At 66.2% G+C, this 43,815-nt stretch carries 32 protein-coding genes and 3 pseudogenes; 24 read left to right on the top strand and 11 right to left on the bottom strand.

The window, feature by feature from the left end:
- The 3 genes and pseudogenes from Q0K12_RS08030 to Q0K12_RS08020 form a co-directional block, all read left to right on the top strand.
- Positions 1 to 420, top strand: a pseudogene (locus tag Q0K12_RS08030) (hypothetical protein); the annotation flags it as partial.
- A gap of 302 nt (positions 421 to 722) precedes the next feature.
- Positions 723 to 893, top strand: a complete 171-nt coding sequence (locus Q0K12_RS08025; RefSeq protein WP_297261791.1) for a hypothetical protein — start codon at positions 723 to 725, stop codon at positions 891 to 893.
- A gap of 32 nt (positions 894 to 925) precedes the next feature.
- Positions 926 to 1,600: a ubiquinone/menaquinone biosynthesis methyltransferase gene (locus tag Q0K12_RS08020; protein WP_297261793.1), complete on the top strand. Its 675-nt coding sequence runs from the start codon at positions 926 to 928 to the stop codon at positions 1,598 to 1,600.
- A 155-nt stretch (positions 1,601 to 1,755) separates the two neighbouring features.
- Here Q0K12_RS08020 and Q0K12_RS08015 read toward each other — a convergent pair whose 3' ends face one another.
- Positions 1,756 to 1,950 (bottom strand): DUF2065 family protein, encoded by a 195-nt coding sequence (locus Q0K12_RS08015; protein WP_297261789.1) that lies wholly within the window; start codon positions 1,948 to 1,950, stop codon positions 1,756 to 1,758.
- Between the two features lie 140 nt (positions 1,951 to 2,090).
- Between Q0K12_RS08015 and mqnB the strand changes: the two genes are divergently transcribed.
- From mqnB to Q0K12_RS07985, 6 genes and pseudogenes are all read left to right on the top strand, one after another.
- Positions 2,091 to 2,810: a futalosine hydrolase gene (gene mqnB, locus Q0K12_RS08010; RefSeq protein ID WP_297261787.1), complete on the top strand. Its 720-nt coding sequence runs from the start codon at positions 2,091 to 2,093 to the stop codon at positions 2,808 to 2,810.
- Positions 2,811 to 2,814: 4 nt separating this feature from the next.
- Positions 2,815 to 3,780: a polyprenyl synthetase family protein gene (locus Q0K12_RS08005; protein ID WP_297261785.1), complete on the top strand. Its 966-nt coding sequence runs from the start codon at positions 2,815 to 2,817 to the stop codon at positions 3,778 to 3,780.
- A gap of 40 nt (positions 3,781 to 3,820) precedes the next feature.
- Positions 3,821 to 6,820: an AIR synthase-related protein gene (locus Q0K12_RS08000; RefSeq protein ID WP_297261783.1), complete on the top strand. Its 3,000-nt coding sequence runs from the start codon at positions 3,821 to 3,823 to the stop codon at positions 6,818 to 6,820.
- A gap of 588 nt (positions 6,821 to 7,408) precedes the next feature.
- Positions 7,409 to 7,987, top strand: a pseudogene (locus Q0K12_RS07995) (flagellin); the annotation flags it as partial.
- A 615-nt stretch (positions 7,988 to 8,602) separates the two neighbouring features.
- Positions 8,603 to 8,902, top strand: a pseudogene (locus Q0K12_RS07990) (flagellin); the annotation flags it as partial.
- 486 nt (positions 8,903 to 9,388) lie between these two features.
- The gene (locus Q0K12_RS07985) at positions 9,389 to 12,157 is read left to right on the top strand and encodes an inverse autotransporter beta domain-containing protein (protein WP_297261781.1); all 2,769 of its coding nucleotides are present in this window, start codon (positions 9,389 to 9,391) and stop codon (positions 12,155 to 12,157) included.
- Between the two features lie 465 nt (positions 12,158 to 12,622).
- Here the strand turns inward: Q0K12_RS07985 and Q0K12_RS07980 are convergent, their stop codons facing one another.
- From Q0K12_RS07980 to Q0K12_RS07955, 6 genes are all read right to left on the bottom strand, one after another.
- A complete protein-coding gene (locus Q0K12_RS07980) occupies positions 12,623 to 13,039 on the bottom strand; it encodes a (deoxy)nucleoside triphosphate pyrophosphohydrolase (RefSeq protein ID WP_297261779.1) in 417 nt (138 codons plus the stop codon).
- On the bottom strand, positions 13,036 to 15,042 hold the full coding sequence (locus Q0K12_RS07975) for an ABC-F family ATP-binding cassette domain-containing protein (RefSeq protein WP_297261777.1): 2,007 nt from the start codon (positions 15,040 to 15,042) through the stop codon (positions 13,036 to 13,038). Before Q0K12_RS07975 ends, Q0K12_RS07980 begins: the two co-directional genes overlap by 4 nt.
- Positions 15,039 to 16,094 (bottom strand): NAD(P)-dependent oxidoreductase, encoded by a 1,056-nt coding sequence (locus tag Q0K12_RS07970; protein WP_297261775.1) that lies wholly within the window; start codon positions 16,092 to 16,094, stop codon positions 15,039 to 15,041. The genes Q0K12_RS07975 and Q0K12_RS07970 overlap by 4 nt, the downstream gene beginning before the upstream one ends.
- Positions 16,091 to 17,224, bottom strand: coding sequence for a hypothetical protein (locus Q0K12_RS07965; protein ID WP_297261773.1), 1,134 nt, complete (start codon positions 17,222 to 17,224; stop codon positions 16,091 to 16,093). Before Q0K12_RS07965 ends, Q0K12_RS07970 begins: the two co-directional genes overlap by 4 nt.
- 537 nt (positions 17,225 to 17,761) lie before the next feature.
- Positions 17,762 to 18,688: a dihydroorotate dehydrogenase gene (locus tag Q0K12_RS07960; RefSeq protein ID WP_297261771.1), complete on the bottom strand. Its 927-nt coding sequence runs from the start codon at positions 18,686 to 18,688 to the stop codon at positions 17,762 to 17,764.
- A 38-nt stretch (positions 18,689 to 18,726) separates the two neighbouring features.
- Positions 18,727 to 19,536, bottom strand: coding sequence for a dihydroorotate dehydrogenase electron transfer subunit (locus Q0K12_RS07955; RefSeq protein ID WP_297261769.1), 810 nt, complete (start codon positions 19,534 to 19,536; stop codon positions 18,727 to 18,729).
- A 208-nt stretch (positions 19,537 to 19,744) separates the two neighbouring features.
- Here Q0K12_RS07955 and Q0K12_RS07950 point away from each other — a divergent pair, with 208 nt between their 5' ends.
- From Q0K12_RS07950 to Q0K12_RS07925, 6 genes are all read left to right on the top strand, one after another.
- Positions 19,745 to 20,791: an aspartate-semialdehyde dehydrogenase gene (locus Q0K12_RS07950; RefSeq protein ID WP_297261767.1), complete on the top strand. Its 1,047-nt coding sequence runs from the start codon at positions 19,745 to 19,747 to the stop codon at positions 20,789 to 20,791.
- A gap of 180 nt (positions 20,792 to 20,971) precedes the next feature.
- Entirely contained in the window at positions 20,972 to 21,922 is a 951-nt protein-coding gene (locus Q0K12_RS07945) for an aminotransferase class IV (protein WP_297261764.1), read from the top strand.
- Positions 21,922 to 23,517 carry a glycosyltransferase gene (locus Q0K12_RS07940; RefSeq protein ID WP_297261762.1) on the top strand — a complete coding sequence of 532 codons (1,596 nt, stop codon included), beginning with the start codon at positions 21,922 to 21,924 and terminating at the stop codon, positions 23,515 to 23,517. The genes Q0K12_RS07945 and Q0K12_RS07940 overlap by 1 nt, the downstream gene beginning before the upstream one ends.
- Complete coding sequence (locus tag Q0K12_RS07935; protein ID WP_297261760.1) at positions 23,514 to 24,425, top strand: ATP-binding protein; 912 nt, start codon at positions 23,514 to 23,516, stop codon at positions 24,423 to 24,425. Before Q0K12_RS07940 ends, Q0K12_RS07935 begins: the two co-directional genes overlap by 4 nt.
- 749 nt (positions 24,426 to 25,174) lie before the next feature.
- Positions 25,175 to 25,969, top strand: a complete 795-nt coding sequence (locus Q0K12_RS07930; RefSeq protein ID WP_297261758.1) for an acyltransferase — start codon at positions 25,175 to 25,177, stop codon at positions 25,967 to 25,969.
- A gap of 3 nt (positions 25,970 to 25,972) precedes the next feature.
- Positions 25,973 to 29,017, top strand: a complete 3,045-nt coding sequence (locus tag Q0K12_RS07925) for a DEAD/DEAH box helicase (protein WP_297261755.1) — start codon at positions 25,973 to 25,975, stop codon at positions 29,015 to 29,017.
- A gap of 397 nt (positions 29,018 to 29,414) precedes the next feature.
- On the opposite strand, the gene Q0K12_RS07920 is transcribed toward Q0K12_RS07925, so the two are convergent.
- Positions 29,415 to 30,290, bottom strand: coding sequence for a methylenetetrahydrofolate reductase (locus Q0K12_RS07920; protein WP_297261753.1), 876 nt, complete (start codon positions 30,288 to 30,290; stop codon positions 29,415 to 29,417).
- 514 nt (positions 30,291 to 30,804) lie between these two features.
- On the opposite strand from Q0K12_RS07920, the gene Q0K12_RS07915 reads away from it, so the two are divergent.
- From Q0K12_RS07915 to Q0K12_RS07875, 9 genes are read left to right on the top strand one after another with little or no spacing between them, the layout of a single operon-like run.
- Positions 30,805 to 34,632: a proton-conducting transporter membrane subunit gene (locus Q0K12_RS07915; protein ID WP_297261751.1), complete on the top strand. Its 3,828-nt coding sequence runs from the start codon at positions 30,805 to 30,807 to the stop codon at positions 34,630 to 34,632.
- Complete coding sequence (locus Q0K12_RS07910; protein WP_297261749.1) at positions 34,629 to 35,591, top strand: complex I subunit 1 family protein; 963 nt, start codon at positions 34,629 to 34,631, stop codon at positions 35,589 to 35,591. The genes Q0K12_RS07915 and Q0K12_RS07910 overlap by 4 nt, the downstream gene beginning before the upstream one ends.
- Positions 35,592 to 35,601: 10 nt before the next feature.
- Positions 35,602 to 36,051 (top strand): NADH-quinone oxidoreductase subunit NuoB, encoded by a 450-nt coding sequence (nuoB, locus tag Q0K12_RS07905; protein ID WP_297261747.1) that lies wholly within the window; start codon positions 35,602 to 35,604, stop codon positions 36,049 to 36,051.
- Positions 36,052 to 36,070: 19 nt separating this feature from the next.
- Complete coding sequence (locus tag Q0K12_RS07900; RefSeq protein ID WP_297261745.1) at positions 36,071 to 36,268, top strand: hypothetical protein; 198 nt, start codon at positions 36,071 to 36,073, stop codon at positions 36,266 to 36,268.
- Between the two features lie 2 nt (positions 36,269 to 36,270).
- Positions 36,271 to 36,855 carry a 4Fe-4S binding protein gene (locus tag Q0K12_RS07895; RefSeq protein ID WP_297261743.1) on the top strand — a complete coding sequence of 195 codons (585 nt, stop codon included), beginning with the start codon at positions 36,271 to 36,273 and terminating at the stop codon, positions 36,853 to 36,855.
- Positions 36,856 to 36,881: 26 nt separating this feature from the next.
- Positions 36,882 to 37,418, top strand: a complete 537-nt coding sequence (locus tag Q0K12_RS07890; protein ID WP_297261741.1) for an NADH-quinone oxidoreductase subunit C — start codon at positions 36,882 to 36,884, stop codon at positions 37,416 to 37,418.
- Positions 37,415 to 38,503, top strand: a complete 1,089-nt coding sequence (locus Q0K12_RS07885) for a nickel-dependent hydrogenase large subunit (protein ID WP_297261739.1) — start codon at positions 37,415 to 37,417, stop codon at positions 38,501 to 38,503. Before Q0K12_RS07890 ends, Q0K12_RS07885 begins: the two co-directional genes overlap by 4 nt.
- A 10-nt stretch (positions 38,504 to 38,513) precedes the next feature.
- Entirely contained in the window at positions 38,514 to 38,882 is a 369-nt protein-coding gene (locus Q0K12_RS07880; protein ID WP_297261737.1) for a hydrogenase maturation nickel metallochaperone HypA, read from the top strand.
- Positions 38,883 to 38,886: 4 nt separating this feature from the next.
- The gene (locus Q0K12_RS07875; protein WP_297261735.1) at positions 38,887 to 39,519 is read left to right on the top strand and encodes a 4Fe-4S dicluster domain-containing protein; all 633 of its coding nucleotides are present in this window, start codon (positions 38,887 to 38,889) and stop codon (positions 39,517 to 39,519) included.
- A gap of 708 nt (positions 39,520 to 40,227) precedes the next feature.
- Here the strand turns inward: Q0K12_RS07875 and Q0K12_RS07870 are convergent.
- The 3 genes from Q0K12_RS07870 to Q0K12_RS07860 all read right to left on the bottom strand — a co-directional run bounded on the left by Q0K12_RS07870 (position 40,228) and on the right by Q0K12_RS07860 (position 43,471).
- The gene (locus Q0K12_RS07870; protein WP_297261734.1) at positions 40,228 to 41,058 is read right to left on the bottom strand and encodes a histidinol-phosphatase; all 831 of its coding nucleotides are present in this window, start codon (positions 41,056 to 41,058) and stop codon (positions 40,228 to 40,230) included.
- A 165-nt stretch (positions 41,059 to 41,223) separates the two neighbouring features.
- Positions 41,224 to 42,642, bottom strand: coding sequence for an NADPH-dependent glutamate synthase (gene gltA, locus Q0K12_RS07865; protein ID WP_297261732.1), 1,419 nt, complete (start codon positions 42,640 to 42,642; stop codon positions 41,224 to 41,226).
- Positions 42,632 to 43,471 (bottom strand): sulfide/dihydroorotate dehydrogenase-like FAD/NAD-binding protein, encoded by an 840-nt coding sequence (locus Q0K12_RS07860; RefSeq protein WP_297261730.1) that lies wholly within the window; start codon positions 43,469 to 43,471, stop codon positions 42,632 to 42,634. Before Q0K12_RS07860 ends, gltA begins: the two co-directional genes overlap by 11 nt.
- Between the last annotated feature and the right edge of the window lie 344 nt (positions 43,472 to 43,815).

The following is a 43,815-nucleotide window of genomic DNA, read 5'->3' as shown; positions in this document are numbered from 1 at the left end:
GAACGTCTGGAGCAGGTGGAAGCCGCGCAGGGCACGATGCAGAGCCGTCTGGACGAACTGTCCGGCCGTGTGGATGCGGCGGAAGCCGCGGCGTCGGCCGCGCAGGCTGCCGGCGAGCAGACGGAACGTCTGGAGCAGGTGGAAGCCGCGCAGGGCACGATGCAGAGCCGTCTGGACGAACTGTCCGGCCGTGTGGATGCCGCGGAAGCCGCGGCGTCGGCCGCGCAGGATATGGCGGAGCTGACGGAGCGCCTGGAAAAGCTGGAAACGCAGGCTCGCAGCGTTTCCGCCCGTCTGGATGCGCTGGAAAACCGTCTGGACGAGCTGACGCCGGCATTCAACGAGCGCATCGAAAAGGCGGCCGCGTCCGCGGCGGCCCGTATCCTGCGCGAGGAGATCTCCCGGCTGCTGCAGGGGTGACCGGCCGGCCTGCCGTCGCCTGCGGCGGGAGCGGCCTGATCTCATGACATTGCGGGAGCGCCTTCGGGCGCTCCCTTTTTTGGGGCCTGCGGCAGGGGGCCGCATTGTTCCTTGCCAATCGGCGGCGGAGCGCATAACATATTTCGCGCGGCTGACGCGGGACGGCCAGGCCTGTCACGCAAGGGAAATTTTTTATAAAAAGGGGCGGGGGCCGGCCGTTTCCGTTCCTTTCCCGTCCGGTACGTACCTGCTGTGGGTCACGGCCATTCCCCAGGGACGGGTTTTGTTTTTTTGAGGACGCTATGGACAAGGACAGCAAGGAAGCTCTGCAGGTCGCCAAGGAACTGACGGCAAAATTCATCGAGACGCGTACCGTGTCCCCCGGAAACTTCGCGGAGATCTTCCCGGCCGTTTTTCGTGTGGTGCATGAGACCATCCGCCGCTGTCCCTCCCGTGAGGAGGGGGACGCGTGAGCGTGTCCGCCCATGATGCCGCGGTGGCCGGCATGTTCGGGCGCATTGCCGGCATGTACGATGTCGGCAATCGCATTCTGAGCTGCGGCATCGACATCTACTGGCGGCGCGTGCTTGCGGACACGGTGCGCCTCGGGCCGACCCGGCGGGTGCTCGATCTGGCGGCGGGCACGCTGGATGTGGCGCTGGCGGTCCGCCGTCGCTGGCCGGAGGCCACGGTCCCGGCCCTGGATTTTTGTCCCCCCATGCTGCGCCGCGGACTGCCCAAGCTGGCGCGCCGGGGGGAGAGGCGCATCCTTCCCGTGGCGGCGGACGCCAAGCGTCTGCCCCTGCCGGATGCGTCCGTGGACTGCGTGACCATGGCTTTCGGCATCCGCAACATCACGCCGCGAAGCGAAGCCTTCCGGGAGATGCTGCGCGTGCTCGTGCCCGGAGGCCGGGCCTGCATACTGGAATTCGGCTCAGGACAGGAGCGCATCTGGGGCGGGCTGTACAACTGGTATCTGCGCTGTCTGCTGCCGCTCATGGGGCGGTTGTGTTCGGGCGATGCCGCCGCCTACAAATATCTGTCCCAGACCATACATGACTTTCCGGGAGCCAGAGCGCTGGAGGAGGAGATGCGCGAAGCGGGCTTTGCGCACGCCTGGCACAAGCGCCTGACGTCCGGCATCGTCTGCCTGCATGTGGGAGAGAAGGCCCCGTCCTAGGGCAATCCACATTGAAAATATGGATTGCTCTGGTAGTCGCGAGAGCGACTATCCACAACCGAACACACGGAAAAACCACGCTTTTTCCGTTGTGTGAGGGCAGCGCCAGCAGGGAAATGGAACACGATTTCCCTGCGAATCCGCTCCGGGCCGGCTCAGCGGAACAGGGCCACGAGCAGCATGCCCAGAACAAGCCCCAGCAGGCCGTGATGGCGCAGGGATTCCGGCGATTTTTTGGCGAATTCCTGCATGACGCGCCGCATCATGTCGGGGAAGAGCGCCCAGAGAGCGCCTTCAAGCGCAAGGCAGAGGCCAAGGGCGCACAGGATGAATTGCGGGGCGGTTCTCATGCCGGGATGATGACCGGCACGGGGGCTTTTGTAAAGGACGAAAACCGGCTGCGGCGTCAAATCCCCGGTTTTCCGGCGTGCCGCCCAAGGCCGGCCGCCGCTGTCCGCACTATGGCTGACGACAAGAAGGGGTGATTTCCGTGATACTGCTCTGTGCCGCGACGGCGGCGGAAATGCTGGCTGCCGTGCCTGCCGGGGCGCTGCCCTATTCCGAGGCGGATCTTCCCCTGCTCAAGCCGGTGGCCTTCCGGCTGGGCAAGGAGGGCGGTCTGGCCTGCGTGACCGGGGTCGGCCCCATCAATGCCGCGCTCGGCATGGGCATGGTGCTGGCCCAGTGCGCGGCTGCGGGACAGCAGCTGCGGGCCGTCATCAATGTGGGGCTCGCCGGTTCCTTCGATCTGGGGCGCTGGCCGCTCGGCAGCCTGCAGGTGGTGCGGGAGGAGATCTGGCCGGAGTACGGCCTGCACGACGGCCGGCAGGTCGTGGCGCAGGCCTTTGGCTTCCCGCAGTGGAGCGACGGCCGGCAGGAGGTGCGCGACAGGCTCACGCTGGCAGGGCCGGCCGAACTGGGGCTGACGCTCCGGGGGGGCGCCATCGGGGAGGCGGGCGTGCGCTCGCTCACCGTGGCGGGCGTGAGCGCCAGCGTGCTGCGCGTCCAGCACCTGCGGCAACAGTACAACGCGGCGCTGGAGAACATGGAAGGTTTTGCCGTGGCCTACGCCGCCGCCCGGGCCGGGCTGCCCTGTCTGGAGATCCGCAGCGTCTCCAACAAGGTCGGACCGCGTACCGCTGAAGAAAAGGATTTCCCCGGCGCGCTGCGGCAGCTTGGCCGCATCCTGCCCGCTCTCAACCTGGTGTAATGACATGCTATTGCTGAAAGCTCGACTGGGCAGGGAATTGCCCGCCATCAACAGGGCCCTGCAGGAAGCGGTGGACGCGCTGCATCCCTCGGTACAACCCGTCGCCCAGCACATTTTCGATGCGGGCGGCAAACGCCTGCGGCCGCTGCTGGTCATCCTGCTGGCCCGCCTGCTGGGGCATGACGGGGCGGACATCTACCCGCTGGCCGCCAGCATGGAGATGCTGCACGCCGCGACCCTCCTGCATGACGACGTGCTGGACAATGCCGACAGCCGCCGCGGCCGGGAGGCCGCCCATGTTCGCTTCGGCGTGGCCGTCACCATCCTTGCCGGGGATGCGCTGCTGGCCTCGGCCAATGCCTGCGTGGCCCGCTATGACGACCCGGCCCTGTGCCGCTGCTTCTCGCAGGCCACCAGCCGCACCGCGGCGGGCGAGATCCTGGAGATCGCCTCCCAGCGGCATGTGGACGTCGGCGCCGAGACCTATGCCGACATCATCCGCGGCAAGACGGCCTGGCTCATCCGCGCCTCCTGCGAGATGGGCGCGCTGCGCGCGGGCGGCAACGTCATGCAGGTGGCGGCCGCCGCCGAATACGGGGAAAACCTCGGCATGGCCTTCCAGCTGGTGGACGACGCGCTGGACTTCGCCGACAGCGGCGAGACGGGCAAACCCACGGCCGGGGACGTGCGCGAGGGCAAGCTGACCCCGCCCCTGCGCCTCTACCGGCAATGGCTCAACGAAGAGGAGCGCGCCGCCTTCGACGCGGCCTTCGTCTGCGGCCTGCTGACCGAGGACGACGCCCGGCGCATCGCCGCCGAGGTGCGCGCGCAAGGCTTTGACCGGGCGGCCCGCGAGGAGGCCGTCGCCTATCTGGACAAGGCCCTCATGGCGCTGGACCGTCTGCCCGAAGGCAAGGAACTGGACGTGCTGCGCCAGATGGCGGAATACGTGCGCGACCGGAAAAAATAGCCATCCTGCCGGGGACCCCGGCGGCATAAACGAGGATTCTATGCTCTATCGTGTGGAAACTGGCCTGCATCCCAACCTTACCGATACGCAGGGGCGCAAGACCGCCCTGCACATCCTGAAGGCGCTGCATGTGGAACTGGCGGGTATCCGGCAGGTGAAAGTCTATACCGTTGACGGTCTGGACGATGCGCAAGTGCGGCGTCTGGTGGCCGAAGGCATCTGGCACGATCCCATCCTGCAGGAGGCTTCCCTTGAGCCGCTGCCGCCGGCCGAGCCGCTGCCCCACTGGTATGTGGAAGTGGGCTTCCGCCCCGGCGTGACGGACAACGAGGCCCGCACGGCCCGCGACACGGCCGCCATGGTGCTGGGCGTGGAGCGCGAGAGCCTGCGCGTCTACACGGCGGTACAGTACCGCATCGCCTGCCTGCCGGACAAGCCGCTCGATCGGGACGCGGTGGAACAGCTCACCCGCTCGCTGCTCTGTAACGATCTCATCCAGCGCTTTCGCGTGAAAAGCCGCGAGGAATGGCAGGCGGAGCCGGGCTTTGCGCCGCAGGCCGCGCAGGTGACGGGCCGTTCCAACGACACGGTGGAGACCATCCCCCTCTCCGGCATGGACGACGCCGCCCTGCAGCAGGCCAGCCGGGAAAACACCTGGGCGCTCACCCTCACGGAGATGCATTGCATCCGCGATCAGTTCGCCCGGCCCGAGGAGAAGGAGCGCCGCAAGGGCCTCGATCTGCCCGCCGATCCCACGGACGTGGAGATGGAAGTGCTGGCGCAGACCTGGTCCGAGCACTGCAAGCACAAGATCTTTGCTTCCCGCATCCGCTATACCGATGCCGAGACCGGGCGCAGCGAGGTGGTGGACAACCTCTACAAGACCTGCATCCGGGACGCCACGGCGCTCCTGCGCAAGCGCATGGGCGACAAGGACTACTGCAAGTCCGTGTTCAAGGACAATGCGGGCGTCATCGCCTTCGTCAACGGCTACGACGCCTGCATCAAGGTGGAGACCCACAACAGCCCCTCCGCCCTCGATCCCTACGGCGGCGCGCTCACCGGCATCGTGGGCGTGAACCGCGACCCCATGGGCACGGGCATGGGCGCGGAACTGGTCTGCAATACGGACGTGTTCTGCTTCGCCTCGCCCTTCCACGACAAGCCCCTGCCGCCGCGCCTGCTCCATCCGCGCCGCGTGCTGGAAGGCGTGCGCGAGGGCGTGGAACACGGCGGCAACAAGTCCGGCATCCCCACGGTCAACGGCTCCCTCGTCTTTGACGAGCGCTACCTCGGCAAGCCGCTGGTCTACTGCGGCACCGTGGGCATCATCCCCACGGACGTCAACGGCCGCCCCGGCTGGGAAAAACAGGCGCAGGTGGGCGACGTCATCGTCATGACCGGCGGCCGCATCGGCAAGGACGGCATCCACGGGGCCACCTTCTCGTCCGAGGAGCTGCATGAAGGCTCCCCGGCCACGGCCGTGCAGATCGGCGACCCCATCACCCAGCGCAAGATGTACGATTTCATCATGCGGGCGCGGGACCTCGGCCTGTACAACGCCATCACCGACAACGGCGCGGGCGGTCTTTCCTCCTCCGTGGGCGAGATGGCCGGGGATACGGGCGGCTGCCGTCTGGACGTCTCCCGCGCGCCGCTCAAGTACGACGGCCTGCGCCCGTGGGAGATCCTCCTTTCCGAAGCGCAGGAGCGCATGACCCTGGCCGTGCCTCCGGCCAAGCTGGAAGAATTCCTCGCCCTTGCCCGCCGCATGGACGTGGAAGCCACGGCGCTGGGCGAATTCACGGATTCCGGCTTCTTTGAAGTGCGCTTCGGCGAGCGCATCGTGGCCTCGCTGCCCATGCATTTCATGCACGACGGCGTGCCGCAGCTCCAGCTCGAAGCCGAATGGAAGGCTCCGAAACACAAGGACATCCGCGTGGAAGTGGCCGACGCCGATGAGGGGGCCTTCCTCAAGCGCATGCTCTCCCGGCTCAACATCTGCTCCAAGGAATACATCATCCGCCAGTATGACCACGAAGTGCGCGGCGGCAGCGTCATCAAGCCCCTTGTGGGCGTGAAGCGCGACGCTCCGGCCGATGCGGGCGTGCTGCGGCCCATCCTGGAGTCGGACGCGGGGCTTGTCGTCTCGCACGGCATCTGCCCCAAGTTCAGCGATTACGATACCTACTGGATGATGGCCAACGCCATGGACGAGGCCATCCGCAATGCCGTGGCCGTGGGGGCCGATCCCGACGCGCTGGCCGGGGTGGACAACTTCTGCTGGTGCGACCCCGTCCAGAGCGAAAAGACCCCGGACGGCCGCTACAAGCTGGCCCAGCTCGTGCGGGCCTGCAAGGCCCTGCGCCAGTTCTCGCTGGCCTACGGCGTGCCCTGCATCTCCGGCAAGGACTCCATGAAGAACGACTACACCGGCGGCGGCGAAAAGATCTCCATCCCGCCCACGGTGCTCTTTTCCGTGCTGGGCGTCATCGACAACGTGACGCTGACCCAGACGTCGGATTTCAAGAAGCCCGGCCACATCATCTACCTGCTGGGCGGCACCTGGCGGGAAATGGCGGGCAGCGAGGCTGCCGCCGAGCTGGGTCTTGCGGGCGGCCGCGTGCCGCAGGTGGACGTGGCCGCGGCCCTGCCGCGTTACCGCGCTCTCCACAGCCTCATGCGCCGCAAGGCCGTCAGCGCCTGCCATGACTGCTCCGACGGCGGTCTGGCCGTGGCGCTGGCCGAGATGTGCATCGGCGGCCGCCTTGGCGCGCGTATCGATCTGGACGCCGTGCCCGCCCTGGAAGCCATGAGCCGCAGCGAACTGCTCTATAGCGAATCGGCCAGCCGCCTGCTGGTCAGCGTGGCCCCGCAGCACGCCGCCCTTCTGGACGCCCTCGGCGAGTGGCAGATCTGCCGCCGCATCGGCGAAGTGACCGACGGCCCGGCCCTCGAACTGTGCAGCGGTTCTTCCACCCTGGCCGCCGTGCCCGTGGAAGAACTGGCCACCGCCTTCAAGGTGACGCTGGACTGGTAAGCCCGCCGCTGCCTTACAGGATCATGGACAACGGGATGCCCTTCGCGTGGACGAAGCGGCATCCCGTTTTTTCTTTGAGAGCATTCGAGCGGCACGCGAGAAAAAATTTTCCTGTCTGGCCGATGCGGAGGAAGGGCAGGCCACACCCCAAAATAGCCACCGTAAGCGGGGAGATGCGCGAAGTCGGGGATATTTTGCGGTTAGCGGCTCGCCCGGCGAGTGCGGTGGGCGTATGCGCCGTGGCGCAGGGAACAATTCCAAGTGGGGAGGTGTATTGACGAAAGGGTAAAATCTTTTTACGAAAAAGAAAAAATAGAGTACGGAGTGGTCAGCCATGCGAAGTTCTCCCCCCAAGTCTCTCTCTCTCTCTCTCTCTCTCTCTCTCTCTCTTGCTGATATAACCAACGCCGGGGGCCGGCCGTCCCGCCGGCAAGCGCGCCGCCGCCGTGGGCTGGGGCTCTTGTCCCTGCTGCCGCCTGTTGCCCTGGGCGATTGCGGAGAGCATGACCGGACGGGCCAGGCGCACGTTTCGGCGTTGTCCGCCCGCGCGCATCTTGCCGTCCTCGCCGGACAGAGGAGGGCCGCCGCATGAGTCCTCTGTCCGTCAATCACAATCTCATGGCCTATGGCGTGTCGCGTCAGTTGTCGGCGCACTACGACTCGCTGGCGGACTCCGTGCGCCGTCTCTCCACCGGTCTGCGTGTGGAGCGGGCGGCGGACGATGCGGCCGGACTGGCCATCCGGGAACTCATGCGGGCGGACATCCGGGCACTCGGGCAGGGCGCGCGCAACACCAATGACGCCATCTCCCTCATCCAGACGGCGGACGGGGCCCTGCAGATCATCGACGAGAAGCTCATCCGCATGAAGGAGCTTGCCGAACAGGCGGCCACCGGCACCTACGACTCCACACAACGGCTCATGATCGACAGCGAATTCCAGCAAATGGCCTCGGAGATAGACCGCATCGCCAAGGCCACGGACTTCAACGGCGTGAAGCTGCTGGACGGCTCCCTTTCCGGCCGGCATGACGGCTCCGGACGCGGCAGCGCGGATGGTCTTTCCTCCACCGGGGCGCTCAAGGTGCACTTCGGTACGGCCAACGACAGCGCGGAAGACTATTACTACGTGGAAATAGGGGACTGCACGCTGGCGGGACTGGGCCTGCGGGAAGGCGGTGCCGGTGGCGGCGGCGGTGGTGGAGGGGTCGGGTATGGCGGGGTGCCGATTTTGAGTGATGTACTGCAAAATGGGATACAAGGTGGTGGAAACTCAGGATTCGTTTCCTTCGCCATCATTCCGGCAGGTACCACAAACCTTTCCCTTTTTTTAAGAGATAATGGTGAAAATGACGATATTGAGATTTTTACCCGATCTGGTCAGCACCTTGCTGGAACGACATTGGCAGACTGGACTGTAACTATCATGCCACCACGTCCTGTTGAACCAAATGATTTTATATCAGAAGCCAACGGGTTTCTACCAGGAGCCACCTATACGAATACAGTGAACGGGACTGGTACAAATATAAATTTTGTTGATTCAAATACGTTCACCACCTTTTCAATCAATGGCATGACCATCTCATACACAGGCAGCGACCCTAAAACAACACAACGAGATATGTATGAAAAAATAACCATCGACTACGTAACCGAAGATTTGATTATGTTAATTCCCGGCCGCGGAACTTTCAGAGCAACCGCCAGCTGGACAGCCATGCCCACGGCGGGCGGCGGTGGTGGCGGAGTCGTGCCCGGCGATCCCAACGGCGACATCATCTCCATCAAGACGCAGGAACTTGCTCAGCAGGCCTTGAACCGGCTGGATGACGCCATCGTCCGCAAGGATCAGGTCCGTGCTCATCTTGGCGCGACCCAGAACCGACTGGAAAATACGGTGACCAACCTCACCGTGCAGGCTGAGAGTTTGCAGGCGGCGGAATCCCGTATTTCCGATGTGGACGTGGCCACGGAGATGACCACTTTCGTCCGTAATCAGGTGCTGACCCAGTCCGCCACGTCCATGCTGGCACAGGCCAATGCCTTTCCGCACATGCTCTTGCAGCTCCTGCAGGGGTAGGGGTGAGGTTCTCTTCTCTTTTCTTATCTCTTGCCGCCGGCTTGCGGCTGTTGCCCGGCATCCGGGCGTGGTCGCCTCCCGGCGGGCGACCGAATGGCGGCCCGCAGGGCCGTGCCCGTTGGCGACGCAGGAGCCTTACGGGCATCGACAGCAACGCGAGGGGTTCCCCTTCCCCCCACGAAAAAAACACCCCGCCCGTTTCCCGTGGCGAGGCGCGGGGCAGGCTCACAAGTTCTTTACATATCGGTCAAATTCGTCTATTGTACTACCGGGAGGAGTATTCATGGAGGAAAAGGCAGGCAAAGGGACGGCAGGCGTCGGCTCTGGGGCGTGCTTTAGCATGATTCTTGCACCTACCCCATTTGTTGGAAAACGTGCCCGCGTTTGTGCGCCGCGCGGCGTTCCGTGTTTTTTCGCATTCAGGAGACATGGCCTTGTCCCCCCACGGGGGACAGGGCCTTTTTTGTTGCCCGGAGGTCTGCCGTCATGATGTCTGATCGTCTGCTGCCGTGCCGTGTCCTGCTTGTCTGGTCGCTGATTGTGGCCCTGATATTGCCCGTGCCGCTGGGCGGCTGTGTGGCCCGAAAACAGGACGGCGTCGGCTTTGTCTCCGGCGCGTCGTCCGGCCGCGCCGCGAGTGCGTCGCGCGCGGACGTTGCCGCCGTCGGGCCGGAGAAGGACGCCGACCGGGAACGGCCGCGCGGGCTGGATGCGGCCCTGTTCAATGTGGCGGCCACGTTCATGGGCCTGCCGGGCCTTGCGCCGTCAAGCGGCGCGCGGGACGAGGGGCTGGGCTATCATCAGGACGGCACGGCGCGCCGGGCGGGCAGCGCCGACGCCTTTGACGGTCGGCAGGCGCGGGCCTACATGGGCGCGGGCCTCATGGGCGACGGGGCGTTCTCGTCGCCTGACGGGACGCTCCTTCCCCGTCGGCTGGGCGACGAGTACAGCGGCCGCCGCCGGGACTACGCTTCCCGCGGCTTTGAGAATTTCAATCTTATGGACATGGCGCTGGATCGCGGCCTGAACTACGGCATGGGCATGCTCAATTCCGCCGGGGAGGCCGCGCTGTCCGGCCTTGTGGGCAACGGCCGCGCGCGGCTTAATTTCCAGCTCGACCGGGACGGGCGCTTCTCCGGGGAAGGAGACGTGCTGCTGCCGTTCCGGGATGCGCCGCAGCATACGCTGTTCACCCAGATCGGGGCGCGCAGCATGGATGTTTCCGGCGGCGAGGAAGACGGATCGCAACGCTGGATCGGTAACTTCGGCCTTGGGCACCGCTGGTTCCCCTTTGCGGAAAGCATGGAGGAGGCGGGCAACCTCATGCTGGGCTGGAACGTCTTTTTCGACAATGATTTCAGCCGCTCGCATCAGCGCGGCGGCGCGGGTGTGGAAGCGCGGTACGACTGGTTCCATCTGGCGGCCAACTATTATACGCCGCTCTCCGGCTGGAAAAATTCGCGCGACTTTGACGGCGATTTTGTGGAGGAACGACCGGCGCGGGGCTGGGATGCGCGGGCGAAAGCCTATCTGCCCTTTTATCGCAATGTGGCGCTGACAGGCTCCTTCAGCCAGTGGTACGGCGATAACGTGGCCATGTACGGTTCTTCGGACGATCTGGAGAAGGACCCGCGCGTGTGGTCTTACGGCGTGGAATATACGCCCATTCCGCTGCTGTCGGCCTTTGCGCGGCAGCGCAGCACGGAACGCGGCAAGCCGGATACGGAATTCGGCCTGCAATTCACCTGGCATTTCGATATGCCGTGGGAGGAACAGACCAGCCATGCCAAGGTGGCGGAACTGCGTACCGTGTCCGGCTCCCGGCATGAGTTTGTGGATCGCGAGAACAGGATCATACTGGAATACCGGGCGAAAAACGCCGGGCGTATTGAATATCTCGGCCCGGTGTCCGGTCAGACCAACGCCTTTGCCTTCCGTGTGACGGACGGGCTCGGCAGGGCGTGGGCGGGCAAAACCGTGTGGGTGCGCGCCGACAACGTGACGCTCGCCGTTGCGCCGCGGCCTTCCCGCAGTCTTCTTGCGCTGGCCGGGGACGTGCTGGGCGGACTGTTCGGCGCGCGCGAGGCCCATGCGGCGACCGCGTCGCACAGCTACGTCACGGACAGTCAGGGCTGTTTCACGGTGCGGGTGACAAGTCCCGTTGCCGGGCCGGTGACGCTGCATGTCCGCGCCGGGGAAAACGAGCAGAGTTTTACGGTCAATGTCGTCGCCAATGGCACACTGAAAATGAACGTCTTGTCCGCTGCGCTGACGCAGGGAACAACGCAGCGTGTGACATTTACCTTTACGCGCAACGGCGTGGCGCAATCCGGCCTTGAAGTGCGCTTTGCGGCGAATGCGGCTTTCAGGGAACTGGCGCAGGGGCCGGTAAATGCACAGACCGACGACCAAGGCAAGGTGACGCTTGACCTGACCCCGATAAAGGGGGGGACGGCGACGATCACGGCCACGGTGGGGACGGACACGGTGACGGTCGACTTGTCTGTCAGCAAGGTGACTTTTGTTCTGACTACCAGCGGTGACACGGCGTTTGACAAGAACAAGCAGACCATCACCCTGACGGCGGAGCTGACAGACGCTAACGGTACGAAGATAACGCTTAATGACGGCGACGTGAAGTGGAGTGTGATTTCTTCCAAAGTCACCAGCGAGGCGTGGATGCGGAGCGCCGGCGCGTACAACGGCCTGACGTGGGGGCAGACGCCCCTCAGCCTTATCTATGGCACTGCCACCGAGATCGACACGAAGACCCCGGCAGGCACTGCCCCCACCGGCGCAGAGGCCTATCTGACGGACATTGTGGGAGAGCGGAAGGTGACGGTAAAGGCGTCGGTCGAATATAACGGGCAGACCTATGAGGCGGCAGAGACGGTGACGTTCGGCGAAGGTCCGCTGGCGGTGTTTCAAAAGCCCTTGAGCAACATGTCCTGGAAGGAGGCGGTGAAGAAGTGCGGCGGGTATTATCCTCCCAGCCAAACGGGTTACCAGCCTGCAACGAACCTTCCGCGCAAAGAGGAGCTGCAAGCGGTGTCAGGGCCAGGCTACGGCGGCTATGGTGCGGCCTTTGCCGCCAAGTGGCCTGATGACCGCGCCAGCGACGGCTGGTTCCGCTACTGGACCGGCGAGCTCCGCGGCTCCGTCAGCGCGGGGGTTGTCTTCCTGCGCGACGGCCTCTTCGATACCCCCTTCCAGGACGTCGTCGAGCCAGTGGCCGTGTGTCGCCGTGGAGGGTAGTTTATGAGGGGCCGTCACTCCCCGCAGGGGAGGCGGCCCCGCTTCAGGCTTTCTTCTTCAGAGCATTTTCAGTTTGAAATGCGAAGCATTTCAAACCATACGGCCTGTCGTTTCGCGGAAAAAGCGCGCTGGGGAAGGGATGGGGGGCTTGGGGGGAGGGATGACGAGAACGCCTTTTCTCGCTCCGCTGTGAAAAGGCTGGGCCCTCCCGCGCAGGCGGCGACCGAAAGGCGGCCCGCAGGGCCGTGCCCGTTGGCGACGCAGGAGCCTTACGGGCATCGACAGCAGAGCGCGACCGAAAGGCGGCCCGCAGGGCCGTGCCCGTTGGCGACGCAGGAGCCTTACGGGCATCGACAGCAGAGCGCGACCGAAAGGCGGCCCGCAGGGCCGTGCCCGTTGCGACGAAGGAAGCTACGGGCATCGACAGCAACGCGAGGGGTTCCCCTTCCCCCCAAAAAAGACGGGTCAGCTTCGCCCGTGGTCTTCGTTCTTCAGCGCGGCGACGATGGCCGCATCGGCGGGCAGGAAGGGCAGGGTAGACGCCTCTTCCGGGAGTATCCAGCGCAGGGTCTGTCCTTCACGGCTGGAAGGCTGCCCGTCAAAGGCGGTCACATGGAAGAAGTGCAGGCGCACATGGAGGCCGCGCTCGGGATAGTCGTGTTCGGCGCAGCGCCAGAAGGACGCCGTGCACACGCGGATGTCCAGCTCTTCGGCCAGCTCGCGGGCCAGGGCCTGCGCGGCGTCCTCGCCGGGTTCCAGCTTGCCGCCGGGGAATTCCCAGAAACCGGCATGGGGCTTGTCCGGCGGGCGCTGGGCGGCAAGAAAGCGCCCGTCCCGCCAGATGACGCCCGCCGCCACGTCGATGCCGCGCAGGGCACTCATGCGTCGTCGCCCCTGTGGGCGGCTTCGATCTCCGCTATCTGCTCTTCCACGGCGGACATTTCGTCCATGAGGCGGTCCACCGTGTCCTTGAGGTCGTTGAAGCGCTTGAGCAGCTCGGTGGAACGGGCGGCATCGGCGTAGACCTCGGGGTCGGCAAGGAGCTGCTCCACTTCGACCTGTTCATCCATGCGGGCGGCAAGTTCCGTCTCCAGAGCGGCGTAACGCTGCTGCAGGGGCTTGAGCTTCTTGTGCAGGGCGTTGCGGCGTTCGGCTTCCTCACGCTTGAGCTTCTTCAGCTCGTCGCGGGAAAGACCGGCGCGGGAGGCATCGGCCGCCGGGGCGGAGGCTGCGCCGGCAGCGGCGGCAGCGGGAGCGGCCTTGCCTGTGGGCCTGGTCTCTTCGAGGGCGGCGCGGCGGGCCGCGTCGTAGGCGGCGAAGTCGGGGTAAACGGTGATGCCCTTGTCGTCCAGCGCCCAGGCCTCGGCCCCCACTTCCGAGAGCAGCCAGCGGTCATGGGCCACCATGAGCAGGGTGCCGTCAAAGCGTTGCAGGGCGTCGGCCAGCGCCTCGCGGCTCTCCAGATCGAGATGGTTGGTAGGCTCGTCCAGCAGCAGGAAATTGCAGCGTTTGAGGAAGAGGCTGGCCAGCACGAGACGGCTTTTCTCGCCGCCGGAAAGGGCGCTGACCTGCCGGTCGAAATACTCCTGCCCCAGCAGGAAGAGGCCCAGCACGCTCATGAGTTCCTCTTCCGTGGTGCGCGGGTCGGAAAGACGGCGGATCTCGCCCAGCACGGTGGTGTCGGGGCGCAGGGTGTCCATCTGGTGCTGGGTATAATAGCCCAGGCGTACCTGCGTGCCGGTAACGATGTTGCCGCCGCAGCGCTCCAGCGTCCCGGCCAGCAGTTTGAGCAGGGTGGACTTGCCGCAGCCGTTGTGCCCCACCAGCGCCACGCGCTGTCCCCGGTAGAGGGTGAAGGTCAGGGGCGGCCACATCTGCTTGCCGTCGCTGAAATGGAAGGCCAGATCCGCCGTGGCAAGGACGACCTTCTCCGAATGCGGGGCTTCGGGCCAGGTGAAATGCAGCTCCTTGCGCTTGGGCTCCGGCCGGTAATCCTCCAGTTCCTTTTCCAGCTTCTTGGCCATCTTCTGGCGGGAACCGGCCTGCCGGGCCTTGGTGGCCTTGGCCCGGAAGCGCTCCACGAAGGCCATCTTGCGGTTGAGCTCGTCCTGCAGGGCCTTGGCCTCGCGCTCGCGCTGGGCGTTGTATTCCTCCTGCAGGGAAAGGAACTGCGTATAGGTGGCCTTGCGGAAGACCGGGCGGGACAGGCCCAGATAGAGCACATGCGTGCCCACCTTGTCCATGAACACGCGGTCGTGCGCCACGAAGACCAGCGCCCCCTGGAAGGAAAGGAGGAAATCCTCCAGCCATTCCACGGCTTCCACGTCAAGGTGGTTGGTGGGTTCGTCCAGCAGGAGCACGTCGGCCCCGGCGGTGAGCACGCGGGCCAGCTTGGCGCGTTCGCGCCAGCCGCCGGAAAGCTCGCGCAGGGTGCGGTGCCACTTGCGCTCGGCGAAGCCCAGACCGGAGAGCACGGTCTTGGCGCGCTGCTCGGGATTGTAGCCGTGGATGGCCTCCAGCTCGGCCTGCCGGTGCATCAGCTCGTTGAGGCGGGCCTCGTCGCCCGCGGCGGCGGCATCCTCCCACTGGCCCCAAAAATCGCTCCAGTCGTGCAGCACGTCCAGCACATAGGTCAGCAGGGGCGTGTCCAGCGCCTGTTCGGAAAGTTCCTGCTCCACATAGCCCAGACGGCAGCCGCGCGGCAGGATGACGCGCCCGCCGTCGGCAGGCTCCACCCCGGCCAGCAGCTTGAGGAGGGTGGATTTGCCGGTGCCGTTGGGCCCGCAGACGCACAGCCGCACGCCGGAATCCACTTCCAGCGAGAAATTGGTGAAGATGTCTCGTCCGCCAAAAGACTTGGACAGGTCCTGGATGGTGATTTTCACAGAAGTCCCTCGGCCTGATACCCGGCCACGGCCTCGGCCAGTCCTTCCGTCAGGCTGACGGCGGGGACGTAGCCCAGTTCCTGTTGTATGCGTGTGCCATCGCAAAGCCAGCCCTCATGGCGGGCTTCGCGGAATTTGTCCAGATTCCAGTTGGGGGCCCGGCCCCCGGGATGCACGAGGCGGCAGGCCATGCCCCAGAGACCGGCCGCGCAGGCCGTCAGGCCGAGCACGGGCACGGGCACGGGGATAAGATGCGCCCGACGGCCCAGCGCGCGGGCCATGCCCTCGTAAAAGGAGCGCATGCTGTGGACGTCGCCGTCGTTGACATGATAGACGCCGCGGGCGTCCTCGCGGCAGAGCAGGAGCAGGGCCTGCGCGGCATCACGGGCATGGACGACGGAGACGGGGAATTCCCGTTTCCAGCCGGGCAGGGCGGCCAGGCCGCGCTTGAGGCCCTGAAAGACCGGCAAAAGGCCGCGGTCCCCGGAGCCGTAGATGATGGGCGGGCGCAGGATGACGAGCCTGTCGCCCACGGCCCGGCCGAGGATCTGCTCCACCAGCAATTTGGACCAGCCGTAGGCGGAGACGGGCGCGCCGGGGCTGTCGTCGCCGCGTCCCGGGGCCACGGCGCAAGGCCCGCTGGCCGCCAGACTGGACACCAGCACCACGCGCGGCAGGGGCCGGCCTTCGGCCCGCAGGGCCGTGAGCGCTCCGGCAAGCTGCCGGGCCGCGGTGCTGTTGGCGCGCAGATAGTCCTGCCAGCCCAGCCCGAAGAGCAGGGCCGCCATGTGGATGAGGATGTCCTGCCCGCGCAGGGCCTCCACAAGGCCGTCCCCGCGCGAAAGATCGACCTGCGCCGTCCGTATGCCGTCCGGCAGGCCGTCCCGGCGGGAGGTGGCCCGCACAAGGCAGGTGATGTCCGCCCCGGCCGCCGTGAGCAGCGGCAGCAGATGGCGGCCCAGAAAGCCCGTGCCGCCGGTCACGGCGATACGCTTGCCGCGCAGATGCCCCAGGGCCCGCATGTCCGGCAGGGGCGGCGTTTCAGGTGTCATGCGTCGATCTCCCGTCGATAGAGGCGGTAGCGCTTGGTGATGCGCCCGGAAAAGTCCTCGATGAGGTCGTTGATGGCCGTATTGTCCTCCAGCACCCACGATCCTTCAAGGCTGCGGAACTCAGGATGACGGCGGGCCTTTTCCAGCAGGCAGTCCAGCAGGAGCAGGGGCAGGCCCAGCAGGCGGTAGGCCGGGCGGATGCCGAAGAGCATGAGCCGGTAGCTGCCGCGGATCTCGGCCCGGCTCCGCCACCAGTGCCAGAGGGTGGATATGCCCAGCCGTCCGCGCAGGCGGCGCAGCAGCGGGGCCAGATCGGGCATGGCCACCATGCCGGCCACGGGCTGCCCGTCATGGAAGAAGAGGACGAAATACTCCGGGTCGAGGATGAGCTTCAACTCCTTGACCAGCACCTCGGCCTCGGCCGGGGAAAGGGGGGTGAAAGCGAAGTTCTCGGCCCAGGACTCGCGATAGATGTCCAGCATGGCGCGGATGTCCGCCGCAAGCGTGGCGCGGCGCGCCGTGCGCCAGGTGAAGCGCTTCTCGGCCCTCAGACGGTCCAGCTCCGTGGTGAGCCAGTCCGGCAGGCGCAGCGTCTCGCGCTCGATGAGGTAGGCAAAGAGATCCTGTTCTTTCCGTAGATGCCAGCTCTCCAGCAGTTCGGCGTAATACGGCGGGTTCCAGGGCATCATGAGCGCGGGCGGCTGGTCGAAGCCGTCCACCAGCAGACCGCAGGTGTAATTAGTGGAAGGGTTGAGCGGCCCGCGCATGAAGGTCATGCCCTGCCGGGCCAGCCAGTCGTGGGCGGCGGCCAGCAGGGCGTGGGCGGCCTCGCGGTCGTCGCGGCACTCGAAGAAGCCGAAGGCCCCGCAACGCGTCCCCGCGTAGGCATTGTATTTCTCGTCCACGATGGCCGCGATGCGCCCCACATCTTCCCCGTCCCGCCGGACAAGGAAGAGCTCGCGCCGGGCGTCGTCCCAGAAGGGATGCGCGCCGGGGGTGAGCAGCTTCTTGTCGTCACGGAAAAGTCCCGGCGACCAGAACGAGCCCTCCGGGTACAGGCTTGCCGGAAGCTCGACGAAACGCCGCAGAGCGGCTTCATCGGTCACACGTTCAATGACGGGAACGGCCATGCCGGGTTCCTCCTGGAGCTGGTTGCCGGTGTATTTTGGGGGGAAGAATCGGGAGTGCGGAGCGACCCCGCCCCAGAGGCAAGCGGAGTATACAGGGCTTGTTTTTTTGATCTATTGAAATTATTGTAAAATTCTTTGGAAGACCTTGGCGGAGGGCTTCCCCTTCCCCCCAACCCGGCAGCGAAGAGCGTTGCAGGCCCCAGGGCCTGTCAACACAAATTTTACATATTATTTCAATAGATAAGGTAGTTCATTCATATAAACTCCGCTTGCCCTCAGGGGGTAGCTGCCTCGTCCTCGGTATCCTCCCCTGATAAAAGCGCGCTGGGGAAGGGATGGGGGGCTTGGGGGGAAGGATGACGAGAACGCCTTTTCTCGCTCCGCTGTGAAAAGGCTGGGCCCTCCCGCGCAGGCGGCGACCGAAAGGCGGCCCGCAGGGCCGTGCCCGTTAGGCGACGAAGGAGCCTTACGGGCATCGACAGCAGAGCGAGGGGTTTCTCTTCCTCCCAAACAGGCAGTAAATAGTATTGACAGGCCCTAGCCCGTGACCAGCGCGCCGCGCAGACCGTCCAGGCTGTCGACGTTCAGGCGGCGGCAGGCTTCCGGCAGGTCGTCCGCCAGCGCAAAGGCCGCGTCGGGCCGCATGAAGCTGGCCGTGCCGATCTGCACGGCGGAGGCTCCCACGAGGATGAATTCCAAAATGTCCTCGGCCGTGGTGATGCCGCCGATGCCGATGACCGGGATGTCCACGGCCTGCGCCACCTGCCAGACGCAGCGCAGGGCCACGGGCTTGATGGCCGGGCCGGAGAGCCCGCCGATGACGTTGGCCAGGCGCGGCGCGCGGCGGGCCACATCCACGGCCATGCCGGAAAGGGTGTTGATGCAGGAGAGCATGTCCGCCCCGGCATCGGCCACGGCGCGGGCCATGCCCGCGATGTCGGTCACGTTGGGCGAGAGCTTGACGATGACCGGCTTGTGCGGCGCGGCGTCCACCACGGCGCGGGTGACGGCCGCGGCCTGCGCCGGGTCCTGTCCGAAGAGGATGCCGCCCTGCTTCACGTTGGGGCAGGAGATGTTGACTTCCAGCGCGGCCACGCCTTCGGCCTCGTCCAGCCGGGCGGCCAGCTCCGCGAATTCGGCGGCGGAGGTGGCATAGAGGTTGGCCACCACGGGCGTCTCCTCCCAGGGCAGGCGCGGCAGCTTGTCGCGCAAAAAGCTGTCCACGCCGTCGTTTTGCAGGCCCACGGCATTGAGCATGCCGGCCGTGGTCTCCACGATGCGCGGGCAGGGATTGCCGTCGCGCGGCTGCAGGGAAAGCCCCTTGACCACCATCCCGCCCAGCCGGGACAGATCGCCGTAGGGCGCGAATTCCGTTCCGTAGCCGAAGGTGCCGGAGGCGGTCATGACGGGATTTTTCAGGCGCAGTTCATGCCTGCGCCCACGAAGCGTAACGGAAAGATCCATGCTGCCCCCCAGAGGAAGATGGCGCCGTCGGGCGACGCTTAAAGTTCGATCTGATCAGCCCAGAAAATGGGGCCGTGATTGCAGGTCTGCACCAGACCGCCGCGCTTGGCGGGCACGGGCCAGGTCTCCGTGGTGCGGGTCACGCAGCCGAGGCAGGCCCCCACGCCGCAGGCCATGCGGTTCTCCAGCGAGAGCTGGCAGCGCGCGCCGTATTCCAGCGCGAAGCGCCGCACGGTCTTCAGGAAGGGCAGCGGCCCGCAGGCCAGCACCAGTCCCTTTTGCTCGGCATTGTCCCGGATGCGCTCCTGCAGGGTGAAGATGAGATTGTCCAGATCGCCGGGTTCGGTCTCGCGCAGGCTGTCCAGCGGCACATGTTCGTTGATGCTGTCCACGGGGTAGCAGCTCAGCGGTTCGCGGTGGCCGAAGAGCATGGCCACGTTCCAGGGCTTGGGATGCTGGTTGACGTAACCCACGAAGGGCGCGATGCCCATGCCGCCGGCCAGCAGCAGGGTGGGCGTTTCGGGCTCCACGGCAAAGCCGTTGCCCAGCGGCCCCCAGACGCGGACCTTGTCCCCTTCGCGCAGGGAGGCCATGCGCTGCGTCCCCTTGCCCTGCACCTGGAAGAAGCAGATGAGGTGGCGCGCCGTCATGTGACAGATGCCGAAGGGACGCGCCCACGGGATCTCCAGACCGAAGGATACCGGGCGCACCATGACGAATTGCCCCGGCCGCCAGCCGTCCCAGTCCGGGCGGGTGAGGCGCAGGGCAAAGAAACGGCTTTCCTGACCCGTCTGGCCGAAGGGCACGAGGTCAAGCACCGTCAAAAGGCAGGAACTTTGCTGTGACATGGAGGCACTATAAAAAAGATGCCCGCTCCCGGTCAACTGCCCGGGCGGCGAACTCCGCCCCGGGCGCGGGAAGGCGGCGGGCGGCGGGCGCATGGCGGCCGGGGCGCGCCGGAGGCTCTTCCCTTTTGCGGCGTTGCCGGATATGATGCTCCGTTCCGGCAGGCGCGCAGTGCGCCGCCCTCATATCCGCTCGGTGAGGAGAGACATCATGAGCAAAAAGTTGACCGTGGCTGTTGTGGGCGCTACCGGCGCCGTGGGTCGTGAAATGTTGAAGACCCTGCATGACCGTCAGTTCCCGGCCACGGAAGTACGCGCGTTCGCGTCGGCGCGTTCGGCGGGCAGCAAGGTTCCCTTCGGCGACACGGAACTGACCGTGCAGGAGCTGAAGGAAGACGTGTTCGAGGGTATCGACATCGCCATCTTTTCCGCCGGCGGCGGCACGTCCGAGACCTTTGCCCCGCATGCGGCCCACGCGGGCTGCGTGGTGGTGGACAACTCCTCGCAGTGGCGCATGGACGACCGCTGTCCGCTGGTGGTGCCCGAAGTGAATCCCGACGCCCTGGCCGGGCATAACGGCATCATCGCCAACCCCAATTGTTCCACCATTCAGATGCTGGTGGCCCTCAAGCCCATCTACGACGCCGTGGGCATCCGGCGCGTGGTGGTGTCCACCTATCAGGCCGTGTCCGGCACCGGGCAGAAGGGCCTCGAAGAGCTGGAACGCCAGACCCGCGATCTCTTCAACCTGCGCGATCCCGAGTGCAAGGCCTATCCCTACCGCATCGCCTTCAACGTGCTGCCGCATATCGACGTCTTCCTTGACAACGACTACACCAAGGAAGAAATGAAGATGACCAACGAGACCGTGAAGATCTTCAACGATCCCACGGTCAAGGTGACGGCCACCTGCGTGCGCGTGCCGGTGTTCTTCGGTCATGCGGAATCCGTCAACGTGGAGACCGTGAAGAAGATGACCGCCAAGGAATGCCGCATCCTGCTTTCCCAGGCGCCGGGGGTCAAGGTGTTCGACAATCCGCGCGAGAAGCTCTATCCCATGCCCGCCTACATCGCGGGCGACGACGAGACCTATGTGGGCCGCATCCGCGAGGACGAGAGCATCGAGAACGGCCTCAACATGTGGATCGTGGCCGACAACGTGCGCAAGGGCGCGGCGCTCAATGCCGTGCAGATCGCCGAAGAGCTGCTGCGGCGCGACCTCGTGCGCGTGACGGATCGCAACGTCTTCATGTCCTAGAGCCTTTTCCGTGTGGAACGTTCGCGTTTCACACCCTACGGCCTGGCGTTTCGCGGAAAAAACGCGGTTTTCCCGCCGAGCCGAGCCGGGCCGGGCGGCGCCGTGCCGCGGGACCGCCATCGAACAGCAACGGGCCGCCGCGTTCCGGAGGGAACGGCGGCCCTTTCCAAGGGGGCAATCATGGAAGCTGTAGGTTACGACGTTTATTTGCGCGCCCTGCTGGACGCGCCCCATCCCGGCGTGGACAAGGTGCTGGCCTTCTATGATCACCGCGTTGGCCATATCTGCACGGATGCCCGGCTGATGTTGTTGCCGCTGGATGACCATCTGTGTCACCGCGGCGACGGTCTCTTTGAGAGCATCAATTTCCGCGACGGCAGGATATTCGCCCTCGACGACCATCTGGCCCGCCTGCGCAACGGGACGGAGGCCATCCGCCTTACGCCGCCCTGCTCGTGGGAAGAACTGCGCCAGCGCATCCTGGACGTGGCGCGCGCCTCCGGCGAGTCGCACGGCGACATCCGCCTGCTGCTGGGGCGCGGGCCGGGCGGCTTCGGCATCTCGCCGGACGAGTGTCCGCAGTCCACGCTCTACATCGTGGCCATCCGTTCCCCTCTGCCCGGGGCGGACGTCTACGAAAAGGGGCTGACGGCCTTCACCAGCGACATCCCCCCCAAGCAGCAGTATCTGGCCAAGATCAAGAGCACCAACTATCTGCCCAATGTCTTCATGGCCCGCGAAGCCCGCGAAAAGGGCATGGACGTGGCCGTGACCTTTGACGAACACGGCTGCATGTGCGAAGCCGCCATCGCCAATATCGGCATCGTGGACAAGGACGGCGTGCTCGTCGCGCCGGACATGCGGCACATCCTGGCCGGCACGTCCATGCAGGCCGCTTTCCGCGTGGCGCCGCAGCGCATGCCCGTGGCCCAGCGCGACATCCGCCACGAGGACATCGCCTCGGCCCGCGAGATGCTGCTTTTCACCAGCGCCACGCTCTGCGTGGCCGTGACGCATTTTGACGGCAAGCCCATCGGACGGGACGAGCAGGCGGGCAGGCCCGGGCCCGTGGCGCTCTGGCTCAAGGACGCCCTGCTCGAACACATGCTTGCCACGGGTACGCCGTTCTGATGCGCGTGCTCATCGTGGCCCTGCAGTCCCCGGAGGCCAGCCGGGGCGGAGACGGCGTGCCGGCGGCCGCCTCCCCGTCCGCGGCCGCGCCGCAGGGACTGCTGCCCGGCGAAGCGCGGGCGGAACAGGAACAGGCGCTCGCTCTGGCGCGCGGCATGCGCGACGCCGGCCGCTGGGCCCCGCTCATCGTCTGCCGGCGGGAAAGCTGGCTGGCGGAACGCGCCCAGGAGCTGGGCCTGCCCTGCGTCACGCTGGGGCAGGGCGGAGCGGCGTGGACCTTTGCCCGTATGCGTCTCTGGTGGCGCTTCCGGCGGCAGAAACATCTGCTCATCCAGACGCTGGGGACGGAGTCCGTCAGCTGGGGCGCGCGTCTTGCCGCCTGGCGACGGCCTTTCGGCGAGCGGGCCACCCTGCTGGCGCACGCCTTCCCCGTGCGGCCGCCGTCGGCCGAATTCCTCCGTTCCCGCCGCAGCCGCGACCTCATGGCCGCCCGGAAGATCCTTTGCGGCAGCGAGCATGTGCGCGAACGCCTGCATGACGCGAGCTGCAATGAGGATTCCTCCTCCGCCGGTCTGCCCGGCGAGCGGCTGGAGCGCTTCCTCCCCTGCGTGGACGCCGACCGCCTGCGGACGGAGAAGACGCCCCGGCGCGAAGGCGCGAACTTCGTTTTTGCCATGACCGAGAGTTTCCTGCCCCAGTCCGGCGCGCTCCCCGTGCTGCAGGCCATGCTGCTGCTCCAGCAGCAAACCGATCTGCCCCCGTGGGAAGTGCGCCTCTTCGGCAACGGCTCCCGCTGCGGCGAGATCTGGGAGGAAGCGCGCGCCCTCGGCGTGGAGTCCCGCCTGTGCCTGCTGGGCCCGCAGCCTCTTGCCGAGGCCCTGCGCCGCTGTGACGTGTGGCTGGCCCCGGGACAGGCCGACGCGGAGATCCCTTCCACCTTCTGGGCGGGCTTCGTGGCCGGGATCCCCGTCATCTACAGTCTGAGCCATCTGCACCGCGAATTCCTGGGCCATGAGCGGCCCTGCCTGCCTTTGTCCGCCGTTTCGCCGGAAAAGCTGGCGGAAGCCATGCGCCGTCCGCTGCTCGACGCGAAAGCCCGCGCCCAGCTGGCGGAGCAGGCCGCCCGGACGGCCGCCGCCGTGGACGGGGCGGTGCTGGCCGAACATCTCCGCGAGACCTATACCCAATGGGCCGAGGCCTGGGGCTGGCTCGACGCCGCCGACCACGAAGCCCTTGCCCCGCAGGAAGACATGCCGTCCGCGGCGGAAGACGTCGCGCCGCCAAAGGACGCCGCTCCCGCCTCTTCCACGCTCGAAGCCGGACCGTCCCCGGCTGTGGCCGCTCCCGCCGAGAGCACTGTGGCGACTCCTTGCGACGCATCTTCCGCCCCTTTCCCCGACCATCCCGTTGACGTCGCCGCCGAGGCGTCCGACGCTGCCGCTCCCGTGCCCGCTTCCGCGTCCGCTTCTCCGGACGAGCGCGCGCCCGCGGGCGGAGAAGCCGCCGAAACGGCATCCCCGGCATCATCTCCGGTCCCCGACCGGCCCCGCACCTCCAAACCACGGACGAAAAAGCGTCCGCGCGAGAACGCATGAAATGTAAGATCTGCAAGGCGCAGGCCGTGGTGGCCCTGCGCAGCCACAATGCCGCCTTTTGTCCCGACTGCTATCTTGATTTCTTTTCCCGCCAGGTGGCCAGAGGCATCGAAGGCCAAAAGCTCTTCACCCGGGAGGAACGCATCCTCGTGGCCCTTTCCGGCGGCAAGGATTCGCTGGCCCTCATGCTGGAGCTCTCCCGCCAGGGCTACGACGTGACCGGCCTGCATATCGACCTCGGCATCCCCGGCTCCTCGCAGGCCGCCCGCGCCGTGGTGGAACGCTTCTGCGAGCGGCACGGCCTGCGCCTCATGGTCAAGGACATGACCGCCGAGGGCCTGCCCATCCCGCTGGTCAAGGAACGCCTCAACCGTCCGGTCTGCTCGGCCTGCGGCAAGATAAAACGCCACTTCTTCAACAAGGCCGCGCTGGACGGCGGCTTTGACGCCCTCGCCACCGGCCACAACCTCGATGACGAGGTGGCGCGCCTGTTCAGCAATACCCTGCGCTGGGATACGGCCTACCTCTCGGATCAGGGCCCGCGCCTCGACGGCGAAGACGGCTTCGCCCGCAAGGTCAAACCCCTCTGGCGGCTCACCGAATTCGAGACCGCCAATTACGCGTTCCTCATGGGCATCGAACATCACGTCGCTGCCTGCCCCTACAGCCCCGGAGCCAGCTTTTCCGTGCTCAAGGGCATCATGCAGCGCCTCGAAGCCGCCATGCCCGGCCGCAAGCTGGACTTCTACCAAGGCTTCCTCCAGCGCGGACGCCCCGTCTTCGCCCGCCGCGAAGCCGAACACGGCGACCCCCTCGCCCCCTGCACCCGCTGCGGCTACCCCACCTCCTCCGGCGATACCTGCGGCGTCTGCCGCATCCGCGCCGCCCTGGCCGGAGAGCAGGCGTAGAGCCTGTTTATCAAGATGTAGATGAATTGGGGGGAAGGGGAACCCCTCCGCCGGCGCTGGAGGGGTTCCCCTTCCCCCCAAGCCCCCCATCCCTTCCCCAGCGCGCTTTTGCCAGGGGGAACCTGTGTCAAATATTCCCCCAAATTTTTTGCGGGGATGTCTTGGAGGACAGGCGCTCTTGTCGTTGCGGCATATCCCTCTGACATGTCACCGGGGGACGGAGGAGACGGCGGGAGGCTGTCGTGCCGCGTCATCCCGTCTGTGATCCTGACAAACGTTTTCGGAAGGGAGAGGGGGAGCACGAGGGGGAGAGGGAGACCCTTTTCTGGAACATTTTCAGTTTGAAACGCTTCGCGTTTCAAACCATACGGCCTGTCGTTTCGCGGAAAAAACGCGGTTTTTCCGCTCACTTTTGGCCGGGCGGCGCTGTGCCGCCGCCTCGCGCTTTGCCTTTTTTCAAGGCAAAACGCTCTCAAGGGGCTCCCTCTCCCCCTCGTAAAAAAAACGCTCCGGTGCAACCGGAGGGCGGGGATTTTTTTTGCTGTCGTGCGGCGTGTTCTTCTGGTATGTTGCCGGGGGACGGAGGAGACGGCGGGAGGCTGTCGTGCCGCGTCATCCCGTCTGTGACCCTGACAAAAGTTTTCGGAAGGGAGAGGGGGAGCGCGAGGGGGAGAGGGGCCCCTTTTTCAAAAGGGGGCCCCTCTCCCCCTCGCCCCAAACCCCCTTCCCCAAGCAAAAGAGGAGCCCGAATGAGCCTTTGGCGCAAGATCCGGGAGCGGGGGCTGACGCCCGCCAATGTCATCAGTTACGCGAGCCTGCGGATCATGCAGGATGGCGGCAGGCTGCTGGGGACGCTGCGGCTGCGCTGCAAGGCGCGTTTTCTTGGGGTGGATATGGGCGCGGGGGTGAGCGCGCACGGCCCGGTGGGGCTCATGCGCTGGCCGGGCAGCAGCATCGAGATCGGCGCGGGGTGCAGCTTCATTTCTTCGTGGCGGCGGGCCACGGCGGCCACGGTGCTGGCGCCGTGCCGTCTGCGGACGTTCGGCCCCGGCGCGCGGATCGTGCTGGGGGAGGGCTGCCAGCTCACGGGGGCGGCGCTGACGGCGCGTTCCACCAGCATCAAACTGGGGCGGCAGGTGATGCTTGCGCCCAATTGCATCGTGGTGGATTCGGATTTCCATGCCCCGTGGCCGCCGGAGCGGCGTTGCGTCGATCCGGGGCTGGAGCATGACGCGCCGGTGGAGATCGGCGATCATGCCTGGCTGGGCATGGGCTGCATGGTGCTGAAGGGCGTCACCATCGGGCACGGGGCCATCATCGGCGCGGGCAGCGTGGTAACGCGCGACGTGCCGCCCTTGTGCGTGGCGGCGGGGGCTCCCGCGCGGGTGGTGCGGCGTCTGACGGCCTGCGAGGCGGCAGGATTGTGCGTGCCGCCGGAGGAGGGCCTGAGCGAATCCGTGGATGTGGGGCACGCGGCCAACAGCCTGAGCGGGGACGGCGCGACGATGGAGACGGGCGAAACGAGCGGGCCGGCCGGAGAATAGTCCGTGCCGGTGGATGAATACATAGAAAAACTGCTGGCATCGCCGCGCTTTGCCGGACAGATACGGACGCACCGCCTGTTGCCGGGGCGGGACGCGCGGTTTGCGGATTCGCGCCTGCCGTGGCCGGCGGCCATGCGGCGGCTGCTGGAAGCGCGGGGGCTGGAGCGGCTGTATGCGCATCAGGCGCTGGCCACGGACTATGTGCGCTCCGGGCGATCGGTGGTGGTGGCCACGCCCACGGCCAGCGGCAAGAGCCTCGTCTATCATCTGCCCGTGTTGGAGCGTTACCTGCAGGACCCGGACGCCCGGGCCCTGTATCTTTTTCCCCTCAAGGCGCTGGCGCAGGATCAGCTTTCGAGCTTCAACAGCCTGTGCGCCCTGTGGCCGGAGATCAGCCGTCCACGGGCGGCCCTGTACGACGGGGACACTTCGGAGCATTTCCGGCGCAAGATCCGGCGGGACCCGCCGCAGGTGCTGATCAGCAATCCCGAGATGCTGCATCTGGCCATCCTGCCGCATCATGAGCAGTGGGCCGCTTTTCTGGCGGGACTGTCCCATGTGGTGGTGGACGAGGCCCATACCTACCGCGGGGTCTTCGGGGCGCACATGGCGCAGGTGTTCCGGCGGCTCAACCGGCTTGCCGGGCGCTACGGCGCGCGGCCGACCTATATTTTCTGCACGGCCACGGTGGGCAATCCCGGCGAACTGGCGGCGGCGCTCTGCGGAGCGGACGAGGCGGACGGTCTGCCCGCGCCCGTGGTGGTGGACGAATCCGGCGCGCCGCAGGGACCGCGCCATGTGGTCTTTCTGGATCCCGAACAAAGTCCGTCCACGGCGGCCATCGATCTGCTCAAGGCCGCGCTGGCCCGCGAGCTGCGCACCATCGTCTATTGCCGTTCCCGGCGCATGACCGAACTCATCAGCCTTTGGGCGGGGAGCCTGCACGGAGCGTATGCCGGAAAGATCGCGGCCTACCGGGCGGGCTATCTGCCGGAAGAGCGGCGGGACATCGAGGCGCGCATGGCCTCGGGCGAGCTGCTGGCCGTGGTCAGCACCAGCGCGCTGGAACTGGGCATCGACATCGGCGGGCTGGATGTCTGCATCCTGGTGGGCTATCCCGGCACGGTCATGGCGACGCTGCAGCGCGGCGGCCGCGTGGGCCGGGCGCAGCAGGAGTCCGCGGTGCTGCTGGTGGCTGGGGAGGACGCGCTCGATCAGTATTTTATGCGCCATCCGGACGATTTTTTCAGCCGTCCGCCGGAGAAGGCGGTGGTCAACCCTGATAACGAGGTGATCCTCTCCCGGCATCTGGAATGCGCGGCGGCGGAGATGCCGTTGCGGGAGGGGGAGGGCTGGCTGCGGCAGGCGGCGGTACGGGAGGCCGTGCGGCAGCTTGAGCGGACGGGCACGCTCTTGCGCAGCGCGGAGGGAGATCAGTGGCTGGCGGCCCGCAAGCGGCCCCAGCGGCTGGTGGATCTGCGCGGCGCGGGGCAATCCTGCGTCATCGAGGACACGGAAGGGCGCATCATCGGCTCGGTGGACGGCTGGCGCGCCTGGCGGGAGACGCATCCCGGCGCGGTCTATCTGCATCAGGGCAAAAGCTATGTGGTGCAGGAGCTGGACGTCGAGCGCGGCCGGGTGCTGGTGCGGCCGGAAAAGGTGGGCTGGTTTACGCGGGTGCGGGGCCAGAAGAGCACGGACATCCTGGAAGAGACGGAGCGCCGTCCGCTGGGCCGGGGCATGGTCTGCCGGGGCCGCCTGCGGATCATGGATCAGGTCACGGGCTACGAGAAGCGCAGCACCTCCGGCAACCGCCTGCTGACCATCGTCCCGCTGGACGCGCCGCCGCATGTCTTTGAGACGGAAGGGCTGTGGTACGTCTTTCCCGACAGCACGCGCCTGCGGCTGGAAGAAGCGTTCGTGCATTTCATGGGGGCCATCCATGCGCTGGAACATGCGGCCATCGGCCTGCTGCCCCTGCTGGTCATGGCGGACCGCAACGATTTCGGCGGCATCTCCATCCCGCTGCATCCGCAGACCGGCCTGCCGGGCGTGTTCATTTATGACGGCCTGCCCGGCGGCGCGGGCCTGACGCGCCAGGCCTTCCCGCAAGCCGGGGAGCTGCTGCGCCTGAGCCGGGAGGCTATCGCCTCCTGCCCCTGCGAGGACGGTTGTCCTTCCTGCGTGCATTCGCCCAAGTGCGGTTCGGGTAACCGCCCCATCAGCAAGGCCGGGGCCGTGGCGCTGGTGGATGACGTGCTGGCCCCGGGCGGCGAGGCCGAAGGCGAGGCGCTGGAACGGGAATGGCGTTGTTCGCCCGCTCCGGATCGCGGGCTGGGCAGTGCGGGCGAGGAGGGCGCTGCCGCCGGGGCGCGGCGGGAGCGGACAGGCCCGCCAGCCGCGACGCCTGCCGCCCATGCGGAGCGGCCGGACAGGCTGCCGGGCTCCGATGCGCCGGAAAGAGCGGCTGCGGCGGCCCCGGCTGCGGCGGAACTCTCCGAGGAGGGCGTGCCGCCCTTCGTGGTGCTGGACGTGGAGACCCGGCGCAGCGCCGCCGAGGTGGGCGGCTGGCATCGGGCCGGGGAAATGGGCGTGAGCGTGGCCGTGCTCTACGACAGCCGGGACGGGCGGTTCCATACCTACCGGCAGGAAGAGCTGGCGGCTTGCTTCGACCGCCTGCGGGACGCGCCGCTGGTGGTGGGCTTCAATTCCTTCCGTTTCGATTACGCCGTGCTCCAGCCTTTCGCGGGCTTTTCCCTGAAGGAGCTGCCCGGCCTCGATCTGCTGCAATGCCTGCAGGAACGTCTGCATTACCGCGTATCGCTGGACAATGTGGCGCAGGCCACCCTTGACGAGGGCAAGAGCGCCGACGGCCTGCAGGCCCTGCGCTGGTGGAAGGAGGGCCGCGTGGAGGAGATCGCCGCCTATTGCCGCAAGGATGTGGACGTTACCCGCCGGGTCTATCTTTTCGGATGGAAAAACGGTTACGTGCTCTTCCGCAACAAGGCCGGACAGCGGGTGCGCGTGCCGCTGGATCTCCGGCGCTGAAGCACGGACGACGCCTGTGCGGGCTTGTCGTTCCTGTGAGCTGTTTGTTTGGGGGGAAGGGGAACCCCTCGCGTTGCTGTCGATGCCCGTAGCTTCCTTCGTCGCAACGGGCACGGCCTTCGGCCGCCTTTCGGTCGCGCTCTGCTGTCGATGCCCGTAAGGCTCCTGCGTCGCCTAGGGCGTATCAACACAAATTTTACAAATAATTTCAGCAAATAAAACGAATACTTTCTATACGCTCCGCTTGCCTTTGGGGCGGGGATGCCTCGTGGCCCTGACTCTCCCTTGGCAAAAGCGCGCTGGGGAAGGGATGGGGGGGCTTGGGGGGAAGGGGAACCCCTCCCGCGCCGGCGGAGGGGTTCCCCTTCCCCCCAAACAAATACGCGCGCCGCGGTCGTTACAGTCCGGCTTCTTCCACGAGGCGCAGGCACATGTCGGCCTTGTTGAGGGTGTAGAGGTGGATGCCGGGCGCGCCTTCATCGAGCAGACGGCGGATCTGACGCACGGCGAAGCGCAGGCCGGCCTCGCGCACGGCTTCCACGCCGCCGGTCTTGTTGGCTTCTTCCAGTTCCAGATAGAACTTGCCGGGGATGTTGGCCCCGCAGAGGCGCAGCACACGGCGCAGGGAGTCGAAGCTCTGGATGGGCAGGATGCCGGGGATGACCGGCGTGGTGAAGCCCTGCGCCCGCAGGCCGCGCACCAGTTCCACATATTCGCGGACATCGAAAAAGAGCTGCGTCACGACGAAGTCCGCGCCCGCCGCGATCTTTTCGGCCAGATGGTGCCTGTCCGCCGCAAAGCTGGGCGATTCGGGATGCGGGCAGGGATACCCGGCCACGGCCACGCCCATGTCCGGCATCTGTCGCCGGATGAAACGCACGAGATCCAGCGCATGGCGGAAGCGCCCGGCCTCCCAGTCCCACTGCGGCTGATCCGCCGGGGCGTCGCCCCGCAGGGCCAGCACGTCCTGCACGCCGGCGGCATGCAGCTCTTCCAGGAAGGCGCTGATGCGTTCCTGTTCCGCGCCCACGCAGGTCAGGTGGGCCATGACCTGGAAACCGCGCCGGACGAGCTCCGCCGTGACGGACAGGGTGTTTTGCTGCTTGCCGCCGCCTGCGCCGTACGTCACCGAGGCAAAGAGCGGACCGGCGGCCTTGAGGCGGGCCGCCGTCTCGTAGAAGGCGGACAATTGCGCCGGGTCGGACGGCGGGAAGAATTCGAAGGAAATGAAGGGCTCGCGGCGTTCACGCAGCAGGCTGCCGATGGTCGTCATGGATGTGCTCCTTTCAACGGTAAGTGACGTGATGGCATATTTTGTATCAATATAACTTGATATGTCAATATAGAGCAATCCCCATTGAAAATGTGGATTGCTCTGGTAGTCGCGAGAGCGACTACCCGCAAGCGAACACACGGAAAAACCACGCTTTTTCCGTCATGTGAGGGCAGCGTCAGCAGGGAAATGGGACTCAATTTCCCTGCGAATCCGGTCTAGCCGCCCCGGCAGTGTATGTGAAGGCCGTCACGGGCCGGCCCGGGACAGGACAAGATCCGCTTGCGGAGAGGCGCAACGGCGCGGCACGCCGCCGGAGAGGGCGGGCGGCGCTGATGTCGGCAGACGAAGAGGGCGGGCTTGCTTGCAAGGAGGGGATGTTTCCGCTACGCTAGACGCTTGTGAAGGGAGTTTCTTATCCGTTTTTGCCGTTCGCCACTTCCCGCAGCGTGAAGGCCATGCACCATGCCGGGCCGCGAGGGAAAAACGCGGGCAGCCAACGTCCGGGGCGCGTATGACCATATCTACCGCAATGGCCGGTTTTCCCGTCCTTCTTGTGCCGGGACTGCTTTTTCTCCTTTTCGGAACCTGGCAGGCAGTGCGACAGCGCGAGAACCTGAAACGCCTCATCTGCTGGGGGGCGCTGCAAGACGCCGGCGTGGTGTGCATCGCCATGGCGTGTCCCGCTCCCACCTTCGCCGACGCGCTCCCCCTGTTCATCCTCTTCCAGGCCGCAACGCGGCTGCTGGCCCTGTGCGCTCTGGGCGATCTCGCCAAGGGGATCACGCCGGCGCTGAGCGCCCTGCGGGGCGTGGGGCGGCTGCGTCCGGTCAGCGGGGCGCTGCTGGGACTGGGGCTCATGGCCAGCGTGGGCGGATCGCCGTTCTTCGTGCCGGAGGCACGCCTGCGCTTCGTCCAGGGATACATCTACGGCTCGCCGCCGTCGTCGGAGTTCGCTCTGCCGCTGATGCTGCTGATGCTGGCCTGCACGCTGGTTCTCCTTGCCCTGCACCTGCATGCCGTGCAGGTGTCGCTGCTGGAAACGCGGCCCGCGCATGCCGCCGCGCTGCCGGAAGGGGGACGGCCCGGCGTCGCCGGCCTGCTGCTGGCGCTGATCGTGGCGCTGGCGGGTCTGTTCCGCAACGAACTGATGTCCTTTCTGGAAAGCGGCTGGCTGTCGCCCATCAGGCTGCATCATCCTGAACCGCATGTGGCCTTCTGGCTGTTCTATGCCGGGGCGGCGCTGGGCGGAGCGGGCTGTCTTTTGCGCAACCGGCTTGCTCCCTGGGCCGTGGTGCTGACCTCGGCGCTGGCGCTGGTCAGCGTCTTCGTCTATCCCATCAACGGCCTCTCCCAGTTTTTCCTTGTTCTCATCGGTCTGGTGGCCCTAGTGGTCAGCCTCTATTCGCTGGACTACATGGCCCATGACGAGCATCCGGCGCGCTACTGGTTCTTCCTGCCCCTGACTTTCGCCGCGCTGGCGGGCATCGTGAGCGAACCCAATTTCGGCGCGTTGTACGGCTACTGGGAGCTCATGACCTTCGCCTCCTATTTCCTCGTGGTGCATGAGGGACGGCGGGCGGCACTGGATGCCGGCTTCAAGTATTATCTCATGTGCGCGGGCGGCGCGCTGCTGCTCATGCCCGGCATCGCCCTGCTGGGCGACGGGAAGATGTTCTTTGGCGACGTCTTCCAGCATATGCGGGGCATGTCGGACGCCGGCCTCCAGGCCGGGCTGGTGTGCTGTCTGGCCGGCTTTGCGGTCAAGGCCGGTCTGGTGCCCCTCCATTCCTGGCTGCCGGACGCGCACCCGGCGGCGCCCTCGTCCGTGTCCGGCCCGCTGTCGGGCATCATCACCAAGATGGGCATTTTCGGGCTCCTGCTGCTGTTGATCCCGGCCGCCACGGCCCCGCTTCTCCCGGCAGGGCTCTACGGTCTTACCTGGTTCGGCACGGCGCTGGTCTTCATGGGGGCCTTCACCCTCGTCTACGGCGAGCTCATGGCCCTGCGCCAGCAGGACATCAAGCGTCTGCTGGCCTTCTCCACGCTGGGACAGCTCGGGGAGATCACCCTCACTCTGGGCGTGGGCACGGTGCTGGCCACCTACGCCACTCTGGCCCATGTGGCCATGCACGCCGTCATGAAGGATCTGCTCTTCCTCGGGGCCGGGGCGCTCATCCTGCGCGCCGGGTCCCGCCGGCTGGAAGACCTGCGCGGCCTGGGCCGGCAGATGCCGTGGACGGTGGCCTGCATGAGCGTGGGACTGATCACCATCATGGGCCTGCCGCCCTTCGGGGGCTTTTTGAGCAAATACCTCATGGTCAAGGCCGTGGTGGACGCGGGCTACCTCTGGCTGGGCGCGCTCATCCTCATCGGTTCTCTGGTGGGCGCGGTCTACTACATCCGCATCCTGAGGACGCTGGTCTTTGAACAGCGTCCGGCGCATCTGCCCGCCGTGACGGAAGCGCCCCTCTTCATGCGTCTTGCCCTGCTGGTGCTGGCCCTGCTCTGTCTGGCCCCGGGCATCGCGCCCTGGCTGCTGGACATGGTGCTGACGCCCGCCGTATCGGCTCTCGTGCGGCTGGAGACCGGCGCAAGCCTGCCTTCGCCCTTGCTGCTCATCTTCGCCGATACGGGCATCTGGCCCGCCTTCGTGGCCCTGCCGGTCTTCGGGGCGCTGGCGCCCGCCTTCTTCCCGCACAATGAACGGCTGGCCGGGCTGGCCGCGCTGCTCGTCCTGCTGCTGACCGCCGCGCTTGTGGTGGTGCAGGGGCAGTATCTGGACGCGCTCTCCTGGGGCTTTGCCCTGCTGGTGCCGCTGGTGGGCGCGCTCAACGTGGTCTATGCGCTGGGCTACATGAGCCACAGCCACAGCCAGTGGCGTTTCTACTGCGCCTTCACGGCCATGTGCGGCGGTCTCGTGGGCATGGCGGCCGCGCAGACTCTGTTCAGCTTCTTCCTTTTCTGGGAGATCATGAGCGCCTGGACGCTCTATCTGGTGCTGGCCCACGAGGGCGACGCGCTCTCCCTGCGCGAGGCCTTCAAGTACTTCTGCTTCAACGTCTGCGGCGCGGGCTTCATCTTCGTGGGGGTCTGCTTCCTGGGCGGCAATCTGGCCATGAGCGCCCGTCCCACCGAGATCGCGGCCGCCATCTCCACCTTGCAGTGGCATAATGCGGGCGCGCCCTTCGTACTGGGCTTCTGCCTCGTGGGGGTGGGCTTCCTCATGAAGGCGGCCCAGCTTCCCTTCCGCATCGACTGGCAGATGCACCCGGCCGTGGCCCCCACGCCGGTGTCGGGCTTCATTTCTTCCGTATTGCTGAAAAGTTCCATCTTCGGCCTGGTCAAGCTCTTCCTGCTGCTGGGCGGGAGCGCGCTGGCCGCGCATCTCATGTCCGGCGAGGCCCTTGACCGCATGCGCCTTGCCGCCATGTGGATCGGCGGCATCACCATCGTCTATGCGGCCCTGCAGGCGCTGGTGGCCAATCAGGTCAAGCTGGTCTTCATCTATTCCACGGTCAGCCAGATCGGCTATATGGTGCTGGCCGTGGCGGCGGGGGGCTCGCTGGGCTATGCGGGCGGCCTGTTGCACGTCGTGAACCACGTCTTCTTCAAGGATTTGCTCTTCCTCGTCTGCGGGGCGGTGATGTTCGCCAGCCACTGCGAGACGCTGGAAGATCTGGGCGGGCTGGGCCGCCGTATGCCCTTCACCCTTGCCATGTTCGCCATCGCGGGCCTGTCTGTGGTGGGCGTGCCGCCGACCAGCGGTTTCAGCTCCAAGTGGCTCATCTATCACGGACTCATGCAGGCGGGGCAGCCCCTGCTGGCCCTGCTCTCGCTGGTGGGCAGCGTCATCACCCTGGCCTATGTGGCCAAGTTCCTCCATGCCGCCTTCCTCGGGCAGCCCGCGCCGCATCTGGAGCGTATCGCCGAGGTCCCGTTCATCATGCGCCTGCCCATGGGCATCCTGGCCGTGGGCTGCGTGTTGACCGGCATCTTCCCCGGGCTGGCGCTCTGGCCCATCAATGTGGTGCTGCTGGAATACGGCCTTGCGCCGCTGCCTGTCTCCCCGGCGGGCATCGCCGTGGGCCCCGGCGCCTGGAACGCCACGGGCATGGCCGTCATGATGGCCCTGGCCGTGGGCGGCGGGGTGCTGTTCGTCAAGTGCTTCGTGCGCCTGCGTGAGATCGACGTGCATACCTGCGGTCTGCCGCCGGAGACGGCCACCAGCCGCATGAAGCCCGCAAGCATTTACGGCGGCCTTGTCCGCCTGCTGGGACAGATCCCCGGCGCGCCCGATCCCGCGCAAGGCGAGCGTGCCAGCAAGGAGCATGAAGCATGAGCGAGACCCTGTACGCCATCCTGCACATGACCCTCTTTCCCGGCGGACTCTTCGCGCTGACGCTGGGGCTCTTCTACAAGGCCCTCGACCGCCGTGTGGAAGCCCGCCTGCAGCGCCGCGTGGGGCCGCCGCTCCTCCAGCCCTGGCTGGACATCGCCAAGCTCTGCACCAAGGAGACCCTCATCCCCCGCACGGCCTGCAAGAGCGTCTTCCTGGCCGCGCCGGTGGTGGGGTTTGCGGGTATGGCCGTCTGCGCGGCCTTCATCCCCGTCCCCGGGGTCTTCGGCGGTCTGTACGATATGGGCGACCTGCTGGTGCTCTTCTACCTGCTGCCCATACCGGCCATCGCCATGATGCTGGGCGGTTCGGCCTCCAGCTCGCCCTTCGGCGCGGTGGGCTTCTCGCGTGAGATGCTGCTCATGCTGGCTTACGAGATGCCGCTGCTCATGATCCTGCTGGCCGTGGCCATGATGATCGGCTCCCAGACCGGCGGCATGGCGGAATTCTCGCTTTTGCGGATCATCGACTGGCAGCTGGCGGAAGGTTCGCTGGGCTTCCATCCGGCCATGATCCCGGCGCTGGCGGCCTACCTGATCTTCCTGCCCGGCACCATGGGCGTGGTGCCCTTCGACATTCCTGAAGCCGAGACGGAGATCATCGAGGGCCCCCTGCTGGAATACGGCGGGCCGCTGCTGGCCCTCTATCAGATGGGCGGCGCGCTCAAGACTTTCGTGGTGCTGGGGCTTGGCGTGGCGCTCTTCTTCCCGGGGCTCATCTCCGACTACTGGCCCGTTAATCTGCTCTGGTTCCTGGCCAAGTGCTTGGGCCTCATGCTGGTGTCGCTGACGCTGGTCAAGTCGGCCACCGGGCGTTTCCGCATCGATCAGGCCTTTCGTTTTTATGTGACCGTGCCCACGGCGCTGGCTCTGTGCAGCCTGCTGCTCGTCTGGGCTCTGTAAGGAGGCGGCCATGAGCCTTGATACCCTGCTCAAGAAACTGTCGGTGCGCTCGCCCTGGCTTTTCCGCATCAATGCCGGCTCCTGCAATGGCTGTGACGTGGAACTGGCCACCACGGCCTGCATCCCCCGCTATGACGTGGAGCGCTTCGGCTGCCGGTACTGCGGCAGTCCCCGCCATGCGGACATCGTGCTCATCACCGGCCCCCTCACGACCCGCGTGCGGGACCGGGTGCTGACCGTCTGGAACGAGATCCCCGAGCCCAAGGTCACGGTGGCCGTGGGCATCTGCCCCATATCCGGCGGCGTCTTTCGAGAGGGCTACTCCATCGAGGGGCCCATTTCCCGGCATATCCCGGTGGACGTCAACGTGCCCGGCTGCCCGCCGCGTCCCCAGGCCATCCTGGAAGGCGTGGTGCTGGCCAAGCAGATCTGGCTCAGGAAGCTGGGGCTGGAGGCCTAGGATGACGGCAGGGCGGAACATGGGCCACGGGGCCGCCTCGCCCCTGCGGCGGCTGCGGGCCCGGCTGGGCGGGCTGCTGCGCGGCCTCAACGAGCAGCTGACATCCCTGAACGCCCGTATGGAAGGGGAGAGCGCCTGCCGCCGTTGCGGGGTCTGTCACCATGTCTGCGGCATGCTGACGGCGCCCCGCCGCGAGAGCGGCGTCCCCAAGGAGTGAATATGGCAGGCTTTCTGAAGATTCTTTTCCGCAATCTCCTTGAGGGGCCGAGCACGGATCCCTTCCCGCTGGGAGAGACCTTTTCGCCGGAGCGCATCCGCGGTACGGTGCGCATCGATCCCGAGCTCTGCATGGGCTGCGGCATGTGCCGTTATTCCTGCACGGCCGGGGCCATCCATATCCGGCACAATGAGGACGGATCCGGCTATACCATCAGCGTCTGGCAGGACTCCTGCTGTCTGTGCGCCTCCTGCCGGCATTACTGCCCCACCGGGGCCATCACCATCGACGACGACTGGCATCATGCCCATGTGGAGGCGGACAAGTTCGGCATGCTGGAGCAGCAGACCATCACCTATGAGCCCTGCTCCCATTGCGGTTCGCTCATCCGGCCCATCCCGCTGCCGCTGGCCCGCAAACTCTATGCACACAACACGAGCCTCGATCCGGACGTCATCCGGCATCTCTGCCCCAAGTGCCGCCAGATCGAGGACGCCAAGCGCAATACCTGCCATCTGCCCGCGTCCGGCGAGGGACGGGCGCAAGATGACAGTGTGGCCGTATCGGCCTCTCCCGTGAAGAAATAAGCTGCCCGATCGGGCAAAGGATAGTCATGCAGGATATCATCAAGGGCCGTCCGGGGCTCATCGACGCGCTGACCGGCGACTGCGGCTCTCCCGCCGCCGTCCATCACAGCACGGACGCCTACGGCAACGCCTATCACTGGTTTAAGCTGCCCCAGCCGCGCCGGCTGCCGCAGGCCGCCGCCCGTCTGAAGGAGGCCGGCGCGCGCCTGTGCATGATCTCGGCGTACAACCGGCATCAGCTCAGCGAACAGCAGCAGGAGATCTGCTATCACTTCGAGCTGGAGGGCGTGATCTACAATCTGACGGTGAACCTGGGCAGCGAATGGCAGACCGTGCCGTCCATCACGCCCCTGTTCGCCAATGCCGACTGGCACGAGCGGGAAATGATGGAGCTGTACGCCATCCGTGTGGAAGGGCACCCCAACCCGCGCCGTCTCTTCCTTGACGAGGAGCTGGACGCGGGCGTGCTCAACGAGGCCGTGCCGCTGTCGGTCATGATGAACGGCGCTTGCACCACCGACCTCTGGGAACGCATCCTCAAGGACAGGGGGAACATGGCATGAGCACGCCCACGACCTTTCAAATGCCCCTCGGCCCGGTGCATGTGGCGCTTGAGGAGCCCGTCTACTTCCATCTCACCGTGGATGGCGAGATCATCCGCAAGGTGGAGCTTACCTCCGGGCATGTGCACCGCGGCATGGAAGCCCTGGCCAGCCAGCGCAACCTTATCCAGAACACCACGCTGACCGAGCGCGTCTGCTCGCTCTGTTCCAACAGCCATTCCTTCACCTACTGCATGGCCGTGGAAAACGTGCTGGGCATCGTCATCCCGCCGCGCGCCCGCTATCTGCGCGTCATGGCCGAAGAGATCAAGCGGGTGGCCTCGCACCTCTTCAATACGGCCATCCAGGCGCATATCATCGGCTACAAGTCCCTTTTCATGCACGTCATGGAAGTGCGGGAGATGATGCAGGACGTCAAGGAGACCGTCTACGGAAACCGCATGAACCTGGCGTCCAACTGCATCGGCGGCGTCAAGTGCGATGTGGAGCCCCGGCACTTCGACTACATCCTGTCCATGCTGGACAAGATGGAGCCCGCCGTGGAAGAGATCCGCGACATCTACGACAACGACCCCATGCTGCTGGGCCGCACGCGCGGTCTTGGTCTGCTGCCGCTGGAGGACGCCGTGCGGCTGGGCGTGGTGGGCCCCGTGGCCCGCGGGTCGGGCATCACGCATGACGTGCGCAAGGATTCGCCCTATGCGGCCTATCCCGAACTGGAATTCGATGTCATCCACCGGGACGGCTGCTGCGTCAACAGCCGGACGCTGGTGCGTCTGGATGAGATCTTCCAGTCCTTCCGCATCATCCGGCAGTGCTGCGAGAAGTGCCCGGACGGGCCGGTGACCGCGCCCATGAACCAGATCCACCCGGCGGAGGCCTGCGCCCGCAGCGAAGCGCCGCGCGGCGAAGTTTTCTACTACATCCGTACCAATGATACGGATATGCCGGCCCGGCTCAAGTGGCGGGTACCGTCCTACATGAACTGGGAAGCCCTCGGCGTCATGATGCGGGACTGCACCGTGGCCGATGTGGCGCTGATCACCAACAGCATCGACCCCTGCGTGTCCTGCACGGAACGCTGAGCGGCGGGGCATGCACGAGGCGGCGCTCGTTCAGGGGCTGCTCCGTACGGCCGTCCGGGCCGTGGAGGAGCACAACGCCCGGCCCGATGCCCGGCGGGTGAAGCGCATCAGCCGTCTCACCTGCCGCCTGGGGCTGCTCTCCTGCGTGGAGCCGGAGACCCTGCGGGCCTGTTTCGAGCTCTTTGCCGAGAACGGCCCGGCGCAAGGGGCCGAACTCGTGTTGGAAACGGCCCCGCTGGATTGCCGCTGTGACGCCTGCGGCGCGGCCTTTGCCTTGACCCGGCGGCATTTCGTCTGCCCGGAATGCGGCGGGGAGCGGCTGCGTTTCAGCGGCGGACACGGACTGACCCTCATGGGCCTTGATGTGGAAGCGGAGTAAAAGCATGATTGAGCATATTCAAGTTGTTCCCGACAAGTGCCGCGCCTGCCGCCGCTGCGAAGTGGCCTGCATCGCGGCCCACCACGGCATGAGCTTCAAGGAGGCCATGAAGCACCGCGACGTGCTCGTCTCGCGCGTGCAGGTGGTCAAGGCCGAGGGCTTCCGCACGACGGTGCGCTGCCATCAGTGCGAGCCCGCGCCCTGCTGCGCCATCTGCCCCACCGGGGCCCTGCAGCAGGACAAGGACGGACGCATCAACATGCGCGTACAGCTCTGTGTGGCCTGCAAGCTCTGCATCGCGGTCTGCCCCTACGGTACCATCACCCTGGATACCATCGGCATGCCGGACATGGCCGCCGACGGCACCGAGACCATGGCCCAGCGTTCCCGGCGCGAGGTGGCCGTGCGCTGCGACATGTGCAAGGCCTGGCGCGAGGAGAACGGCAAGCGCATCACCGCCTGCATGGAGGCCTGCCCGGTGCGGGCCCTGTCCATGGTGCTGCCGGACGGCAGCGTGGTGGAAGCGCCCCTGCCCGAAAAGAAGCCCGCCGCCGTGGAAAAGCCCGCCAACCCGCTGGAACCTGCGGCCCCGCTGGCGCAGGACGCCGCCCAGCCCCCGGCGCAGGATAACGCCTGACCCCGGATGATGCCCAGGTAAACACCATCCCCCGACGTGATTATGCCGGGGGATGTTTCGTTTTGGAGGGAACTGTCGATGCCCGTATGTGCACCCCACGAAAAAAAAGTGATCATGCGAGGGGGAGAGGGAAACCGTTTTGAAAAACGGTTATCCCTCTCCCCCTCGCGCTCCCCCTCTCCTTTCCCAAAACTTTTATCAGAGTACATGTCGGGCGTCGCGGACCGGCAAGGCGTCGCGTGGCTGTTTTGTCCCCCAGCGGGATGAAAAAGAGACCGGACAGCGTAAACCGTCCGGCCTTTTGTACAGACTTTGGCTGCGGTAGGGTCGGGGACGGCTTGGATGCCGTGACGCCGGAGCAGGGATGCAGTAAAGCGCGTTTGAGGAGGGGGTAGGGGTGTGGGGGGAAGAGGAACTCCTTTCCCAAAACTTTTATCAGGGTACATGTCGGGCGGCGCGGGCTGGCAAGGCGTCGCGTGGCTGTTTTGTCCCCCGTCGGGATGAAAAAGAGACCGGACAGCGCAAACCGTCCTGTTTTTTTACAGATTTTGGCTGCGGTGGGGTCGGGGGAGGGCTTGGGTGCCGTGATGCCGGAGCAGGGAGGCGGTAAAGCGCGTTTGGGGAGGGGTTGGGGGGTATGGGGGGAAGGGGAACCCCTTTGCGCGCTAGCGAAAGGGGTTCCCCTTCCCCCCACACTGACGACAGCCCCTAAAATGCTTCCCGGTGCATCCGGCCGCGCACGAACCAGACGCTTTCGGTGATGCCGAAGGCGCGGGCGTAGTTGGCGAGCTGCGGGAAGGCGTAGGCCACTTCTTCGATGCCGTGGGCGTCGGAGGCAAAGCTCACCGGCACGGACAGTTCGGCGGCAAGGCGCATGAAGGTGGGGCAGGGGTAGATCTCGCGGCAGGGCTTGCGCAGGCCGGCCGAGGAGATCTCCATGCTCATGCCGGCGTCCCGCAGTTCGGCAAGGGCGCTGCGCACCAGCGCCTGACTGTCGGCCTTGGCCAGCCAGGTATGGAACTTCTGTACGCTGAACAGCTTGATGATGTCGGGGTGGGCCGCGATGTCGAACAGGCCGGACGCGATCATGTTCCGCCAGGCGGCGAAATAGGCGCGGTAATGCTGTTCGCAGGCGTCTTGCGAGATATCCCAGTCTTCCAGCTTGTCGTCGAAGCCCCAGGTGCCGAGATAGTGGACGCTGCCGAGGCGGTAGTCGAAGTCGTAGGCGGCAGCGGCGGCGCGCACGAAGGCTTCTTCCGCATCCAGCCAGTCGAATTCCATGCCGAAGAGCACCTGACAGCGGGAGGGATCCGCTTCGGCCTGGGCCTTGAGGGCCGCCACCTCGCGCACATAATCCTCCATGTGCGCCTCGAGCTGTTCGCGGTATTCGTGGCTGTAGGTATAGCCCCGCGGGCGGGGAGAGTGCTCGCTGAAGCCGTAGAGACGCAGACCGGCGGCCTCGGCGGCGGCGTACATCTCCGCCGGGGTGTTGCGGCCGTGAGAATAGAGGGTGTGGGTGTGCAGATCCCGCAAGATCATGGCCTGTCCTTGTGGTTCCGGTCGATGCCGGGAGAGGGTGAGGGGAGCCTTGCCGCCGGGCCGGGGGAGCGCCGCAGCCTGTGGCGCGCAGGGAAAAAAAGAGGGAGCGGGAGACGCTCCGGCCAGTGCCGCACGCCTCCCGTCTCCCATGATGACGTTTGCCTGTTACATGCCGCCGAGACGGCGGACGATCTCCTGACCGGCCTTGCGGCCCGCGCCCATGGCCAGGATGACCGTGGCCGCGCCGGTGACGATGTCGCCGCCGGCGAAGACGTTGGGCAGGGAGGTTTCCCCGGTCTCTTCATTGACCTTGATGTAGCCGCGTTCGGTCTTGTCCAGCCCTTCGGTGGCTTCCAGCAGGATGGGATTGGAGCGCGTGCCCAAAGCCACGATGGCCAGATCGGTGGGCAGGTCATACTCCGAGCCCGGCACCGGCACGGGGCGGCGGCGGCCGGAGGCGTCCGGTTCGCCCAGTTCCATCTTCTGCAGGGTGACGGAAACAAGGCGCATCTCGTCGTCGCCGTTGAAGCGGACAGGCGCCGAGAGCATGGCGAATTTCACGCCTTCCTCCTCGGCATGTTCCACTTCCTCATGACGGGCGGGCATTTCCGCACGGGTACGGCGATAGACGATGTGGACGTTTTCCGCGCCCATGCGCAGGGCGGTGCGGGCGGCGTCCATAGCCACGTTGCCCGCGCCGAACACGGTAACGTTTTTGCCGAGGAAGGCCGGGGTGTCGTGGTTGGGGAAGTCGTAGGCGCGGCCGAGGTTCACGCGGGTGAGATATTCATTGGCCGAGAAGACGCCCACCAGATTCTCGCCGGGCACGCCGAGGAAGACCGGCAGGCCCGCGCCCACGCCGATGAACACGGCGTCGTATTCCTTGGCCAGTTCGGTCACGCTCACCGTGCGGCCGCCCACATGGTTGAGATGGAAGTCCACGCCGGTCTGACGCAGGCCGTTGACTTCGGTAGCCACCACGTTCTTGGGCAGACGGAAGGCCGGGATGCCGTAGATGAGCACGCCGCCCGGCTCGTGCAGGGCCTCGAACACGTCCACCTTGATGCCCGCGGCGGCGCAGACGCCCGCGCAGGTCAGCGAGGCCGGACCGGAGCCGATGCAGGCCATCTTTTTGTTGCCCAGCGGCACGGCACAGGAATTGGTGCCCGTGACCTGCTCACAGGCCGAAGAGGCGATGTGGTTGTCGGCCACGAAGCGCTCCAGACGGCCGATGGCCACAGGCTGGCCCTTGGCCTTGAGGATGCAGTTGCCTTCGCACTGGTTCTCCTGTGGGCAGACGCGGCCGCAGACGGCGGGCAGGCTGTTGGTGGTCTTGATGATGCGGTAGGCGGCGTCAAAGTTGCCGCGCGCCACCTCGCCGATGAAGTCGCGGATGGGCACTTCCACCGGGCAGCCCTTGACGCAGCGGGGATTTTTGCACTGCAGGCAGCGGGCGGCCTCCTGCATGGCCATTTCCTTGGTATAGCCGAGAGCCACTTCGTCGAAATTGCGGGCGCGCACGTCGGCAGGCTGACAGGGCATGTCCGTACGCGGGGCGACGGTCTTTTTTTCCTTAGTTTCCATGCTGGCTCCTGTACTGATCAAGGGAGATCTTCTCCTGTTCGCGGAAAGCGCCGAGACGGCGGCGCAGTTCGGCAAAATCCACCTGATGGCCGTCGAATTCGGGGCCGTCCACACAGGCGAACTTGGTCTTGCCGCCCACGGTCACGCGACAGGCGCCGCACATGCCGATGCCGTCCACCATGATGGGGTTGAGGCTGACGGTGGTGCGCACGCCGAAGGAGCGGGTGGTCTCGGCCACGGCGGCCATCATGGGCACAGGGCCCACGGCCACCACTTCGAAGACGTCCTTGTCCGTTTCCAGACGTTCGCGCAAAAGGTCGGTCACAAGGCCCTTGCGGCCATAGCTGCCGTCATCGGTGGAGATGAGCAGTTCATGGGCGAAGCTGGAAAGCTCCTTTTCAAAGAGCAGCAGATCCTTGGTGCGCGCGCCGATGACGCCCACCACGCGGTTGCCGGCCCGCCAGTGCCCCTTGGCGATGTGGTGCATGGCGGCGATGCCCGTGCCGCCGCCCACACAGACGACGGTCCCCTTTTTCTCGATATGGGTGGGTTTGCCGAGCGGCCCGCAGACGTCGAGGATGCTGTCTCCGGCCTTGAGGTCTTCCAGCAGGGCCGTACTCTTGCCCATGACCAGATAGACGATGACGATGGTCCCCTTTTCAGGGTCGGTATCGGCGATGGTGAGCGGGATGCGCTCGCCTTCGGGGCTCATGCGCAGCATGACGAAATGCCCGGGGCGGGCGTTGCGTGCGATCTGCGGCGCATGCAGGACCAGTTTGCTGGTCCTGCCCGGAATGAGGCTTTCCTTTTCCAGAATGGGTGTCGGCATGGGGCCACTCCTGCGAAAAAATGTGAATGTGCGGCAAATGATAGCCAAGGTTGCAGCGCGGCGCAACAAGCATTGTCCCCGTGAAGGCCGCTTGGCGGCGGGGGGAGCCTCGCCCTTGTCTCTTCCCCAGGTGAAAGCGCGCTGGGGAGGGGATGGGGGGCTTGGTGGGAAGGGGATCCCCTCCCGCGCCGGCAGCGACCGAAAGGCGGCCCGAGGGGCCGTGTCCGTTAGGCGAGGCAGGAGCCTTACGGACATCGACAGCAGAGCGCGACCGAAAGGCGGCCCGAGGGGCCGTGTCCGTTAGGCGAGGCAGGAGCCTTACGGACATCGACAGCAGAGCGCGA

It is taken from the genome of uncultured Desulfovibrio sp. (genome assembly GCF_944324525.1).
Classification (GTDB): domain Bacteria; phylum Desulfobacterota; class Desulfovibrionia; order Desulfovibrionales; family Desulfovibrionaceae; genus Desulfovibrio.
Note: the sequence above shows the minus strand (reverse complement) of the source record. Positions and strands in the feature narration are given on the sequence as shown.

What these genes read in the sequence shown, in the direction of transcription:
- Q0K12_RS08025 (WP_297261791.1), top strand. Translation starts at nt 723, where the DNA reads ATGGACAAGGACAGCAAGGAAGCTCTGCAGGTCGCCAAGGAACTGACG.
- Q0K12_RS08020 (WP_297261793.1), top strand. Translation starts at nt 926, where the DNA reads ATGTTCGGGCGCATTGCCGGCATGTACGATGTCGGCAATCGCATTCTG.
- Q0K12_RS08015 (WP_297261789.1), bottom strand. Translation starts at nt 1,950, where the DNA reads ATGAGAACCGCCCCGCAATTCATCCTGTGCGCCCTTGGCCTCTGCCTT.
- Q0K12_RS08005 (WP_297261785.1), top strand. Translation starts at nt 2,815, where the DNA reads ATGCTATTGCTGAAAGCTCGACTGGGCAGGGAATTGCCCGCCATCAAC.
- Q0K12_RS08000 (WP_297261783.1), top strand. Translation starts at nt 3,821, where the DNA reads ATGCTCTATCGTGTGGAAACTGGCCTGCATCCCAACCTTACCGATACG.
- Q0K12_RS07985 (WP_297261781.1), top strand. Translation starts at nt 9,389, where the DNA reads ATGATGTCTGATCGTCTGCTGCCGTGCCGTGTCCTGCTTGTCTGGTCG.
- Q0K12_RS07980 (WP_297261779.1), bottom strand. Translation starts at nt 13,039, where the DNA reads ATGAGTGCCCTGCGCGGCATCGACGTGGCGGCGGGCGTCATCTGGCGG.
- Q0K12_RS07970 (WP_297261775.1), bottom strand. Translation starts at nt 16,094, where the DNA reads ATGACACCTGAAACGCCGCCCCTGCCGGACATGCGGGCCCTGGGGCAT.
- Q0K12_RS07965 (WP_297261773.1), bottom strand. Translation starts at nt 17,224, where the DNA reads ATGGCCGTTCCCGTCATTGAACGTGTGACCGATGAAGCCGCTCTGCGG.
- Q0K12_RS07960 (WP_297261771.1), bottom strand. Translation starts at nt 18,688, where the DNA reads ATGGATCTTTCCGTTACGCTTCGTGGGCGCAGGCATGAACTGCGCCTG.
- Q0K12_RS07955 (WP_297261769.1), bottom strand. Translation starts at nt 19,536, where the DNA reads ATGTCACAGCAAAGTTCCTGCCTTTTGACGGTGCTTGACCTCGTGCCC.
- Q0K12_RS07950 (WP_297261767.1), top strand. Translation starts at nt 19,745, where the DNA reads ATGAGCAAAAAGTTGACCGTGGCTGTTGTGGGCGCTACCGGCGCCGTG.
- Q0K12_RS07945 (WP_297261764.1), top strand. Translation starts at nt 20,972, where the DNA reads ATGGAAGCTGTAGGTTACGACGTTTATTTGCGCGCCCTGCTGGACGCG.
- Q0K12_RS07940 (WP_297261762.1), top strand. Translation starts at nt 21,922, where the DNA reads ATGCGCGTGCTCATCGTGGCCCTGCAGTCCCCGGAGGCCAGCCGGGGC.
- Q0K12_RS07935 (WP_297261760.1), top strand. Translation starts at nt 23,514, where the DNA reads ATGAAATGTAAGATCTGCAAGGCGCAGGCCGTGGTGGCCCTGCGCAGC.
- Q0K12_RS07930 (WP_297261758.1), top strand. Translation starts at nt 25,175, where the DNA reads ATGAGCCTTTGGCGCAAGATCCGGGAGCGGGGGCTGACGCCCGCCAAT.
- Q0K12_RS07920 (WP_297261753.1), bottom strand. Translation starts at nt 30,290, where the DNA reads ATGACGACCATCGGCAGCCTGCTGCGTGAACGCCGCGAGCCCTTCATT.
- Q0K12_RS07915 (WP_297261751.1), top strand. Translation starts at nt 30,805, where the DNA reads ATGACCATATCTACCGCAATGGCCGGTTTTCCCGTCCTTCTTGTGCCG.
- Q0K12_RS07910 (WP_297261749.1), top strand. Translation starts at nt 34,629, where the DNA reads ATGAGCGAGACCCTGTACGCCATCCTGCACATGACCCTCTTTCCCGGC.
- nuoB (WP_297261747.1), top strand. Translation starts at nt 35,602, where the DNA reads ATGAGCCTTGATACCCTGCTCAAGAAACTGTCGGTGCGCTCGCCCTGG.
- Q0K12_RS07900 (WP_297261745.1), top strand. Translation starts at nt 36,071, where the DNA reads ATGGGCCACGGGGCCGCCTCGCCCCTGCGGCGGCTGCGGGCCCGGCTG.
- Q0K12_RS07895 (WP_297261743.1), top strand. Translation starts at nt 36,271, where the DNA reads ATGGCAGGCTTTCTGAAGATTCTTTTCCGCAATCTCCTTGAGGGGCCG.
- Q0K12_RS07890 (WP_297261741.1), top strand. Translation starts at nt 36,882, where the DNA reads ATGCAGGATATCATCAAGGGCCGTCCGGGGCTCATCGACGCGCTGACC.
- Q0K12_RS07885 (WP_297261739.1), top strand. Translation starts at nt 37,415, where the DNA reads ATGAGCACGCCCACGACCTTTCAAATGCCCCTCGGCCCGGTGCATGTG.
- Q0K12_RS07880 (WP_297261737.1), top strand. Translation starts at nt 38,514, where the DNA reads ATGCACGAGGCGGCGCTCGTTCAGGGGCTGCTCCGTACGGCCGTCCGG.
- Q0K12_RS07875 (WP_297261735.1), top strand. Translation starts at nt 38,887, where the DNA reads ATGATTGAGCATATTCAAGTTGTTCCCGACAAGTGCCGCGCCTGCCGC.
- Q0K12_RS07870 (WP_297261734.1), bottom strand. Translation starts at nt 41,058, where the DNA reads ATGATCTTGCGGGATCTGCACACCCACACCCTCTATTCTCACGGCCGC.
- gltA (WP_297261732.1), bottom strand. Translation starts at nt 42,642, where the DNA reads ATGGAAACTAAGGAAAAAAAGACCGTCGCCCCGCGTACGGACATGCCC.
- Q0K12_RS07860 (WP_297261730.1), bottom strand. Translation starts at nt 43,471, where the DNA reads ATGCCGACACCCATTCTGGAAAAGGAAAGCCTCATTCCGGGCAGGACC.